Source organism: Amorphoplanes friuliensis DSM 7358 (assembly GCF_000494755.1).
In the GTDB taxonomy this organism is placed as follows: domain Bacteria; phylum Actinomycetota; class Actinomycetes; order Mycobacteriales; family Micromonosporaceae; genus Actinoplanes; species Actinoplanes friuliensis.
The window spans coordinates 8,754,546-8,811,302 of record NC_022657.1 but is presented as its reverse complement, the minus strand read 5'-3'; the positions used below and the strand labels follow the sequence as shown (position 1 = coordinate 8,811,302).

The following is a 56,757-nucleotide window of genomic DNA, read 5'->3' as shown; positions in this document are numbered from 1 at the left end:
TGTTGTCGGAGACGGCATCGAGCCACTTGCGGTAGACGGTCACGCCCGTGGCGGCCGTACCGATCGCGTTGAAGGTGCTCATCTACCTCAGGCCCCCTTGATCGCGTCGCGGATCAGGCTGTACTTGCCGTCGAGGGCGCGGATGGCGAGCTGGTAGCGCATCGTGGTGTCGATGTGCGACAGCGTCTCCTCGTCGAGGTTGACGTTGCTGCCGTTCAGGCGCGTCGGCTCCAGCGAGTTCTGCACACTCGGCGAAACCGTCGAGGGCGACTGGCCGTGAGCGACGGCGCTGCTCAGCGCCTCCTCGAACTTGACCTTACGAGCCTGATAGCCGGGGGTCTCGATATTGGCGATGTTGTTGGCAATGGCGTTCTGCCGGGCGGACAGACCGGCGACTGCGACGCGGAGCGAGGACGAAGAGACGTCATCGAACACGGCAGGTTCCCTTCACAGGTGGATCAGGTGCCTGTCCTTGGCGTTCGGTCCGAGCAATCCGTTGCTCGTACCCTCCGATTCGGCCTGCCGGACGATCCGCTGAGTCCCAAACGGTTGCCGCTGGGTTGCACGCAGAAACCCGGGACCCCTGCGGGGGTCCCGGGTCACATGGCGCAGTCGATGTAGGTAGGGATGCCCTTGCCGGCCGTGCCCACCTCCACGCGGGCGGCGAAGGCGGTCTGCCGGCGGTTGGCCGTCATGGCGATCGCCGCGGCCTGGGCCACCTCGAGCTGGCGGGTCAGGATGTAGTCCGCGCGCGGCCGCAGATCCAGCGGGATCGGGCCGATGCCCTCCGGCGGCGCCCACGGCGTCGCCTCCGCGAGCTCCTGGTTGCGGTGCTCCTGGGTGATCATCCGCTCGACGGCGTCGACATCGGCCTCGAGCTCGTCGAGAGCCGTGATCCACGCGGCACGCCATTCGTCGGCCATCGGGATCACCCCTCGGCCGCCGCGACGGCCATTGCCGCCTCGCGCCAGGTGTCGCGCAGGGGTTCCATGAGGTTCCGGACCCCCGTCACCTTCTCCACGTCACCCTTGATGTTCGCGTTGATCAGTTCGAGCTGCGCGAAGGAGTAGAGCGCGGCCAGGCCGGGAGCACCCTCCCAGGCGTCCAGGTTCAACGTCACCTGAAGTTCGGTGATGATGTCCTGTGCGTGCTTGAGCTGGGAATTCGCCTCGGGCCGGTCGCCGGCGACCAGTGCCTGCTCACCACGGTTGAGGTCCATCACCAGACGGTCGAAGAGCATCAGCAGGAGCTTGGCGGGTGAGGCCGTGGCGACCGAGTCGGCGATGTAGCGGGCCCGCATGGCTGGAGAAGGTGTGGTCATGAAGCTTCGCTCCGCTCATCAGAGGTTGGCCAGCTGGCTCGAGAGCCAGGAGGACTGCTGCTGCATCTTGCCCATGGCGACCTCGAGGTTCGAGAACTGCCGCTGCAGTGATGTCTTGCGCAGGTCCAGCCGGATGTCCCATTCGCTCACCTGGTCGTTCAGGCGGCGGATGTTGTCGTTGCGACGCTGGATGAGGCCCTGGAGGATGCCCTCCTTGGGTCGCGTCGGGTTGGTCGGGTCGACAACACCCTCGGTGGCGACCAGGGCCAGCGTGTCCAGCTTGCGGGCCAGGCCGACCGAGGTGTCGTGACCCGGGTCGAACTTGGCGGGGGTGCCGCCGGCCTTCTCCTCGTACCCGTCGAAGAACTGCTGGGTCTTGGCCGGGTCGGCCTTGTACGACTCGAGGAACTTGTCCTTGTCGAACGTCAGCTTGCCGCTGCGGTCGACGCTGATGCCGACCGCGTTGTAACTGGCGTTGCCGCCGTTGCTGCCGAGGCCGGTGGCGCCTCCGGAGACCGCACTGAGGATGTCCTGGGTGAGCTTGCGCATCGCGCTGTCACCGACCAGGACGCCGGCCGAGATCTCGCCCGACTTCGTCTTGCTCTGCGCGGCGATCTCGGTCAGCGCCGTGTTGGCGTTGTCGACCAGCGCCTGAACTTTGGCGGCGAGCCCTTCGGTGTCGCTGCTCAGGTCGATGGTGACCTGCGCGTCACTGGCGGACTGCACCTTGGTGGCGGTGACGGTGACACCCGGGAGCACGTCGGCGAAGGTGTTCGAGGCCGACTCGATGGTGTAGGCGTCGGCCGTGGTGCCCACGGTGAGCTGGGCGTTGGCCCCCTGCGTGGTGACCACGCCGGTGCCCAGGTTGTCGAGACCGCTGGGGATCGCGAAGTCGCCGTCCTGGCCGGACTTGGTGGCGGTCAGCTGCAGCGTGTACTTCCCGGGGGAGATCTGCACCGCCGAGGCCTTGTACGCCGCATTCGCCGTGTTGTTGATCGCCGAGACCACGGACTGCAGCGACGCGTCGGTGGGACTCACCGTCTGCGTCGTCCCGTCGGCGAGCTCGATGTCGAAGCTGGAGCCGTTCATCACCGGTGAGGTGGCGGCATCGCTGATGGAGGTGACCGACCCGCCGGTGAACGTCGCGGCGTGGGTCGTCGCCAGCTGGTTGACGCGGAAGCTCATCGACCCCGCGGAGGCGCCGGGCTGGGCCGAGACGACCGCCGCGTCGGAGCTCGAGGTCGCCTTCATGGACTTCCAGCTGTTGGCGTCGGTCAGCGCCTTGGCGGCCGTGCCGATGCTGGACATCCGGCTGTTCACGCTCTGGTACGCCGTCACGACCTTGTTCGCGGTGTTGACCTTGTTCCTGAGCGCCGCCTGAGGGGCCGCTTCGATCTTCATGAGCTGGTTGATCGTGTCCGTGGTGCTCATGCCGGTCACGAGGCCGTCAACACTGGCCATGGGGGCGCTCCCTCCGTCGTGGGTCTGAAACGGGACGGGCGGCCGGCGATGTCGCCGACCGCCCGTCTATTCGGTTGTCTCCGCCACGGGCTGAGCCATTGGGCGGTACGTCACGCAGACGATCAGCGCAGGAGGGACAGAACGCCCTGCTGCGACTGGTTGGCCTGGGACAGCATCGAGGTGCCGGCCTGGGTCAGGATCTGCGAGCGGGTGAAGGACATCATTTCCTGCGCCATGTCGGTGTCGCGGATGCGGCTCTCCGACGCGGACAGGTTCTCGATCGCCACGTTGACGCTGTTGATCGTGTGCTCGAACCGGTTCTGGTACGCACCGAGCGAGGCACGAGCGGTCGAGATCGCCTTGACCTGGGTGTCGATCGCGTTGATCGACGCCTGGGCGGCGTCCGCGTCGGTGAAGCTCAGCGTGCCGAGCGTCGACGCGATGTCCTTGACGTTGGCGGAAGTGAGGTCCACCTCGATCTGGCTGTTGACGTCACCGTCCGCGCCGACCTGGAACTTCATCTTGCCGTCGCCGTTGACGCCGGCGGTGCCGTCGAGCAGCTTCGTACCGTTGAAGTTGGTCGAGTCGGCGATCCGGCCCAGCTCCGACGTGAGGCTCGTGACCTCGGTCGCGATGTTGGCCCGGGCCTCGGTGTTGTTCGAGTCGTTACCCGCCTGCACACCGAGGTCACGCATGCGCTGGAGGATCGAGTGAACCTCGTTCAGCGCGCCTTCAGCGGTCTGCACCACCGAGACACCGTCCTGCGCGTTGCGGACGGCGACCTTGAGGCCACCGACCTGGCTGCGCAGGCCCTCACTGATCGCCAGACCCGCGGCGTCGTCGGCGGCCCGGTTGATCCGGAAACCCGACGACAGCTTCTCGAGGGACTTCGACATCTGGCTGTCGGAGGTCGAGAGGCTGCGGTAGGCGTTCTGAGCAGCGATGTTCTGGTTGATACGAAGACCCATTTGAAATTCCTCCTTGAGTGGGGTCCTGACCGGCCCATCCGTGAGCCGTTGTGCTTACGTCAGGAGTAATCGTCTGGTCACGCAGCGTCCTGAGGAGTTTCCGAAGTTTGTTCGCAGATGACTCCCAACCGATTCGCAACCTGATAGCGCCCAAGTCCTCAGGGCCGACCGGTACGTGCCGACTGGTCCGATGTAGCGGAGGGAATTCCTCGCTCGGATCGGAGAAGCCGGTGAGCCTGACCGACCTGTCCAGCGTCCTGTGGCGCGCACGGGAACTGTTGGAGCTGCTGCTGTTCAAGCTGGAGGAGGAGCAGCTGCTCCTCGCCTCCAACCGATCCCGCTGGCTCGCCCACGCGACCCGTGAGGTCGAGGTCGTGCTGGACCAGATTCGTCAGACCGAGGTGGCCCGGGCGGCGTACGCCCAGGCGGTCGCGATCGAGCTGGGTCTGCCGGCGGAGGCATCCCTGGGTCAGCTGGCGGACGCGGCGCCGGCGCCCTGGTCCGAGCTGCTGCACCAGCACCGCAAGGCGTTCCTGACGCTGACGTCGGAGATCGGTGCCGTGGCCGAGGCGAACCGGGACCTGCTCACCGCGGGTCAGCGCGCGGCTCGCGAAACCATGCTCGCGTTCGCCGGAACCGTGGAAACGTACAGCCCGCAGGGCAAAACCGTCAGCGGCGGCGTGCGCCGCCCCAGCCTGGTGGATGAGGCGATCTGATGGCCAGCAGTTTCGGCGGTATCAACACCGCACTGACCTCGCTCTACGCGCAACGGCGCGGACTGGACGTCACGGGTCAGAACATCGCGAACGCCAACACCGAGGGATACACCCGGCAGCGTGTCGAGATGCAGTCGCAGGTCGGGTCCATCTCGCCGGCGATGTACGCGAAGACCGACGGCCTCGGCACGGGTGTGGCGGTGTCGGACGTCCAGCGGCTGCGCGATGAGTACCTCGAGAACCGGGGTCGTTCGGAGCACGGCGCGAGTGCCTATCTCGCCAGCCAGAGTGCTTCGTACACGACCATCGAGGACGCCTTCGCCGAGCCGAGCAACACCGCACTCGCGGCGCAGCTGCGCGACATGTGGGGCGGCTGGAACGACGTTGCGAACAACCCGCAGCTGACCGCGCCCCGGTCCGCCCTGATCCAGCAGAGTGCGACGGTGGTCAACCAGCTGAACGGCGCCCACGAGGGGCTGGCGCGGCAGTGGAGTCAGAACCGGACGCAGATGGACACCTACGTCGACGAGATCAACACCGCGGCCGGGTCGATCGCTCAGCTCAACGAGAGCATCATCCACGCCAACGCGACCGGGCTGACCGTCAACGAGCTCGAGGACCGGCGCGATCTGCTGGCCATGCGACTCGCCGAGCTCACCGGAGCCAGCGCGGCCAAGCGTGAGAACGGTGGCATGGACGTTTTCATCGGCGGCGCCACGCTGGTCACCGGCTCGGTGACCCGCAAGGTGGAGTTCACCGGTGCCGCGCGCCTGGAGGACCAGAACGCCGATCCGGTTGCGCTGCGGTGGAAGGACACCGGCGGCGCCACCTCGCCCGGCGGCACGCTCGGGGCCATGACGGACACGATGTCCATCATCATCCCGGGTCTGTCCGCCAGCCTCGACGGCATCGCCAAGAAGCTCGCCGACAGCGTCAACGCCTTGCACGCCAACGGGTTCAGCACCGACGGCACCACCGGCCTGGACTTCTTCGGCGGTGACTCGGCGGCGACGATCAAGGTCCTGGTGACCGACCCCGACAAGGTCGCGGTGTCGGCGGTCAGTGGCACGCGGGACAACTCCGTGGCCGACGCGATCGCCGACATCGGCGACGCGGCCGGCGGACCGGACCGGCAGTACCAGGAGATGATCGGTCAGCTCGGTGTCCAGTCGCAGGGTTCCGCGCGCCGCGCCGAGATCCAGTCCGTCGTGACCGAGCAGGTCGACGCGGCCCGCGAGGCCCAGTCCGGGGTCAACCTCGACGAGGAGATGACCAACCTGCTCACGTACCAGCGTGGGTACGAGGCCGCGTCCCGGGTGCTGACGACGATCGATTCGATGCTCGACCAGCTCATCAACCGTACGGGCCTGGTCGGAAGGTAGGGATAAAAAATGGTCAGCGGCAGAGTCACGGAAAGCAGCATCCACACGCGGGTGCTCGCCAATCTGCAACGCAACATCGCCAAGGGTGCGAAGATCCAGGAGCAGTTGTCGAGCGGCAAGCAGCTCAACCGCCCCTCGGATTCGCCGGCCGGCACCGTTTCGGCGCTGCAATTACGCAGCGAATCACTGACGAGTCAGCAGTACACCCGTAATGCGGAGGACGGACTCGGCTGGCTCAGCACGGTGGAGGACACACTCAACAGTTCTTCCACACTGATGAATCGTGCCCGTGATCTCACGGTGCAGGCCTTGAACACGAGTTCCAACGGCGCCCTGGCGGGTGCCGCCCTGGCCAAGGAGATCGACGAGATCCGCGGCACCCTGATCTCGCAGGCGAACACGAGGTACCTGGACCGTCCCGTCTTCGGCGGCACCACCGCGGGTGCGGTGGCGTACGACGACAACGGCCAGTTCACGGGCACTCCGTTCGACCCGGCGCAGGCCGCCACGACCAGTGTGTCGCGGACGGTCGGCTCGGGTGTCAAGGTGCGGGTGGATCTCACCGGGCAGGAAGCTTTCGGCAACGACACCGACGGCCTTTTCAAGGTGCTGGAAGACATTTCCGCCAGCATCCGGGCCGGCGATCAGGATGGCCTGTCGGCCAATCTGAACCGGCTCGACAAGTCCGGTGATCAACTGAAATCGGCCATTTCCGAGATCGGTTCACGATACAATCGGATGACGCAGATGAAGGAATCCGCGCAGGACCGCTTGCTCTCCGTGACGTCGCAGCTGTCCGACATCGAGGATATCGATCTGCCGAAAACCATCATGGATATGCAGCTCCAGCAGACCTCGTACCAGGCCGCTTTGGCCGCCTCGGCCAAGGTTATTCAGCCCTCGCTCATCGATTTCCTGAGGTGACCATGACTACTCGCACCGCGTCCCGACCGATTGGGGCAACCGTGACCGACGCCGCGCTGGACATGCCGATCATCGACATGGCCGTTCCGATGCCCGGGTTCCCCGCGCACCAGCAGTTCGTGCTCGTCCGTCTGAACGACGAGGGCCTGCTGTACGCGTTCACCTCCATCCAGGACCCGGACCTGCGTTTCCTCGTGGCTCCGCCGGAGCCGTTCTTCCCGGACTACGCGCCGGAGATCGAGAACGACGTCCTGGCCGCGCTGAACACCAAGGACCCGGACCGGCTCCTCGTCATGGTCGTCATCACGGCCGGCGTCAACGAGACCACGGCGAATCTCCTGGCCCCGATCATCGTGGACCGGGACAGCCGCCGCGCGATGCAGGTGGTGCTGACCGACGGCAACATGCCGGTCCGCGCCGTCATGCGCCGCGACTACTGAGACCGGCACGCCGGGTTTGATGTCCTGTCCACGGATGGAGAAGGGACAGTCACGATGCTCGTGCTGACCAGGAGGGCCGGCGAGAGCGTGATGATCGGCGATGATGTCGTCGTCACCGTGCTCGAGGCGCGCGGCGATGTCATCCGGATCGGTATCCAGGCCCCTCGCGCCGTGCAGGTGCACCGCGAGGAGGTCTATCGGGAGCTCCAGGAGGCCAACCGTGCGGCGGCCTCTCCGGGCGAGGACGCCGTGCGCGCCCTCACCGAGATGTTGCGTCCGGCTGGTGCGGAGCCACCGGGCGACTGACCCTCCAGAGTGGTACCAACTCGGGCCGGCTCCCTGATGGGAAGCCGGCCCGTTGGTCTGTCAGCTGATGACCAGTCCGCGGGCCCGCATGAAGGTGATGGGGCTGACGGCGTTCGCCCGGGTCGCCGGGGATCCGTTGTGGACCTCGAAGTGCAGGTGCGGGCCGGACGAGGATCCGGACGTACCCACGTGACCCAGGACGGCGCCGCGGGCCACGGTCTCGCCGACCGACACCTCGGGGCGGCGCACCAGGTGGCAGTACCGCGTCACGATGCCGCCTGCGTGCAGAACCTCGACGTACCAGCCGCAGCCGCTCAGTGAGCCGTTGCCGTCGACGTCGCAACTGCCCTTGGAGACGTTGCAGACCACGCGGATCACGGTGCCGGAACTGGCCGCGCGGATCGGGGTGTTCCGGGTCGCGGCGAGGTCGACCCCGTCGTGTGCGGGGCGAGGCCCGGTGCGGAAGCCGCTGATCAGACCGGCGGTGACGGGAAGCATCCAAGCGCCGGCAACGGCCGGGAGCGGTGCTGCGGTTGTGCACTTCGGAATCGCGAAGTCTCCGCGCCGGACGTACGCGTCGGAGACGAAGCTGTTGTCGCTGAGGCGGTCCCAGTAGCCGGTGTTGGTGACAGTGCCGCTGATGAACTGGCCGGCGACCCGGCAGACGATCGAGACGGTCGTGCCGTTCCTCACGGTGCCGGTCCGTGTGCTGCTCGCGGACGGGCCGCTCCGGGCGTTCAGTGCGGTGCCGCCGGTGACGACCGTGCCCGTGCCGGCGACCTTGACCGAGGGTGCGGCGGATGCCGCGGCGGGATCGAGGAGCAGGGTGCCGCCGGTGGCGAGCAGGGCGAGGGCGGTGCGCTGATGTCGGCGTTTTTTCACTCGGATTCCTTCCTGCGCACGCGTTTGCGTGCTTTCTGGAGAGGTTGTCGAGTGCGGGCTGCCGGATCAGGTGCCTCGGCAGTGCAGAACAGTTGCGCCAAAACCATGAATTCAGCGTCGAGTCGGTCGAATCGCCGGAAAGATGGATCTACTGCCGCAGCACGCTCCGGACCGGGACACGCCCCTCGAACCCGCACCGGACCATGCTCGCCTCCGAGGAGACTTGTATGTCCCGATTGATGGAAATGGGTATCGCCAAGCGCCTGACGCTTATCGTGCTGGTCGGCGCGCTGGCCATCGTCGGCCTGACGATCAACACCGTGAGCGGTCAGCGCAGCCTGGTCGGCCAAGCCGACCTGGTGCGGGTCCTGGAGGCCGGTCTGGCCGCCCTCAACCACCTTGACACCCGGCAGAGCGAGCTGAAGGTGGACGGCTACCGGGCGGCGCTCGGTGACGACGTGACGACCGACGTCGCGGACGACGTCGTGTCGGCCACCGAGGCAGCGGACGCGGTCGAGGCGGTCGGGCTGCCCGCTGACCTCGCCGCCGAGTTCGCCACGATCCGGCCGAACGTCGACAGCTTCGGCACCTTCATGGCCGACTTCGTCAAGCAGGCCGGTGCCGGCGGGGACGCGGCGGAGGCCAACCGGGACCAGATCGCCCAGCGCAACAACGCGGTGGACGACCAGCTCGGCGCGCTCAACGAGAAGGTCGCGGCCGCGGCGGAGCAGGAACGCGCCGACATGAACAGCACGATCAACCGGATCAGCCTGATCACCTATCTCTTCTCCGGCATCGGACTGCTCCTGCTGATCGGTCTGTCGGTGCCGCTGGCCCGGTCGATCCTGCGCCCGGTGCGGCGCCTCGGTGAGGTCATCGACGCGCTGGCCAAGGGTGATCTGACCCAGCGCAGCGGCATCACCAGCCGTGACGAGGTCGGCCGCATGGCCGTCGGGCTGGACAGCGCCCTGAGCTCGATCCACCGCTCGCTCAGCACCATCGGGCAGAACGCCGAGACCCTGGCCAGCTCGGCCACGGAGCTGTCGGCCGTGGCCGGGCAGATCGCGGAATCCGCCCACGACACCGACGCGCAGACGTCGTCGGCCTCCAACGAGGCCGAGGAGATCTCCCGCAACGTGCAGACCGTGGCCGCCGGGTCGGAGGAAATGGGGCTGAGCATCCGCGAGATCTCGCGCAACACCAGCGAGGCCGCGCAGATCGCCGCCGTCGCCGTCACGGAGGCCGCGCAGGCCACCGAGACGATCCGTCAGCTGGGCGAGTCGTCGGCGGAGATCGGGAACGTCATCAAGCTGATCACCTCCATCGCCGAGCAGACCAACCTGCTGGCCCTGAACGCGACGATCGAGGCCGCCCGGGCCGGCGACGCGGGCAAGGGTTTCGCGGTGGTCGCCTCCGAGGTCAAGGACCTCGCCCAGGAGACCGCCCGGGCCACCGAGGACATCGGCTCGCGGGTCACCGCGATCCAGCAGGACACCAGCGGCGCGGTCGCCGTGATCAGCCGGATCAGTGAGGTCATCGCCCGGATCAACGACTTCCAGACCACGATCGCCAGTGCGGTCGAGGAGCAGACCGCCACCACGGGTGAAATGAGCCGCAGCATCAGCGAGGTGGCGTCGGGCAGCAGCCGCATCGCCGCGAACATCGCGGACGTCTCCACGGCGAGCGGTTCCGCCGTGCACGGTGTCACCCAGACGCGGCAGGCCAGCGAGGAGGTCGCGCGGACCGCCGAGGAACTGCGCGCGCTGGTCGGTGCGTTCAAGCTCTGACCCGGCTCACCGGGAACGACGCACCCTGACTGCACCTGGCGCGGCCCCGGTCCACAACACCGGGGCCGCACCGTAATCCCAGGACGAGAGGAGCTCGTCTCCAGGGACGGTCGGGAGTCATCGTGGGTGCAGAGCGTGAATCGGTCCTGGACGGCACCGCCCTCGATCTGCGGGCCGATGCCCATGTCCACACCGGCTTCGCGGCCGGGCGGGACAGCGTCGGCGTTGTCGTCTCCGCGGCCGACCTCGCCGGGATGACAGCGGTCACCTTCGCCGATCAGGTCGGGCTCGAGACGACGTGGCTCCCCGCGTACGCGGACACGATCCGGCGGGCCCGCCGGCGCACCGAGCTGGTGCTGCGCGTCGGTGCCGAGGTCGAGGTCGTCCGGCAGGACGGCTGGCTGGCCTGGCCCGCCGACCTGGGGCACCTCGAGGTGGTCTCCGTGGCCGTGTCGCAGCTGCCGCAGGCCGACGGTCCGATGACCGCGCGCGAGGTGCGGTCGCTGCTCGCCGCCGGCCGGCTCACTCCGGAGCAGGTCGCCGAGTCCGTCGTGACCGCCACGATCAAGGGCATCGAGCGGGCCTCCCGGTACGCCCCGGTGCAGCTGGCCCGTCCGCTGAGCCTGCTCACCCAGGTCGGCCTGGACGACACCGCGATGACACCGGAGCTGCTCAGCGAGCTCGCCTCGGCCTGCCGGCACACCGGTGCGGCCGTCGAGATCAGCGAGGCCTGGCGCAGCCCGTCGGCCCGCGTGGTGGCGCTGCTCCGCGAGGCGGACGTGGCCCTCGTGGCCGCGAGTGACGCCCGGTACGCCGGTGAGGTCGGCCGCTGGCAGTACCTGCGCCGGGTCTGATCAGAAACCGAACGCGTGGCGTAATCGCCTACGTACTCTCAGTCATGCCAGCACTTCAGCATGGGAGAGATGCGATGAGTATGGTTCAGCAGGCCGTCGAGATCGGTGCCCCGTTGCACGCGGTGTACCAGCAGCTTGAGACGTTCGAGAACTATCCGCAGTTCATGACCGGTGTGCAGCAGGTGACCCGGACCGGCGACAATCAGACCCACTGGGTGATGGACGTCGAGGGCCACCACCGCGAGTTCGACGCCCGGATCACCGAGTGCTCACTGGACGAGCGGGTCTCCTGGGCGACCACCGAGGGACCGCTGCTCGCCGAGACGATCACCCTGCGGCCGATGGGCGAGACGCGGACGCAGATCGTCGCCCAGCTCGAGGCCGACGTTGCGTTCCTGCTGCCGAACGACAGGCACGGTCAGGAGACGCTGAGCCGCCGGCTCAAGGCTGACCTCAACGCCTTCAAGGGGCTGATCGAGACCGGGAAGCTGGGTGACCTCCACCAGCTCGGCGCCAGTTCGAAGCAGCTCTCCGGGACGTCGAGCACGGTTTTCAGCCGTGACCGGGTCAACCCGGCCTCGCCGGCGTCGGTGGCCGCCCGCGCCCGTGGCACCCGTCCGCACCCCGGTGCCGGCTGGGGCACCAGCGCCGGTGAGTTCAGCAACGCCAACATGGGTACCAACGTCGACATCACCTCGGCGCCGGGCATCACCAGCGCCTCGGATCTCGACGATGTGCTCGCCCCCGGGCGCCGGATCGGAGGCACCGGCGCCCTGCGCGGCGGGGCGGCCGGTGGCGCGGCTCCGATGGGCGGCAAGGCGATGAGCAGCCGCGACCCCCGGCGTGACGGGGTCATCAGCGAGGAAGACAGCGGCAGCGCCCACGACTGGTAACCCTCAGAGGGACGCCGATTCGAGCGTCACGACCAGACGGGCACCCCGGGGCTCGGCCCGCTCGTAGCGGACCGAGCCCCCGTTTGCTTCCACCAGGTGCCGCACGATGAAAAGACCGAGCCCGGACCCGCGCATGAAGCGGTCGAACAGGTTCGGGACCAGCTCCTCGGGGATGCCGGCGCCGGCGTCCTGCACCATCAGCACGACGGTCTCGTCGCGCTGCTCGGCACGGATCTCCAGCGGCGCCTCGCCGTACTTGAGGGCGTTGCCGAGCAGATTGCGGATCACGTGCCAGACGTGCTGCCGATCGGCCAGTGCCGCGAGATCCTCGTCCACGACGATCTCGACGTCACCCGTGCACTCCAGCTCCGCCGCGACCGTGGTGGCGACCTCGAGGACGGACACGGGCGTACGCCGGGCGGTGACCGAACCGGTGTCGAGCCGGAAGAGCAGTTGCAGGTCGTTCATCATCTTGATGAGCCGATGGGTGTTCTTGCCGATCTTGGTGGCCAGTTCCAGCCGGATGTCCTCCGGCAGGTCGGCCCAGTCCTCGGAGAGCAGCTCGGACAGGCTGGCGATCGAGCTGATCGGCTGGGCGACGTCGTGGGTCAGCATCGACGTCAGGTCGTTCTTGAAGGTGAGCGCCGCCTCCAGCCGGGTGTTCGCCTCCCGCAGCTGGTCGTTGCTGCGCTCGAGCTCGGCGGCGCGCTCGTTCAGCTCGTCCTCGGCCCGCTTGCGGTCGGCGATGTCGACGTAGGTGGCCACGTAGGCCCGCGGGCGGCCGTCCGCGTCCGGGATCGGCGCCATCGTGGCCAGCACCGGGATGTCGGTGCCGTCGGCGTGCCGGACCACCCAGTCCCCGGTGCCCGCGGGCGGCACCTCGGCTGGTCCCGGTCCGGGTGCCTCGGTGTTGCCGGTCAGCTCCCGCCAGCGCCGGTTGACGTCGATCACCCGGTAGTTGGCGTCGAGGACCATGACGGCCTCGTTCATCGACTGCAGCAGCGTGTCCGCGAACTCCCGGCCTTCCCGCAGCTCGGCGACCAGGTTGCGCTGCCGGCGGTCGGCGCCCTCCAGCGAGCGCACCAGAAAACCGACCAGAGCCAGGACGGCCAGCGCGGCGAGGACCGCCCCGGTGCTGATCGCGGCGGCCGGGCGGCTGATTCCGGTACGCACGGCCAGCGCACTGATCAGCGCCGCGACGACGGGCACCGCCACCAGCACGGGCAGCGCTCGGCGGATCTTGGTGCCCGGCCCGGCCGCCGCATCCGTCCGCAGGGGGCCTGCCTCGGGCCGGGCGAGAATCGCCCCGACGGCCAGGGTGAGCAGCGCGCCGGCGTAGTACGGCGACATCACGCTGTCCGGCCCGCCCCCGTCCGGGAACGTCGGGGCGAACATCCGCGGGACCAGCGCCACCAGGGCGATGATCGCGGCGCCGGCGAGCAGCGGGTCGGCGATCCGGAACCGTGCCTGCCCGCCGGGCCGGCGCAGCCGCATGTCGATGCCGGCCAGGGCCAGACCCGCGAGCAGCGCGGCGACACCCGCGGCCGGGTGCCGGGCGAGGGCGGCCGCACCGAGGGCCGCGGCGAGGACGGCGAGCACGTAGCCGGCACCCCGGACGGCCGGGCCACCCCGCGGTGGGGCCAGCAGAAGCAGAGCGAGCCCGGCAGCCACAAGAGCGGCTGCCGGGCTCGATGTCAGAGCGCTTTCCGGTGCGCGTACGGGGGAGGTGAGCAGGCTCAGGGCGCCGAAGACGGCCACCGCGACACCGGCGCACCCGGCGAAGATCCGGGACAGCCTGCCCACGTCGTGCGCCGCGATCTGCACCGGTGGAACCCCTCTAAATATGGGCGTATCCGCCCAAGAGTGAGGGAGTGATCATATCGCGGCGTAGGGGATCAAGTGGTCACGCCGGAGGAGACTGCGCCGCCCACTCGAAACCGTCCTCGACGGTGATGCGGGAGGCGACCCGGGTCAGCTTCTCCGCGTTCTTGTTGGCGTGATGTCCGCAGAAGACCAGCGAGCCTCCGCTGGTCAGGGCGATCTCCGCCTTTGCGGCCGCGCTGCAGCTGTCGCAGCGGTCGACCAGGGACGGGACGGTGACGATCTCGGGCGACAGCATGGTGGTCATCATCGCTCTCCTTGTTCGGTGGCACTGCAGCGGTCCTGACAGGGGGTACTTCGGCCCGGCTGAGGGGCGTCTTAGCGCTCGTGACGAAGATCAGGACCCTGCAACCCGAGCGCAACCCGCAAGGTCCCGGGGCGGCTCTGCCCCTTCTCCAGCATTTCCCTCAGACGCCACCGGCATGCCTGTTCGCACGAGCGATGTCGTTCGCCGGTGGCTTAACGGGAGGGGACCCAGAATGACTCGCAACGACGGCCCGCGCCGCGCCGCACGCCTCGCGCTGACCGCCGGCCTCGCTACTGCGGCCGCAGTGACCGGCGTCGCCGGCACCGCACTCGCGGGTACGCCCACCGCACTGCCGACCGGCACGATCCGCGCGGCCGGTGCCGCCGGAGCGATCACCGACAGCTACATCGTCGTGCTCAAGCCCGGATCGGCCGCAGCCGCCCGTGTCACTTCTGCCTCCCAGGACCTGGTCAAGCGGTACGGCGGCAAGGTTCGTACCAACTATCTCTCCGCCGTCCGCGGCTTCCAGGCGGACATGACCGCGACGCAGGCGCGGCGGCTGGCCGCGAACCCGGCCGTCGACTACGTCGAGCAGGACGCGGTCGTGACGATGGCCGACACCCAGTCGAACCCGACGTGGGGTCTCGACCGCATCGACCAGACGTCGCTGCCGCTGTCGAAGACCTACACCTACCGTCCGGCTTCGGACGTGACCGCGTACGTGCTGGACACCGGCATCCGGATCAGCCACAGCGAGTTCGAGGGCCGGGCGAGTTACGGCTGGGACTTCATCGACAAGGACTCCACCGCGCAGGACTGCAACGGCCACGGCACCCATGTGGCGGGCACCGTCGGCGGTGCGACCTACGGCGTCGCCAAGGACGTCAAGCTGGTCGGCGTCCGGGTGCTCGACTGCACGGGCTCCGGGGCGTACTCGGCGATCATCGCCGGCATCGACTGGGTCACCACGCACGCCGTCAAGCCGGCCGTCGCCAACATGAGCGTCGGCGGCACGGCGAGCTCGGCGCTGAACGCCGCGGTCACCAGGTCGATCGCCTCCGGGGTGACCTACGCCGTCGCGGCGGGCAACGACAACAAGGACGCCTGCGGGTTCTCACCCGCTTCCGCCGCCGACGCGATCACCGTCGGGGCCACGGACAGCGCCGACGCCCGCGCCTCCTTCTCCAACTACGGCTCGTGCCTCGACATCTTCGCGCCCGGTGTGAAGATCACGGCGGCGAGTTACTCCAACGACACCGGCTCCCAGATCATGAGCGGCACCTCGATGGCGTCCCCCCACGTCGCCGGTGCGGCCGCGCTGGTCCTCGCCGCGAACCCGTCCTTCACGCCGGCCCAGATCCGCGAGGCGCTGGTCGGGAACTCGACGCCGGGCAAGGTCACGTCGGCGGGCAGCGGCTCGGTCAACAAGCTGCTCTACTCGGGCTTCCTGAACACGCCGGCCACGCCTGCTCCGACCACCCCGGCTCCGACCACGCCGGCTCCGACCACTGAACCGACGACGCCGCCCACGACCATGCCCACCACGCCGCCGACGACCTCGCCGCCGACGACCACGCCGCCGACGACCGCGCCGCCCACGACCGCGCCTGCCTGCGGGCCGTTCACCGCGTCGACCTCGGTCAAGATCGGCAAGAAGGCGACCGCGTCGAGCTGGATGACGATCTCGGGCTGCACCGGTACGGCGTCCCGGACCTCGACCGTGGCGGTCACGGCGACCCACGCCTACCGCGGCTCGCTCGTCGTCACGCTGACTAGCCCGAGCGGCACGAAGTACACCCTGAAGACGGCCGACAAGACGGACAGGGCGGCCAACCTGGCCCACACGTACACGATCAACCTGTCCGGTGCGCCTCGCAACGGAAAGTGGACGTTGCAGGTCAGGGACACCTACGGCACCACCACCGGCGTCCTGAACAAGTGGAAGCTCACGTTCTGAAAGGCCGGAAAGGCGTACCCGAACGACTGCCCGTCGATAGCGTGACAGGAAATGAGAGCCGAGGAGGCACCGATGACGGAGGTTCCGCAGGAGCGTCCCATGGTCCTCGTCGTCGACGACGAGGAAGATCTGCGCGACATCATGCGCCGGATGCTCGAACGCCGCGGCTTCGCGACCCTGGTCGCCGGCGATGCGGATCAGGCCATCGCGGTCTGCCGGGAGCACCCGGGTGTGATCGACGTGCTCGTCACGGACCTCGGCCTGCCCGGGGTATCCGGTGGTGACCTGGCCCGGACGGCGTCCGGTCTGCGCCCCGAGATGGGCGTCGTCTACATCTCCGGTCTGCCCAAGGACATCGCCGTCACCAAGGGCCTGATCGCCGAGGACGCTCTGCTGGTCAAGAAGCCGTTCACCTCCGACCTGCTGCTGGAGGCGCTGCGGTCGATCCTGGCCCAGCGGGCACCCACCGCCTGAGCACGATCTGAAGGAACGCCGCCGGACGCGTCCGGCGGCGTTTTTTTATGCGTTCATCGGCCGAACGGACGAGCCGTGGACGGCCGAAAACCCCTTCATTAGCACGGCTCGGAGCCGCCCACCCGGTCCTTCGGTGGTGGCACCTGGCCTGCACCCGTACGCGATCCGGGCCGGCACCCGCACGCCCCGAACCTGAGTGTCAGACAGCAATTGTTTGACATACAGGGGGAACAGCGTGACGGCCAGGCGGGGGATCATCGGAGTTGCTTTGACGGGCGTCGTGGCGGCCGGCGGGGGGTTCGCCCTGACCGGTACGGCGAACGCCGCGACGACGACCGAGACGACGAGCACGTACAGCACCGACGACGCGTACACGTCGAGCTCGCGCAGGACCGTCAACTTCGGTGCCGCCGACAAGCTGGTCGTGGGCAGGGAGGCGGGGGAGACGCGGCTGTCCTATGTGAAGTTCACGCCGAAGATCGCCTCCGGTGCGACCGTCACCGCGGCCCAGCTGAAGCTGCCGGTGGAGAGCAAGCCGGTCGCGGCCACGCTCAGCGTCCACTCGGTCGCGAGTTCGTGGTCGGAGCAGAAGATCACGGCGGCGAACGCGCCGGCGCTGGGTGCGCTGGTCGCCTCGATCAAGCCGAGCACGACCGACGCCACGCTGACCTTCGACGTGTCCAAGGTGGTCACCAAGGCCGGCACTTACGCGTTCGCCCTGAGGTCCTCCGCCACCACGGCCGTGACGCGGCTGCGCTCGATCGAGTACGGCGCCACCACCTCGGGCGGCCCGGAGCTGGTCGTCACGGCCCGCCGGACAACCACGACGCCGACCACCGCGCCGACCTCGACCGCGCCGACGAAGGCTCCGACCACCGCGCCGACGACCACGCCTCCGACGACCACGCCTCCGACGACCACGCCTCCGACGACCACGCCTCCGACGACCGTGCCGCCGACCACCGCGCCGGGTGAGTGCGTCACCGACGCGCTGCTCGTGCCGTCCTGCGGTGTTCTCTGGGGCGCGGCGGCCGGCGGGTTCACCGACACCCCGCGGGACCAGGCGCTGAAGTCGTGGGAGGCCATGACCGGCCGCACCGCGACGATCTACCACACGTACCACAAGGGTGACGAGCAGTTCCCGACCAAGCCCGAGATCGCCATGACGCAGGACGCCCAGAACCCGCGGGTGCTGCTGCTCAACTGGAAGATCGCCTACAACTCCACGTGGGCCAAGGTCGCGGCCGGCGCCCAGGACGCGCGGATCGACAAGTGGTCCGCGTACGTGAAGAAGAACTACAACCAGAAGTTCTTCCTCGCGCTGCACCACGAGCCGGAGAACGACGTCAACGCCACGGCCGGTTCGGGCATGACGGCCAAGGACTACGCCGCGATGTACCGCCACGTCATCACCCGGCTGCGCACCAACGGCGTCACCAACGCCGTCAACGTGATCGCCTTCATGGGCAACGAGAAGTGGATGGCGCAGTCCTGGTGGAAGGACCTCTACCCGGGTGACGCGTACGTCGACTGGGTCGGCCTGGACTCGTACGTCAGCGTCGAGAAGGGTTACTACCACTACGGCGACATGGGCGACATCCTCGACCGTCAGCCGACCGGCGGTGGCCTCGGCTGGTACGACTGGGCCGTAAAGAACCACCCGACCAAGCCGATCATGGTGGCTGAGTGGGGCATGTACCACCGCACCAAGTCCATCACGGACAAGGCCGCGGCGTTCAACACGGTCATCCCCGAGCTCAAGGCCCATCCTGCGGTCAAGGCGGTCGTCTACTTCGACACCGCCAGCGACGACGAGGGTGACCGGGACATCTCGGTCAACTCCACGGCGAGCAGCCTGGCCGCCTTCAAGAAGGTCGCGGCCGACCCGATGTTCAAGGTGACCCTGGGCAAGTAGGCGTCATTCGTCCCCCCGAGAACCGGGCCGGTCCGCATCGCGGGCCGGCCCGGCCGGCTGTCCGGGCCACGGCACGGTCAGCTCGCCACGGCGCCACCGCGCGGGCCCGTCCAGGACAGGCCACTGCTCTCGGAACTTGGCCACCGTGCCCAGCCAGCGCTGGCGGGATCCGAACGGTGTCGCGGACGCGTCCCACGCCGCACCGAGCGTGGCCAGCAGGTCGTGCACGGGCGAGCCGGGCACGTTGTGGTGGATCAGCGCCTTGGGCAGACGTTCCGCGAACGTCGCTGGATGGTCCAGATCGGACAGTCGCGCCGACAGGGTCAGCGTCTGCGGGCCGCCGGTGTCCACGACCGCCCACGTCGCGATCCGGCCCAGCTCGTCACAGGTGCCCTCGACCAGCAGCGCACCCGTGCCGGTCATCGTGGCCCACGCCGCGGCCACCTCGTCCTCCGCGTACTGCCGGAGGACGTTGAACGCGCGGACGACCACCGGGTGCAGGCCGGCCAGCTCGAAGCCGCCGCGGCGGAACTCGAGCCGGGGCGGATCCGCGTACGGCTGGGCGGCGCTCACGCGTACCGGATCGATCTCCAGACCGACCACCGCGACGTCGGAGCGGACCGCCTCCGCGAGCCGGGCCCGGAGCTCGACGGCCGTGACCGGCGTCGCGCCGTAACCGAGATCCACGACCAGCGGGTCGTCGGCCGCCCGGAGCAACTCACCGCACCGGTGTGCGAGGTAGTTGTCGACCCGGCGCAGCCTGTTCGGGTTGGTGGTGCCCCGGGTGACCGCGCCGACGGGCTTCACGACTCGCGGGCCACCTTGTGCTGTGCGGCCTGGGCGATCGGGCGGACGACCAGGCGGTCGATGTTGACGTGCTGCGGCCGGGTGGCGACCCAGGCGACGCAGTCGGCGATGTCGTCCGCGACCAGCGGTTCCTTCACGCCGGCGTAGATGGCGTCGGCCTTGCCCTGGTCGCCGAGGCGCTTGAGGGAGAACTCCTCGGTGCGCACCATGCCGGGGTCGATCTCGATCACCCGGACGGGCCTGCCGGCGAGTTCCAGGCGCAGGGTGCCGACGAGCGCGTTCTGGGCGTGCTTCGCGGCGGTGTAACCCGCGCCACCCTCGTAGACGGTGAAGGCCGCGGTCGAGCCGACGGTCACGACCGTGCCGGCGCCGCTCGCCTCGAGTGCGGGCAGCAGCGCCTGGGTCGTCCGCAGGGTGCCGAGCACGTTCACGTCGTACATCCATTGCCAGTCGGCGACGGAACCGTCGGAGACGGGGTCCAGGCCGCGCGCACCGCCGGCGTTGTTGACCAGCAGAGCAACCGGTGCGCCCAGGCCCGTGACCGTGGTCGCCAGCGCGGCCACCGACTCGTCCGAGGTGACGTCGCAGACCACGGCGGTGGCGTCCGGACCGATCTCCGCGACCAGCTGCTCCAGCCGGTCCTGACGGCGGGCCGCGGCCACGACGTGGAAGCCTTCCGTGGCCAGACGGCGGGCGGTCGCCGCCCCGATCCCACTGGACGCCCCGGTGACGACGGCGATCTTCTTCTGCACCATGCTCTGATCCTGCCTCACCCGGGCGGGAGAGCTGGGTCACCCCCGGCCGCCTGGCTTTGGGTTGAGGGCCAGGAAGTGGGGAAGATGAACGACGGCGTAACAGTTCCCCGTTACGTTTGACCGCTTTCGAAGGGACACGACGTGGCTGAGCTGCGGGCCTCAGGCCTCTGGCCGACTCCCCGGCGCATCGCCACGCTGTCGGTGCACACGTCACCGCTGGAGCAGCCCGGTACGGGCGACGCAGGCGGCATGAACGTGTACATCGTCGAGGTCTCCAAGCGGCTGGCCGAACGCGACGTCGAGGTCGAGATCTTCACGCGGGCCACGTCGAGCGAGCTGCCCCCGGTCGTCGAGATGGCGCCCGGTGTGACTGTGCGGCACATCACCGCCGGCCCGTTCGAAGGGCTGTCGAAGGAGGAGCTGCCGTCGCAGCTCTGCGCGTTCACCAACGGTGTGCTGCGGGCCGAGGCGGCCCGGCCGCCCGGTGCCTACGACCTGATCCACTCGCACTACTGGATGTCGGGGCAGGTCGGCTGGCTGGCCCGCGAGCGCTGGGGTGTGCCGCACGTGCACACCGCGCACACCCTCGCCAAGGTCAAGAACAGGTTCATCGCCGCGGGGGACCGGCCGGAGCCCAAGGCCCGCGTCATCGGCGAGGAGCAGGTCATCACCGAGGCGGACCGCCTGGTCGCCAACACCCGCTTCGAGGCCCAGGACCTGGTCAGCTGTTACGACGCCGACCCGACCAAACTCACCGTGGTGCAGCCCGGCGTGGACCTCGGCCGTTTCCGGCCCCGGTCCACCCGCGTCGCGGACCGGCGGCGGCTCGGCCTTCCGGAGCGGGGGTACGTGGTCGCTTTTGTCGGCCGCATCCAGCCGCTCAAGGGGCCGGACGTGCTGATCCGGGCCCTCGCCTCCGAGCCGCTGCGCGACGAGGACGTGACCGTCGTGATCTGCGGCGGGCCGAGCGGCAGCGGACTCGACCGCCCGACGTCGCTGATCGAGCTGGCCTCCTCGCTCGGCGTCTCGCACAAGGTGCACTTCCTGGCGCCGCAGACCGGTGAGGCGCTGGCCGCGCTCTACCGGTCCGCCGACCTGGTCGCCGTGCCGTCACACAACGAGTCGTTCGGCCTCGTGGCGCTCGAGGCCCAGGCCTGCGGCACCCCGGTCGTCGCCGCCGCGGTGGGCGGTCTGGTCACCGCGGTCACCGACGGCGTGAGCGGCGTGCTGGTCGACGGTCACGACCCCCAGGACTGGGCCCGGGTGCTGACCGGCCTGCTGCTCGCGCCGGCCCAGCGGCTGCGCCTGTCCATCGGCGCGGTCCGGCACGCCAAGAACTTCTCCTGGGACCGCACCGCCGACGGGTTGTTGCGGGTCTACCGCGAGGCCGTCGCCGGGCACCGGGCGCTGATCGAGGCGCGTCTGGCAGGCTCGTTCTCATGGTGAGCGAGGTCGGTGAGCTGATCGAACGGGTCTGCGCGGAGCGCGAGCTCCCCTGCGAATCCACCGGCGACTCGTCCTGGGTGGTGACCCTCCCCGGTACGCACAAGCTGAAGACCGCGTGCAACCTCATCGTCGGCGAGCACGCACTGCGCGTCGAGGCGTTCGTGATGCGCCACCCCGACGAGAAGCACGAGGAGCTCTGGGCCTGGCTGCTGCGCCGCAACGCCCGGATGTACGGCGTCAGCTTCTCGATCGACGCGTCCGGCGACATCTACCTGACCGGCCGCGTCACCCTGAAGGGGCTGGACGAGGACGAGCTCGACCGTCTCTTCGGTGCGGTGCTGACGTACGCCGACGAGTCCTTCGACTCGATGCTGGAGATCGGGTTCGGGTCCTCGATCCGCCGTGAGTGGGAGTGGCGGGTCAAACGCGGCGAGTCGCTGGCCAATCTGCAGGCCTTCGCCCATCTGGCGGACCCGAAAGCCGAGTGAGACTCCGCGCCTGGTGGGCTGATGCCGCCGGAGGGCTGCCGGCCACGTACTGGTACCTCTGGACGGGGCTGCTGATCAATCGTGTCGGCGGCTTCGCGGTCCTCTTCCTCTCGCTCTACCTGACCGCCCAGCGGGGTGCGAGCCCCGCGGTCGCCGGCCTGGTCGTCGGTGCGTACGGGATCGGCGGTGTCGGTGGCACCCTGCTCGGCGGTGTCCTCACCGACCGCTGGGGCCGCCGGTCGACACTGCTCGCCGCGCACTTCGCCACCGCCGCTTTCCTGGTCGCGCTGGCGGTCAGCACCGATCTGCGGCTGGTGGCCGGGTTCGGGCTGCTGCTCGGTGTCGCGCAGACGATGTCCGGGCCGGCGTTCGTCGCGGCGATCATCGACGTGGTGCCGGCCGAGCGCCGGTCGCGGGCGTTCAACCTGCAGTTCTGGGCGTTCAATCTGGGCATGGCCGGTGCGTCGCTGCTGGCCGGGCTGCTGGCCGAGTGGAGTTATCTCGGGCTGTTCCTGCTCGACGCGGCGTCGACGGTGCTCACCGGCGTACTCATCGCCTGGAAGGTCCCGGAGACGCTGAGCCGGCGGCCGGCCGAGGTCGTGCCCGATCGGGGCCGCGGGATGCGGACGGTCCTGGCCGACCGGGTCTTCCTGGTTTTTGTCGGGCTGACCCTGCTGCAGGCCCTGCTCTACGCCCAGACCAACACGATCGTGCCGCTCGCGATGGCTCAGGACGGGCTCGGCCCGTCGGACTACGGGCTGGTCACCGCGCTCGGCGGGACGATGATCGTCGTCGGGCAGCTGTTCGTGCCGCGGCTGATCGACCGGCACCGCAAGGCCCGGGTGCTCGCGGTCGCGCTGGCCGTGATGGCGCTGGGCTTCTCGACCCTGGCGACGGCCGACCGGCTGGGCTTCTACCTGGCCGCGGCGGCGGTCTGGACCATCGGTTCGATGCTGGCCGCACCACCGAACGCGGAGATCAACTCCGAGCTGGCGCCGGTGGAGCTGCGAGGGCGTTACCAGGCGGTGTTCTTCCTGACCTTCCCGGCGGCGTCGTTCCTGGCACCGGCGCTGGGCGGGGTCAGCCTGCAGACCTTCGGATCGGCGCACTGGCTGATCGTCGCGGCCGTGGGTGTCCTCGGAGCGGGACTGCACCTGGCGGCGGGACCGGCCCGCGAAAGAAGAGTGTCGGAACTGCGGAGTGTCAGCGCCGGCGGCGGCGGGCGACGCCCATCCCCATAGGCGTCGCCCGCACTAACCGCCGGTCTCGGGTCGCGCCGTCCCCCAACGGCTGATGCCACCCGTCCCCGAACGCCGATCCGCGGTGACCCAGAGGGTCGACCCGTTCCCCGAACTGACGGTTCGGCGTCCATCGACCACGCTAGTTGGGCACGTCAAGGCCCACAAGCCAGTTGGCTGTCTGCCATCTGTCTGAACCGTCACAGCTGGCAACTCCACCCTCACGGATGAGGCGCGAATCAGACGTCCGGCCTGTTGTCCCCTTCCGAGCGGCTAGTTACCGCCTTGATCAGAATTCGGCGTATTACGAAAGCGGCTCAGCGCACCTGATCTTCGGCCGATCAGCTAGGTGTAGTCCCGCACCGTCGTCATCCCAGGAGAATCGATGGCCCAGCCCGCCACGCCCTTCGCAGCGGACCCAGCCCTTCAGCAAGCCGCCCTCGCCCTGCTGCTGCACGAGCGGCTCATCGCGACGGTCAACGCCCGGGCCGGTGTCGTGACCGCCGCGAACGACCGGTTCTTCGACCTGATCGGCCGGCCGGAGGCGGAGATCGTCGGCAACCGGCTCAGCGACATCTGGAACGCCTCGGCGTCCGCGGTCGACCGGATGCTCGACGCCGCCCGTGCCGGCGAGTACCTCGAGCAGATCATCGAGGTGATCGACAGCACCGAGCGGCACCGGTGGCTGCGCCTGAACTGCGGGCCGATCGAGCCGCCGGCGGGCGTCAAGCAGTCACCGGACAGGCAGCAGGTGCTGGTCACGGGGTACGACATCACCGAGGACCGCAAGCAGGTCACGGAGCTCCGCGGCAAGTACGCGGCCATCGACCGGGCCCAGGCCGTCATCGAGTTCGACCTCGACAGCACGATCCTGAACGCCAACGAGAACTTCCTGGCCCTGACCGGGTACGCCCAGAGCGACCTCGTCGGCCAGCAGCACCGCATCCTGTGCGAGCCCCGCTACGCCGACAGCACCGAATATCAGCAGCTGTGGGAACGGTTGCGCGCCGGTGAGGTGGAGAGCGGCGAGTTCAAGCGGATCGGTCGCGGCGGGCGTGAGGTGTGGATCCGCGCCACCTACAACCCGATCTTCAACCTGGACGGCAAGCCCTACAAGATCGTGAAGTACGCGCTGGACGTCACCGAGTCCAAGCTGCGGAGCGCGGAGTACGAGGGCAAGGTCACGGCCATCGGCCGGGCGCAGGCGGTCATCGAGTTCGACCTCGAGGGCCGGATCATCGACGCCAACCCGAACTTCCTCAACACGATGGGGTACACCCTCGACGAGGTGCAGGGGCAGCACCACCGGATGTTCGTCGACGCCGACGAGGCGCGCGGGGCGGCGTACCGCAACTTCTGGCAGGCGCTGGGCCGCGGCGAGTACGAGACCGGCGAGTACAAGCGGGTGGCCAAGGGCGGCCGGGAGGTGTGGCTGCAGGCGAGCTACAACCCCATCTTCGACCTCGAGGGCCGCCCGATGAAGGTGGTCAAGTACGCCACCGACGTCACCGAGGCCAAGTTCAAGAGCGCCGAGTACGTCGGCAAGGTCGCGGCGATCGGCCGGGCCCAGGCGACGGTCGAGTTCGACCTCGAGGGCCGCATCCTCGACGCGAACCAGAACTTCCTCGACGTCACGGGTTACAAGATCGACGAGGTCCGCGGCCAGCACCACCGGATCTTCATGGAACCCGAGGCGGCGCTCAGCCCCGACTACGCGCGCTTCTGGGAACGTCTCGGCCACGGCGAGTACGAGGCCGGCGAGTACAAGCGGGTCGGCAAGGGCGGCCGGGAGATCTGGCTGCTCGCCTCGTACAACCCGATCTTCGACCTGGACGGCCGGCCTTTCAAGATCGTCAAGTACGCCACGGACGTGACCGAGGGCAAACTGCGCAACGCCGAGTACGAGGGCAAGGTCGAGGCGATCATCCGGGCGCAGGCCGTGGTCGAGTTCGACCTCGAGGGCCAGGTGCTCAACGCCAACCGCAACTTCCTCGACACGGTGGGCTACACCCTCGACGAAGTCCGCGGTCAGCATCACCGCCTCTTCGTGGAGCCGGACGAGGCGAACTCCCTCGAGTACCAGACCTTCTGGGAGAAGCTGGCCCGCGGGGAGTACCGCAGCGGCGAGTTCAAGCGGGTCACCAAGGACGGCCGGGAGGTCTGGCTCCAGGCCACCTACAACCCGATCTTCGACCTGGACGGCCGCCCGTTCAAGGTGGTCAAGTACGCCACCGACGTGACCAAGGCCAAACTCACGGGCGCGGAGTACGAAGGCAAGGACATCGCCATCAATCGCGCCCAGGCGGTCATCGAGTTCGACCTCGAGGGCACGATCCTGTCGGCGAACGAGAACTTCCAGCGCACCCTCGGATATTCGGCCCGCGAGCTGATCGGCCAGCACCACAGCATGCTCTGCTCCGGCGACTACGTGACGTCGGCGGAGTACCGCGACTTCTGGCTGCGGCTGCGCAAGGGCGAATACCTGACCGGCCGGTTCCACCGGATCGGCAAGTTCGGCCGCGACGTGTGGATCCAGGCGACCTACAATCCGATCTTCGACATGCGCGGGAACCCGTACAAGGTCGTCAAGTACGCCCACGACATCACCGACCAGGTGGGCCTGGAACAGCTGCTGTCCTCCAAGACCCGGGAGATGAGCGACTCGATCAACGCCCTCACCGGCTCGATCGACGAGATCGTGGTCAGCGCGCAGCAGGCCAGCACGCTCGCCGGCGAGACACAGCAGAACGCCCAGGAGGGCTACGAGGAACTGCGCAAGTCGATCGAGGCGATCGACCTGATCGAGAAGTCGTCCGACCAGATCGCGGCCATCGTCAACGTGATCGGCGAGATCGCCAGCCAGACCAACCTGCTGGCCTTCAACGCCTCGATCGAGGCCGCCCGGGCCGGTGAGCACGGTGTCGGCTTCTCGGTCGTCGCCGGCGAGGTCCGCAAACTCGCGGAACGCTCCTCGGAGGCGGCCCGGGAGATCACCACCCTGATCAACGAATCGGCGAACCGGGTCGGCACGGGGGCGACGGTCTCGCACCGCGCCCAGAGCGCCTTCGGCCAGATCCTCAAGAGTGTGGCCTCGACCAGCGAGTCCATCAAACGGATCGCCGACTCGACCCAGCTCCAGCAGACCGCCTCACGTTCGGTCAACCAGCTGATCAACGACCTGATCGGCACGGACGCCGCGATGGCACCCGAGGGCGGCGCCGGACGATGACGACCCCCGCCCTCTTCGGTGTGTTCCACGCGGGGGACCTGCGCGTCGCACTGCCGCTGGACGAACTCCGCGAGGTCATCATGCGCCCGCCCAGCTTCAGCCCTCTGCCGGCAACGGCAACGGGCCTGCTGGGCGCGGTCAACCTCCGCCACGTGATCATCCCGGTCCTCGACCTGTGCCGGCTCGCCGGTCACGAGGACGGCAACACGAGCGGCAAGGTGATCGTGATCGTCGCCCGCGGTGACCAGCTCTTCGGACTCCTCGCGGACGAGATCGAAGGTGTGGTCCGGCTGACGGCCGACGCGCTCCTGGAGACCACGGTCGCCGGGGACCCGCCCGCGCTGTTCTCCCACACCTTCGAACGCCCCGAGGACGGCGCGGTCGTCTCCCTCCTGGACGCCGAGGCGATCTCCAAACTCCCCGGCATCCCGGTCGTCCGCGACACCGGCCCCCGCGGCGCCGTCACCGGCCTGGGCGGCGAGACCGCGGACGCCTCCCGCCGCACGGTCCTCCTCCTGCGCTGCGGCCCGATCGGCCTGTGCATCGACGTCAACCACGTCCACTCGGTCATCCCACAACTGACCGTGCACTCCTCCCCGCTGGAAGGCACCACCTGCCGGGGCGTGGTCCACCTGCACGACAAAGCCGTACCGGCCGTGGACCCGCTGGTGCTCCTCGGCCTGGGCTCCGTGCCGGACGACGGCAACCTCCGCGGCCTGGTCCTGGCCATGCCGCGCGGCCTGGTCGTCCTCACCGTGTCCGACATCGCCGACATCGCCTCGGTCCCGGTCAGCGACGTGCTGCCCCTGCCACCGGTCGGCATGCGCAAAGGTGGCTTCCTCACGGGTGTGCTCCGCAGCGAATCCGGCGACCAGCACCTCCTGCTCGACGGCGAAGCCCTGCGCGCCGACGCCGAACTCGACGCCCTCGGCAGCCTCGGCGTCTCGTTGCGCGGGCGTACCGAGACGCCACCGCCGCCACCGGTCAAGCAGCAGGACAAGGACCGCCCGGACGGCCGCCAGGTGGTCCCCAGCGTGCGCAAGTTCCTGACCTACAGCGTCGGCATGGAAGCAGCCACACCCCTGAGCCAGATCACCGAAATTGTCCCCTACCCACCCAACGCCATCGCCCTCGACGGCGGCGGCCCGCTCATGGCGATCTTCACCCACCGCCGCCTGTCGGTGCCGCTGCTGTCCCTGCAGGCACTGCTCGGCGTGGCCGGAAGCCCGGACACGTCGACCGCCCGGGTCCTGCTGGTGGACGCGCCGGGCGGGGAGCTGATCGGCTTTGTGGTCCCGGCCCTCCACGCGATCGAAGACTCGGTCTGGGAAGAAACGGCACCCAAGGAACCCGGTGAACCCGGCACGATGCTGCAGCGCGGCCCGCTCGTGAAGATCGGGACGGAGGCTGCCGGTCGCCTCCTGCCCAACGTCGACCTGACCGAGCTGGTGGCTGCCGAACTGGTCGCCTGACAGCCGTGCGGGCTGGCGTCTGCTCCCGGTCAGTAAGTGTTTACCAACCGGGTGTCGGGGGGCGTTCGCGCTTTGCTCGCCCCGGCTACCCGCCCTCGGTTGGTGAGCGTTTACTAACCAGGGGTCCTTCGCTCGGACCTCTAGTCGCGGGCGGGGACCTTCAGCGTTATTTCCGGCGGGGTGACGTCTTCTGGGTGAGCCTGTTCGGTGGCGGCCGGGGACACCGCCGGCTCTTCCGCCGTGGTCGCCGGGCGCGTTCCAGGCGCGGCGACCGGTTCTGCCTCCGGCCCAGCCGCAGCAATTTCCGGCTCGGCAAGCCGGTCGGTGGCGGGAAGTGCGGCACGGAGCGCGGTGACCCGGCGTTCGCGGGAGGGACCCGAGAAGATCTGGCCGGCGGCCACCACCACGCCGATCGCCGCGCAGCCGAGCCAGAGCGCCGTGCTGCCCAGGTGTTGCTGGACGAAGCCGCCGACGATCGGGGCCAGGGCCGAGCCCGCCGACCACGACAGGGAGTTGACGCCCTGGTAGCGGCCGCGCAAGGCGGCCGGGGACAGTTCGGCGACCAGAGCGGAGTTCGACGGGGTCTGGAGCATTTCACCGAGCGTCCAGATCACCACGGACAGGACGTAGAGGGCGGCCGCGCCGGCGAAGGCGTTCAGGCCGAAGCCCACGCCGATGATCAGGGTGGCCAGGGCCAGGACGCGGGAGCGGTCGTGGCCGCCGATGAGTTTGGGGACGAAGAGCTGACCGGCGACGATCATGATGCCGTTGACGGCGATGACCCAGCCGAAGGTGGCCGGGCCCAGACCGTCGGCGCTCATGGCGATCGGCAGCGTCGACATGTGCTGCATGATGATCAGGACGACGAAGAAGTTGAGGCCGAGGAAGATCAGGAAGACCCGGTCACGGAAGACGGTGCCGAGGCCGGGGGCGCCCTTGGTACGGGGGACTCCCCGCGTACCGGAGGGGCGGGTCTCGGCCAGGAAGATCAGGCTGATCAGGGCCGTGATCAGGGTGGTGCCGGCGTCGACGACAAAGAGCAGCAGGTAGTCGAACTGGGCGGCGAAGCCGGCCAGGACGGCGGCGCTCGCGAAGCCGAGGTTGATCGCCCAGTAGTTGAGGGAGTAGGCGCGGAGCCGGTCCCGGTCCGGAACGATGTCGATCATCATGGCCTGGAACGCCGGGCGGACGCCCTCGGCGAACAGGCCGAGCAGCAGTGCGCCGGCGACGAGCTGCCAGAAGCCCTGGGCGAAGCCGAGGCCGAGCATCAGTGCGGCCGCGCCGAACTGCGCTGTCAGCAGGGTCGGGCGGCGGCCCCAGCGGTCGGCCAGCACGCCGCCGGTCATCGTGCCGACGGCGCCGCCCACGCCGTAGGCGCCGAGGACAAGACCGGCCTGGCTCTGGCTGAAGTCGAGCTGCTGGGTCAGGTAGATCGCCAGGTAGATGATCACGAACGAGCCCAGGCGGTTGATCAGCGTTCCGGTCCAGAGGAACCAGAACTGCCGCGGCAGACCGCCCGTAGCCTGCTGTAACCACCTGCGCACGCGGAACCCCCGTAAGCACCGAACGACGTCTGTTGCCTTACAACCTACTGATCGGCCTTCGAGCGCGCAGCCCGGTTTCCACGTGGTGGTCGCCACTCGGGGTCGGCGCACGCGTCCGGGCGGCCTGCGGCAGGATGGAGCTCATGACTGTGGGGACCCTTGTGCTGCTGCGGCACGGCGAGAGCGAGTGGAACGCCAAGAATCTCTTCACCGGGTGGGTCGACGTCGACCTCAACGCCAAGGGTGAGACCGAGGCGCGGCGCGGCGGCGAGCTGTTGAAGGAGCACGGCCTGCTGCCGGACGTCGTGCACACGAGCGTCCTGCGACGCGCGATCCGCACCAGCGAGATCGCGCTGCACACCGCGGACCGGCACTGGATCCCGGTGCGGCGTTCGTGGCGGCTCAACGAGCGTCACTACGGCGCTCTGCAGGGCAAGGACAAGAAGCAGACCCTCGAGGAGTACGGCGAGGAGCAGTTCATGCTCTGGCGCCGTTCGTACGACACGCCTCCGCCGCCGATCGACGAGAACGACGAGTATTCGCAGTTCTCCGACGCGCGGTACGCGAACCTGCCGCCGGAGCTCAAGCCGCGCACCGAGTGCCTCAAGGACGTGCTCGCGCGCGCCCTTCCGTACTGGTACGACGCCGTTGTCCCGGATCTGCTCGCGGGCAAGACGGTGCTGGTCGCCGCGCACGGCAACTCGCTGCGTGCCATCGTCAAGCACCTCGACCAGGTCTCGGACGAGGCGATCGCGAAGCTGAACATCCCGACCGGCATCCCGCTGCGGTACGACCTGGACGACAGCCTGCACCCGGTCACCGCCGGTGGTCAGTACCTCGACCCGGAGGCGGCGAAGGAAGCCGCTGCCGCGGTCGCCAACCAGGGACGCTGATACGGACACGTCGGCCGGGGCACCCCCGTGGTGCCCCGGCCGACGTGTGTTCGTGACAGGTCAGTTGACGACGGGCTCGCCCGTGATCAGGTAGATCATCTGCTCGCCCGCGTTCACGGCGTGGTCGGCGTACCGCTCGTAGAAGCGGCCCAGCAGTGCGCCGTCGATCGCGGTCTCGGCGCCGTACGGCCAGTCGTCGTGCAGCAGCACCTTGAACAGGTCGCGTTCGAGGTCGTCCATGGCGTCGTCGTCCTTCTCCAGCTCCGCCGCCAGATCGGCGTTCGGGCTGGCCAGCACCACGGTGATCTTGTCGGCCATGCGGTCCGCGACCTCGGCCATCTGCCGGAAGACGGGTCGCAGCTCGGCCGGCACCGCGGGCGACGGGTGCCGGCGCAGGGCGGTCTTCGCCACGTGCTCGGCGAGGTCGCCCATGCGCTCGAGGTCGGCGGAGATGTGCAGGGCGGTGATGACCATTCGCAGGTCGGAGGCGACAGGGGCCTGCCGGGCGATGGTGTCGGCGACCTTGGCCTCGACCTGGCGGTAGATCTCGTCGACCTCGGCGTCGCGGTCCACGACCGCGTCGGCAGCCTCCCGGTCCGCGGTCAGCAGCGCGGTGGTGGCCTTGCGCATCGCGGCGCGCACCGACTCCGCCATGGTCACCAGCAGGCGGCTGACCTCGGTCAGGTCGGCCTGAAACTCCTCGCGCATGATTTCTCGTCCCGGTGTTCGGGGCTGGCCCTACTGGGGCGGCAGCCTGGTGAGCAGGGCTTGCAGGGGCAACGGTAGGGGTGTGCGGCAGCCTGAACATGAACGGCGGTGAACGACGCCGGGCCTGGTGGTGAACATTATTCGAAGCGCGCCGGATTTGTCCGGTTAGCCGTACGGTCCAGGTAAACAATGACCCTACGATCGCAGCGTGGATCCGGTGTTCGGCACAACCCTCGTACTCGTGGCCCTCGCCGTCGGCGTGCTGGCCGGGTCAGCGCTGTCCCGCTATCGCCGGACCGCCGCACCGGCTGAGGAGCCAGGCGGAGCTCAGGCTGCGAAGGCCGGGAAAGCCAAGGCCGGGAAGGCCGAGGTCCGGCCGATCGAGGGGGGACGAAAGATCGACACCGACGACGATCGGATGGGCAAACACGGGCTCAAGGGTCTCGGCCGCAAGAGCCTCGACTCGCTGCGCGTGGGCGTTGTCGTGCTCGACGCCGAGGACGAGCCCGTCCTGGTCAACCCCGCGGCACGGGCCATGGGCCTGCTGCGTTCCGGGGGTGCGCCCGGGACGATCGCGGCGCACCCGATCCTGCGTACGCTGGCCGGCCAGGTGCGGCGCACGGGCGTGCGCCGCGAGGTCGAGCTGGACCTGCCGCGAGGCCGCGCGGGTGGTGCCCAGGCGCCGCTCGGGCTGCACCTGCGCGCTGTCGCCCTCAACTCCACCCATGTCGCGGTCGAGGCCGCCGACGTCACCGAGTCGCACCGCCTCGCCCGGGTGCGGCGTGACTTCGTGGCGAACGTCAGCCACGAGCTGAAGACCCCGATCGGCGCGCTGCAACTGCTCGCCGAGGCGCTGCTCGACGCGACCGAGCTGCCCGCTGCGGAGGCGGCCGAGCAGTCCGAGGACCTGATCGCGGCCAGGCGCTTCGCCGAACGCATCCATCACGAGTCGGCCCGCATGGGCCGGCTGGTCAACGAACTGCTCGAGCTGACCCGTCTCCAGGGCGCCGAACCGCTGCCGACCCCGGAGCCGGTCGCTCTGGACTGGGTGATCGCCGAGGTGGTCGACCGCACCCGGACGACGGCGTCGGCCAAGGGCATCGAGGTCGTCTACACCGGGCCCAAGGGCTCGACCGTCTACGGCAGCGACAGCCAGGTCGCCACCGCGGTGACCAACCTCGTCGAGAACGCCATCGCGTATTCGGGCGAGGACACCCAGGTGGTCCTGACCATGCGCGAGGCCGACGACTGGATCGAGATCGACGTCACCGACCAGGGGATCGGCATCGCCCCGCACGACGTCGACCGCATCTTCGAACGCTTCTACCGGGCCGATCAGGCCCGGTCCCGCTCGACCGGTGGCACCGGCCTCGGCCTGGCCATCGTCAAACACATCGCCACCAACCACGGCGGCCGCGTCGACGTGACCAGCACGCTCGGCGGTGGCTCGACGTTCACCCTGCGCCTACCGGCGCGACCCCCGGAAAGCCCCATGCCGTTACCGGCGGCGATTGAGATCGAGTCCGGCGCGGCCGGGCTCCCTTCGGCCTGATCAGGCCGGCCCCGAAGGAAGGAACCCCCATTGGCTCGCGTGCTCGTGGTCGAGGATGAGGAGTCGTTCTCCGACGCCCTGTCGTACATGCTGCGCAAGGAAGGCTTCGAGGTCTCGGTCGCTCCGACCGGCACCTCGGCCCTGACGCAGTTCGACCGGACCGGCGCCGACATCGTCCTGCTCGACCTCATGCTGCCCGAGATGTCCGGCACCGAGGTGTGCCGGCAGCTGCGCCAGCGCTCGGCCGTACCCATCATCATGGTGACGGCCCGGGACAGTGAGATCGACAAGGTCGTCGGTCTCGAGATCGGCGCCGACGACTACGTGACAAAGCCGTACTCCCCGCGCGAACTCGTCGCCCGCATCCGCGCGGTTCTCCGTCGCCAGGGCGCCGAAGCCGCCGAGGTCACGACCCCGACGCTGGCCGCCGGGCCGGTCCGGATGGACGTGGAACGCCACGTGGTCACGGTCGACGGTTCGTCGGTCCAGCTGCCGCTGAAGGAGTTCGAGCTGCTCGAGCTTCTTCTCCGCAACGCCGGCCGGGTCCTGACCCGCGGTCAGCTCATCGACCGCGTCTGGGGCGCCGACTACGTCGGTGACACCAAGACCCTCGACGTCCACGTCAAGCGTCTCCGCTCGAAGGTCGAGCCGGAGCCGTCGGCGCCGCGCTACATCGTCACGGTGCGCGGCCTGGGCTACAAGTTCGAGCCCTGAGCCGCTGATCAGACCGGGACCCGCGCCAGCAGTGCGCGGGTCTCGGCCACCACCCGCTCGGAGAATTCCGGCTGGTGGACAAGCTCGGAGCCCTGGAAGGGCCGGCCGTTCTCGTCGTAGTAGACGCCTGTGCCGCCGGAGGTGTCGGTGAGCACCCGCGTGATCACCCGCGCGGCCGTCCTCGGGTTGCTCCAGTACTTGATGAACGGCGCCAGCGGGGAGAGCACGTACTTCGCCACCGCCCGCAGGAAGACGTTGCTGTCACGGCCGAGATCGGTGGCCGGGTTGAAGCCGGGCTCGACCGCGTTGAAGCGCAGCCGCGGCTGTTCGCGCGCGAACACCAGCACGGTCGCGAGGTTGCACTGCTTGGCCGTGGCGTAAGCGTCCCGGCCGGGCAGCTTGGAGCCGCCGGGCGCCCAGTCGCCGCGTGCGCTCGCCTCGGCGGAGAGGTAACGACCCCCGCGGAAGCCGGCGATCACGGCCGGCCGGCGCTCGGGATCCTCGCAGCTGGAGCAGATGAAGACGACCTGCGCGCCGTCGGTCAGGTGTGGTGTGAGGGCCTCGGTCAGCGCGAACGGCCCGAGGTGGTCCGTCGCAAAAGTCAGGTCCCAGCCCAGGGTGTTGGTCGTGGGGTGCATCTGCATGATGCCGGCGTTGTTGAGCAGGCCCGTGAGCGGCAGGCCGAGCCCGATGATCTCCGCTGCGGCACGCCGCACGCTCGCCAGGTCGGACAGGTCGCAGACGATCGGCACCGCCCGGCCGCCGTCACGCTCGATGGTCTTCCGGACGTCGTCCAGCTTGGCCGGATCGCGTCCGACCAGGATCACGGTGTCACGTTTGGCCAGTTCAAGTGCAGTGCGACGGCCGATGCCGGCCGTCGGCCCGGTGACGATGTACGCCATGACAAGCTCCTTAGTTGTTTGACTAGTCAGTCATTAACGGGCACAAAACGGCGGCGGCTCAGCTGAGCATGCGCCAGAGGGCGTCGAAGCCCGCTCGGGCGTGCGTGTCGGCGTTTGCCGGGTCCTGGTGGATGAAGTCGATCGTTGCCTCCGACAGGGCGCTGACCAGCGTGAGGACAAAAGCCAGGGTTGCGTCGCGCATCGGGCCGTTCTTGCGGCTCAGGTCGAGGACCTCCGCGATGCCTCCCAGTGACCTGCTCGCAGCCTCGTGGGTTGCGGCGGAGATCTCGTCCGAGACCTGCAGCTGGGCGAGTGCGCGGCGCTTCTCGGGGTTACCGGCGGCCCAGCGCAGCCAGCCGGACCACATTGCGAGCAGTTGCCCGTGAGGGTCGGCATCGGTCGGCACGTCACTGCACGCCGCCGCGCTCATGTCTGATTTCAGCGCAAAGTAGAGCTCGTTGATGAGGTGGCTCTTGGTGTCGAAGTAGGTGAACAGCGACCCGTTGGAGACGCCGGCCTCCTTGGCGATCGTCGCTGTCGCCGCCCCCAGGCCCTGGGCGGCGATGATGTGCGTCGCCGCGGACATGATCGCGGCGCGCTTGTCGTCACTTCTCGGCCGGGGCACCCCTCGAGTATGTAAGAGAGTGTTTAGTCAGTCAACGATGTGGGAGCCGTATCCTGCGTCACGTGCTGCGCTCTCGATGGTTTGCCCTGGGTCTGGCCGTACTGATGACGGGCTGTTCGGATGCCGGCCCGCCGGAGGCCGGCATCCCCTCGCCGTCCGCGTCGGCGCGCCCTTCCGCCGCCGAGCTGTGTGCCTACCTGGAGAGCCGGCTGCCGCGGTTGCAGGAGCTCGACTCGAAGGCCTCCGCGCAGGGAAACCTGACCGGCGGCCTCTACGGCTGGTACGAACAACGCGGCGCCGCACCCGACCCCGCCGAGCTGGACCGGTTGACCCGCTCGGCCTGTCCCGGCGTCCGCGATCAGGTGCTCGAGGCCACCGGGATGAGCAGCTTCACGGGGTGACCGTGATGTTGGTCAGGCCGCTCGTGGCGTTCGTGACGGTGTTCGAGCCGTAGACGACGTTGAGGTTGCCGGCGCACTTCGACGTCGAGGTCACGTTGATCGCCCACTTGCCGGCACCGCCCAGGTCGCTGCGGTTGTTGCGCCAGATGTTGCCGCAGCCCGAGCCCGCTGTCGGGTTGTGCGTCTCGTAGCCGTTCGCGAAGACGCCGGGCGTGGTGAACGTGCCGGTGTTGTCCTCGATCAGGTAGTTGCTGCCCTTCACGTCCAGCCACGAATCCGCCGAGTTCTGGCCGGCGATGCCCCGGCCGTTCCACGTGTTGCCGCGGATCACGCCGGCGACCGTGCCCTCCTTGACGTCGACGTGCTCGGCGGCCACGTCCGGACCGACCACGTTGTTCAGCACCTGCACCCGGTCCGAGGCGTCGATGCCGCCCGAGGAGCCGTAACAGGCCCAGTTCGAGTTGGCCGAGCCCAGGTAGATGCCTTCGCCGTACTGGGGCTGGGTGGTCCCGGTGCGCTCGATGCGGGAGTTCTGGATGATGCCGTCGGCCGACGAGCGGCGGAAGTGGACACCCTCGTCGCCGATGTCGCGGACCTGAACACCGTCGATCGTCACGTGCGGGGAAGCGTCGATCATGATGCCCTTCAAGGCCCCGGTGACCGTGAAGCCGCTGAGTTTCCAGTACGCCGCGCCGTACAGCCAGAAGCCGTAACCGGGGTCGAAGCCGGCGGCGGGGACCGAGCAGCCGGGGTTGGTCCCGGAGGCTTCCGGGTTGGTCAGGATCGCGGTGGCCGGCCCGGTCACGGTGATCGGCGCCGCGGCGGTCGCGACCGCGCGGCCGAGGAACGCGCCGCTGTAGGTGCCGGGCGCGAGCCGGATCGTCTGACCGGGCCGGGCGGCGGTCAGAGCGGCGCTGAGCTGGGCGGCAGTGCTGACGTCGACAACCGGACCCGAAGGCGGCGGCGTAGTGGGCGGCGGAGTCGTCGGCGGCGGCGTGGTTGGCGGCGGAGTCGTCGGCGGCAAGGTTCCACCGTCACAAGCCGACCCATTCAAAAGACAATCCACCGGTACGCCGAGATTGGCGACGTTGAAACCGAAGCTCACGGTCGCCCCGGCCGCGACCGTGCCGTTCCACCCGACGTTGGCGAAGCGGTGGTGGTTACCGGTGCTGGTGCGCACCGAACTCCACGAGCTCGTCACCGTCGTGCCGGCGGGCAGGTCGAACTCGACCGCCCATCCCGTGGCCGCCGTGTCACCACTGTTCTTGATCGTGTATTCGGCGCCGTACCCGGAATTCCAGGTCGACGACTGGGTGAAGGTGGCGGTCAGGATCGGACCGGCCGCGTGGGCGGGGACGGCGAACCCCGCGCCGCCGGCAACAAGGGCGCAGGCGAGCAGGGTCCGCCGGAGCAGTGTGGGAGACATTCAGTAAGTTAAATTAACTGATGAATCCCCGTCAATGGCTCAGTCCGATCGTGGCGGTGTTGCGGGCTCGCGTCCACCACGCTTCTTCGGCGCCCGGGCCGCCTCCGCGGCGACCGTCGCCGGGTGCGGAGCCGTCAGTTTCGACTGCAGCCGGATGTCGCAGAGCCGGGACAGCTCGTCGTACGCGTCCTGGCCGATCAGGGCGATCAGCTCGGGACCGTACGACTTGTACATCGGTTCGGTGCCGACGTGGGCGTCCGGTGAGGACGTGCACCACCAGTCGAGGTCGTGGCCGCCGGGTCCCCAGCCGCGCCGGTCGAACTCGGTCAGCGTGGACAGCAGGTACTTCGTACCGTCCGGGCGCTTGGTCCAGTCCTGCTCGCGGCGGACCGGCAGCTGCCAGCAGACGTCGGGCTTGTAGGTCAGCGGGTGCACGCCGTCGCGGAGCGCCTGGCCGTGCAGGGCACAACCACCGCCACCGGCGAAGTCGGCGTCGTTGAGAAAGACGCACGGCCCGCTGGCCGACTGGGTGGCGGTGCGGCGGGCCGGCTTCGAACCGTCGATGGTGTCCATCTCGGTGTAGTTCTTGAAGCCACGGCGGTAGTGCTGCCAGGTCTCGGGCGTCAGCTTGGCCGCCGCGCCCTTGATCCTGTTCTCGTCGTCGGCGTCGGTGAAGAACGCGCCGTGCGAACAGCAGCCGTCCTGGGCCCGGCCGGCGACGATGCCGTGGCAGGCGGATCCGAAGACACAGGTCCAGCGGGACAGGAGCCAGGTCAGGTCGGCGCGGACGACGTGCTGGTCGTCGGCCGGGTCGGTGAACTCGATCCATTCACGAGGAAAGTCGAGCTTGACCTCGCGGGCACGGGCGGCAGCCGCCTCGTCCAACGTGATGCGTATCTGGGTGCGGCGACTCACCTGCGACAGCGTACGCGCGTCGACGCCTGTGACCTGCTCGGCGGCCCGGTTTGCCGTTGTTTATCCCGACCGACCCGGTGGCAGGTGTGCCCGGCGGGTCTACCCTTGAGTGGTGAGTTCCCGCGTCCCCGTACTTCTGTCCAGCTCCTCCGTCTTCCCCGAGCCGACCGCCGCGGCGTTCGAAATGGCGGCGACGGTGGGCTACGACGGCGTCGAGGTCATGGTCTGGACCGACGCCGTCAGCCAGGACGCCGGCGCCCTGCAGGGCCTCTCCGCCCACTACGACATGCCCGTGCTGTCGGTGCACGCGCCCTGCCTGCTGGTGACCCAGCGGGTGTGGAGCCCCGACCCGTGGGAGCGGCTGCACCGTGCCGCCGAGCTGGCCGAGACCCTCGGCGCCCCGACCGTGGTCGTGCACCCGCCGTTCACCTGGCAGCGTGACTACGCCCGCAACTTCGCGGCCGGCCTGGCCAAGATGCAGACGCGGCACCCGGACATCACCTTCGCGATCGAGAACATGTACCCCGTACGGATGGCGGGCCGGAACTTCGTCCCGTACGTGCCGGGCTGGGATCCGACCGAGGCGGGCTACGACGCGTACACGCTCGATCTGTCGCACGCGGCGGCCTCGCACACGGACTCGCTGGTCCTGGCCGACCGGATGGGCCCGGGCCTCAAGCACGTGCACCTGGGTGACGGCACCGGCGAGGGCCGCGACGAGCACTTGGTGCCGGGCCGGGGCAACCAGCCGTGCGCCGAGCTTCTGCAGTCGCTGGCGGGCCGGGGTTTCCAGGGTTCGGTGGCGCTGGAGGTGTCCACCCGCAAGGTGACCAGCCGCGAGGTGCGCGAGGCCGACCTGCGGGAGTCACTCGCCTTCGCCCGGCAGCACCTGGCGCCGGCTGCCTCCGCGACCCCGGCGGTTACGCGGGGGTGAGTGTCGCGGCGCGCTTGCGGGCGCGGTGCGCGGCCACGTGCGAGCGGGTGGCACAGCGTTCGGAGCAGAAGCGCCGGCAGTTGTTGGACGACGTGTCGAGATAGACGTTGCCGCAGCGCTCGTCGGCGCAGATGCCGAAACGGGCGCTGCCGTACTCGCAGAGCCACACCGACAGACCCCACACGGCGCCGGCGAGGTATTCGGAGCTCACGGACGCACCGCGGCTGGTGACGTGCATGTGCCAGTCGGAGGCGTCGTGGCCGGAGATGCGCGGCTGGACGGGGTGGGCCTCGAGCAGGGCGTTCAGCTCGCTGACGGCGTCCATGTCGCGGCCGGTCGTGCCGAGTTCGAAGACGTCACGCAGGCGGCGCTGGGCCCGGCGGAACACGCCGAGGTCCTTCTCGGCGACCTCGTCGCGCATCCAGGCCTGCTCGTCACTGAACAGGGATCGGAGCCCGTCGAGGTCGTTCAGCCCGACGTTGACGAGCTCGACCGCCGTCCGCGCGTACGCATCGAAGTTCACCCGACAACCGTAGCCTCACCTCGGGCGGCAACACAGCTCCGAGGCGAGGAGTGCGGCTACGGACGATACGCTCGGCGCATGCTCCGATCCGTCTTTCTCGCCGCCGCCGGGTCGTCCCGGATGGAGCGGCTGGTCTCGTCCGCCCCGGTCACCAAGGGCGTCGTCCGCCGGTTCGTCGCCGGTGAGGGTGTCGACGACGCTCTGCGCACGAGCCGCGAGCTCGCCGACGACGGCCTGGCGATCAGCCTCGACTACCTGGGCGAGGACACCCTGACGGCCGAGCAGGCGACGGCGACCCGCGATCAGTACCTGACCCTGCTCGGGCGGCTGAAGTCCGCCGGCCTGACCCCGGCGGCCGAGGTCAGCGTCAAGCTGTCGGCCCTGGGGCAGAAGGTCGACGACCGGATGGCGTACGACTACGCGCACCGGATCTGCACGGCGGCCGCGGAGGCCGGCACCACGGTCACGCTCGATGCCGAGGACCACACCACCACGGACTCGACCCTGGAGATCCTGGCCGAGCTGCGCAAGGACCACCCGGGTACGGGCGCAGTCCTGCAGGCGTACCTGCGGCGGACCGAGGGGGACTGCCGCGAGCTGGCCGCCGCGGGGTCCCGGGTGCGGCTCTGCAAGGGCGCGTACGCCGAGCCCGAGTCGGTCGCCTACCAGTCGGCGCTCGACGTCGACAAGGCGTACGTGCGCTGCCTGAACATCCTGATGTCCGGCGACGGCTACCCGATGATCGCGACGCACGACCCGCGGCTGATCGCCATCGCCGAGGACCGGGCGCGCTGGTTCGACCGGTCGGCCGACGAGTTCGAGTTCCAGATGCTCTACGGCGTCCGCCCCGAGGAGCAGACCCGTCTCGCCGCCGCGGGTCACACCGTGCGCGTCTACGTGCCCTACGGCGACCAGTGGTACGGCTACCTGATGCGCCGTCTCGCCGAGCGCCCGGCCAACGTCGCGTTCTTCGGGCGCGCCCTCGCCAGCAGGAAGTAAGTCACCTTTCGGGGGAGAACGCGCCTCATGTGGCGTGTCGGCTTGACTTTTTGTGGTGATTTCACGGAACGCAACATCTTGGTCACAGGAGTCTCGATACCGTACTGATGACACGCGCGCCCGCCCGCCGCGGCGCAAGGCCTGACCGGCCGCGGCGGAGGCGCCTGCGAAAGGATCGGTGCGAGGAGATGACGGGTCCAGCCCAGACCGAGGAGCGCCTCGCTGAGGTGCGCTTCCTGACCGTGGCCGAGGTTGCCGCGCTCATGCGGGTGTCCAAGATGACCGTCTACCGGCTCGTCCACGGCGGTGAGCTCAGCGCCGTACGTGTCGGCCGCTCGTTCCGTGTGCCGGAGCACGCTGTTCACACGTACCTGCGTGGAGCCTTCAGCCAAACGGCGTGAGGTCGGGGCCAGGTTGGTCCCGCGCAGACCGGGCGGCTACGCTGAAGCGGTTCGCCCCCTGATATCCGCGTGCGTGCAATCGGCGCCGGGTGCGGGGCGAGCCGCTGTCAAGCTCGGTCGGGTGTGCCTGCGGGTGCGCAGGGACCGGCCCCACATGGTTTCGAGAGGCATTTCGTATGGGCTCCGTGGTCAAGAAGCGTCGCAAGCGTATGGCGAAGAAGAAGCACCGTAAGCTGCTGCGCAAGACCCGCGTCCAGCGTCGCCGTCTCGGCAAGTGATGACCGGCCGGGCGTGACGCCCGGCCCGCTCACTTGCCTCCCGCACCGCCGCATGCGAAAGGCGCGCCCGTGGTGACGTCTCTGCCCGCGGCCCCGCCGAGGGTCGTCGTGGTTACCGGGGTGAGTCGCTATCTCGGTGCCCGCGTCGCGTCCCGGCTTGCCGCGGACCCTCGCGTCGAACGTGTCATCGGCCTGGATCCGCACGAGCCGTCACCTGCCCTCGCGGGCCTGCTGACGGACGTCGAGCAGATCCGGGCCGACGCACGTGCGTCGGCGAGTGTCCTCGCCGAGCTCGGTGCCGAGGTGATCGTGCATCTGGCGGTCACCAGCGCGCCCGATCCGCACAGCGGTGGTCGCGCGGCGATGAAAGAACAGAACGTCATCGGCTCGATGCAGCTGCTGGCCGCCGCCCAGAGCGCCGGCCGCCTGCGCAAGCTGGTGGTGCGTTCCTCCACGGCCGCGTACGGCGCCTCGTTCCGGGATCCCGCTGTCTTCACCGAGGACACCGAGCCCCGGGCCGTGCCACGGGGCTCCTTTGCGCGCGACATCCTCGACATCGAGGGATACGTGCGGGGTTTCCGCCGGCGGCGTCCCGAGGTTGATGCCACCGTGCTGCGGTTCGCGCCGTTCATCAGCTCGACCGCCGAGACGTCGCTCACCCGCTATTTCTCCCAGCCGATGATCCCGACCGTGCTCGGCCGGGACGCGCGGCTGCAGTTCGTGCACGTCGACGACGCGCTGGAGATCCTGCACCGCTCGGTGGTCGAGGACCATCCGGGCACCTTCAACGTCGCCGGTGCGGGTGTCCTCGCGCTCTCCCAGGCCGTCCGCCGAGCGGGCCGGATCTCGGTGCCGCTGCCCGAGGGCACGCTGTCGTCGCTGGCCGCGGTCGCGCGCAACGTCGGCATCGGTCAGATCGGGCTCGACCAGATCGACCTGTTCGTGCACGGCCGGGTGGTCGACACGAGCCGGCTGGTCGAGGAGTTCGGCTTCACGCCGCGGACGACCGCGGCCGCCTTCGACGACTTCATCAACGGCCATCGCAACGGCGCCTCGCTGAGCGCCGACCGGCTGGTCGCGGCCGAGCGCGCCATTCTCGACGGCATCCGCCGGGTCCGCGCCGCGGCTGCGCAGGACGCGTCGCCGGACGCCTCGCAGGATGCGTCGAAGGACGCCTCGCAGGACGAGGAGCACGTGCCCTCATGACTCAGGACGAGTTCCACACCGCGTTGCCCGGGCACGCCGAGTTCGAGCTGCCGGTGTCCGCGCCGGCCAAGCGGATGAACGGGCGCCGGCCCGGCCGGCGACCCACCCAGCCGGTCGTGGTGGAAGGCCCGCCCATGCCGGAGCTGACCGCCTCGGCGCCCGCGCCGGAGCCACCACCGGAGACGCCCCGGATCGCGGGCCCGGCCGATGTGGTGGACGTCTGGGATCAGCGGGTCGCGAGCGGGCTCGCCTTCCTGCGGCGGCGCCTGGCCGGTGCGTACGACGTCGACGACTTCGGTTTCGACCCCGAGCTGACCGACTCCGTGTTCCACCCGATGCTCAAGGTGCTCTACCGCGACTGGTTCCGCACCGAGGTCTTCGGCATCGAGAACGTCCCCGACGTGGGCGGCGGGCTGGTTGTCGGCAACCACTCGGGCACGGTCGCCCTGGACGCGCTGATGCTGACGGTCGCGCTGCGCGACCAGCACCCGATGGACAGGCACCTGAGGCTGCTCGGCGCCGACCTCGTCTTCCGGATGCCGGTCCTGTCGGAGCTGGCCCGCAAGGCCGGCGCGACGGTGGCCTGCAACCCCGACGCCGAGCGCCTGATGAGCGAGGGTGAGCTCGTCGGTGTCTTCCCCGAGGGCTTCAAGGGCATCGGCAAGCGCTTCTCCGAGCGTTACAAGCTGCAGCGCTTCGGCCGGGGCGGTTTTGTCTCGGCGGCGCTGCGCACCGGCACCCCGATCGTGCCCGTCGCCATCGTCGGCGCCGAGGAGATCTATCCGATCCTGGCCGACCTGAAGCCGCTGGCCCGGCTGCTCGGCATGCCGTACTTCCCGGTCACGCCGACGTTCCCGTGGCTCGGCCCGCTGGGTCTGGTGCCGCTGCCCAGCAAGTGGCTCATCGAGTTCTGCCCGCCGATCCCCACCGCACACCTCACGGAGTTCGCCGACGACCCGATGGTCGTCTACAACCTGGCCGACGAGGTGCGCGAGACGATCCAGGCGACACTCCACACTCTTTTGGAGAAGCGCCCGGACGCGTTCGGCAGCTAACCTGTGCAGTGAGGGGCGGCCCGGACTCTTGCAGTCCGACACCGCCCCTCGCCACGTTCCTGGTGTTGCTCTGTGTTGCTAGCTTCCGAAGATCCCCAGGAGCCCGCCGAGCAGGCCCTTGTCCTCGTCGGCCGTTCCGCCGTCGTCCAGCGGGATGTCCGAGATCAGCGGTTCCGGGCTGTCGGTGCTGGTCGGGTCGGCCGACCGGTCGGTGGCGCCGGGCGTACCGGGCTCACCGTCGGTGGTCGGGTCGGCCGTCGGCTCACCGGTCTTCTTCGGCTTGGCCTTCTTGCCCTCGTCGTCGCCCTTGGTGCCGCTGCCGGTCGTCGCTTCCTTCTGACCCTGGCCCTGCTGCTGCCCGGGTGAGGTGGAGTTGGCGGCGCCGGTCGCGCACTGCCGCAGCTTCGGCCCGATGGCGTCGCTGCCGGACTGCGTCACCGTGTCGCACTGCAGACCGGAACGCAGATCCTTCGAACGTTCCTGCACGGAGTCGAGCAGGCTCATCGAGCCCAGTGCCCGCTCACGGTTGTTCGTGTTCAGCTTGTCCAGCTTCGGTGTGATGACCCGGCGCTGGCTCTCGACGAAGTTCTCGACGGAGTTGAGCGGTGCCTTGTCCTTGCGGGTGACCGCGGACGACGTGAGCAGCTTGACGCCCTGGCGGGTGTCGTTGTCCATGTCGTCGAGGACGTCACCGAACTTCGGGTTGTCACCCTGCATCGCGGCCGCCTCGGCGAGCCGGTTGCGGGCGAACGTCAGCGACAGCTGACCCCGGGTGACGTCGGAGCCGGCCATGGCCAGCTGGGCACGCTCGGTCGAACGCTTGACGCCGTACAGGGCGTCGCCCGGTGCGGCGTTCTCGCTCGCGGCGGAGATCCCGGAGACGGCCATCGCACCGGCGGCGACGCCGATGACGATCGCACCGCGGGCACGGATCCGGCGTCCGAACAGCTTCCGCGCCGGCACTGCCGGCTCGGCCTGCTGTTCGCGATCGGTGGCGGTCGCCCCGATGCCGTCCCGTTCGGCCGTGGCCACCAGCATCGCCCGCAGGCCCATCCGGAACTCAGGATCGACCTGAGCCCCGGGCCGTGCCGCGGAGAGGCTGTGCCCGATGGCGACCAGCTCGGCGAGTTGCTCGTCGGCCTGCCCCCGGGCGTGGTGGCGACGGCCGCCGTTGGTCTCGTCGAGAAGCTCCGCGAAGCGCTCGGCGCTCCGGCGATCGAAGATGTTCAAGTTCACCGTCAGCACCTCCCCTCGCTCGTGACTGAAACGCCTGCAGCATTGCCGGCGGTCGCGACGGAACCGGCGGGCCGGAAGCTCGCCACTGGTCGCACCCGGACAAACGCACGACGGCCGGGACCGGTTACGGGTGCCAGCAGGGCATCGAGGCCCGCAGAGATCGACATCGGATGAATTGCCGTCACCACTGGAACCCTTCGGGCAGGAGCCGGGCGAGCGCCCGGACGGCCCTGTACTGGAGTGCCTTGATGGCACCCTCGTTCTTCCCCATGGTGCGCGCGGTTTCGGCGACGGAGAAGCCCTGCAGGAAGCGCAGGACGATGCACTCCTGCTGTTCGGGGTTCAGTTGTTTGACCGCGGTGAGCAGCGCCACGTTGGTGATGTGGTCGACGACGGCGGCCTCGGGGCTGCCTTCGGGTCCGCGGTCCTCACGGTCGGCGTCCAGGACGTCGCCGGTGGTGACCTCGAGACGGTAGCGACCGGACTTGAAGTGGTCGGCGACGAGGTTGCGGGCGATGGTGACGAGCCAGGCGCCGAGGTCGCGGCCCTGCCAGGTGAAGCTGCCGATGCGCTTGAGGGCGCGCAGGAAGGTGTCGGAGGTGAGGTCCTCGGCGAGCTGGCGGTTGCCGACACGGAAGTAGACGAAGCGGAAGACGGTGTCGACGTAGCGGTCGTAGATGAGACCGAAGGCGGCGGATTCACCGGCCTGGGCGCGTTCGACCAGTCCCCAGACCTCGGCGGCCGCGTCACCCGGGTCCGGGCGAGCCGGATATTTGGGTGGCTCGGACTCGCTGGGCGGCCCGGTGGTGCTCTGCGTCGGGACGACAACGGTGCTGTCGGCCTCGGGCGTGCCGGGCCGGCGGTCCGGTCCGGCCTGCTGCGGCGCTTGCGGACGCCCGGGTACGGCGACACGCCCGCTGCCCGGCTTCGCGTTCCCGGTGGGCGGCAGGTGCCGGCTCGGGGACTCGTTGATGTGCGGCCGGTTCCGGGTCCGCTTGGGTCCGTCACTGCGGATCGCGTGGGCGATCGAGTCGTCGATGCCCCTCCGGAGGGCGCTCAGGCCCTCCGTGAGCGCGAGACGCGCCGCGAACACGTCGCGGCTGTACGGATCGCCGGCGTACACATGACTCACTGCGCCTCCTTGACCCGGCGGGCCGTCGGTGAGGGGGTCTTCGAAACCGGTCCACGCAAAAAAACGGGGGTGGGACGGCCCGCGCCTCGGCAGGTCGACCGCACCCACATATGTGGACTCCGTTACACAGACGGGAAGTATTGCGGAGCTCGCACACACGGAGTCGCACACCGTGTGCGCTCCGCGAAAATATCCCGAAGTGGCACAGAGGCGGCATCAAGAACATCTGCCACGATGTACGACACTTTGCAACGGGGTGGGGACTCGCTGTCCGGCGACCCGATCGAGTGCCGTCTGTGCCAGACTCGGGCGTCGTGGAGAACAGTGCTCGGGACCCGGTCCGCACGTCCGCACAGCAGCGCCCCGACGCCCCGGCGCTGATCGCCGCGGACACCGTCATCACGTGGGCCGAGCTGGACAGACGCGTCGATGCGGCCGCCGGTCGGCTGGCCCCCGGCACCGTCGCCGGCGATCGTGTCGCGCTGGTGCTGGGCAACACCGTCGGCTTCGCGATCGCCTATTTCGGCACGCTGCGGGCGGGTCTGGTCGCTGTGCCGCTCAACCCCGGATACACCGCCGACGAGCTGAGCTTTGCTCTGTCAGACAGCGGAGCCGTGCGCGTTGTCGCGGACGATGCGGTTCTGGGTCGGTTGCGGTTGTCGGCCGGTGTGGCCGTACCGGTGGAGGAGCTGGAGAGCGGGGAGCGGGCGGCGCCGCACCTGGCCGGGGCCGAGGATCTTGCGGTTCTGCTCTACACGTCCGGGACGAGCGGGCGGCCGAAGGGCGCGATGCTCACGCACCGTGCGCTGGCTGCCAATCACGATCAGTTGGCGCGGATCGAGCCGCCGGTGCTCGGTGGTGACGACGTGGTGCTGCTGGCGATCCCGTTCTTCCACGCCTACGGGCTCAACACCGGGCTCGGTGCGATCGCCCACCACGGCGCCTGCGGGGTGCTCGTCGACCGGTTCGAGCCGGAGGCCACCCTCCGCCTCATCGCTGAACACCAGGTCACGGCCGTGGTCGGCGTCCCTTCCATGTACGCCGCCTGGTCCGTCGTGCCCACCGTGCGGGAGGCGCTCGCGAGCGTCCGGACCGCGGTCTGCGGCGCGGCGCCGTTCGACCCGGCCGACGCGGCGCGCTTCCGCGCGGCGAGCGGCAAGACCGTCCTGATCGGGTACGGCCTCACCGAAGCCGCACCGGTCCTCACGACGACCGCGGTCAGTGACCGGGAGAAGATCGGCTCGATCGGACGGCCGCTGCCCGGCGTCTCCCTGCTGCTGCGCACCGCGGACGGTGCCGTGCTGTGGAGCGACGGTGACATCACCGCCGAGTCCTCCGACGACCTGGAGCTGGACCTCGAGGTCTCGGCCGGTACCGATCCGGGCGAGATCGTCGTGCGCGGCGACAACCTCTTCTCCGGTTACTGGCCGGACGGGCACGACGGCCCGGACGCCGACGGCTGGTGGGGGACCGGTGACATCGCCCACGCGGACGCCGACGGTGACCTCGTGCTGGTCGACCGGATCGGCGAGCTGATCCTGGTCAACGGTTTCAACGTCTACCCCGCCGAGATCGAGCGGGTCCTCGACTCGCATCCCGGTGTCGCCGAGGCCGCGGTGATCGCGATCCCGGACCAGCTCACCGGTCAGGCGCCGTACGCCTACGTCGTGCCCGCCCTCGACCCGCCGCCCACCCCGGCCGAGCTGCAGGTCTACTGCGGCACTCAGCTGGCCCGCTTCAAGCTGCCGGCCGGCATCGAGCTGGTGCCGGAGCTGCCGCACTCGGCCATCGGCAAGGTCCGCAAGGGAGCCCTGCGATGACCCGCATCACCCTGATCAGCCGGGCCGGCTGCCACCTGTGCGAGGTCGCGGAGCAGACACTCGACCGGATTGCCCCCGGGCAGTGGACCCGGGTGGAGGTGGAGGAGTCGATCGAGCTGGAGCGCGACTACGGCGACCGCGTCCCGGTGGTGCTGCTCGACGGCCGCGAGCACGGCTACTGGCGGGTCGAGGAAGATCGCCTCCTTCGGGATTTGAGTAGACCGGCAGGGGCGCCCCGCCTGTAATCTCGCGCGGTGGCTCGCACTCATCTTGTCTGGGACTGGAACGGCACGCTGCTCGACGACCTGTCCCTGGTCGTCTCGTCGACCAACCACACGTTTTCCGTGGTCGGCGGGCGCAGCGTCGACTCCGACGAGCACCGCAGACGCTTCCGGCGCCCGGTCGCCGAGTTCTACGCCGAGATCCTCGAGCGGGCCGTCGACGCCGAGGAGTTCGAGGAGCTCGACCGGATCTTCCACGAGGCGTACCGGGTCGGGCTGACGACGATCAAGCTGGCGGCCGACGCCGAGGCCGCGATCAAGGCCTGGCCGGGCAGCCAGTCGCTGCTGTCCATGTGGTTCCACGACGAGCTGGTCCCGGCGGTGCAGACCTACGGCCTGACCGGCATGTTCACCCGCATCGACGGCCGGCCCACCGAGGTCGACGGCGGGCTCAAGGCCGGGCACCTGGCCCGGCACCTCGCCGAGCAGCAGGTCGCCGGTGACCAGGTGGTGCTGATCGGTGACTCGCTCGACGACGCGGAGGCCGCGGAGTCGGTCGGCGGCGTCTGTGTGCTCTACACCGGCGGCTTCACCGATCCGTCCCGCCTGCGTGCCAGTGGTCGCCCGGTCGCGGACACCCTGCTCGATGCGGTCCGGATGGCCCGGACACTGTGATACTCGTCGTCGGCATTACGACGTCATTGGCATACAAGGGCGAGAACAGGTAATACTCGGCAAGGAGTCGACGGTGGTTAACACGCCGACTCGATCTTTGTCCAGTTCTCCTATCAAGATCGCGATTTGTGCACGCCTTCACAAGCGCCTACTCTGTGACTCCGACGAGCCCCGCTATCACAGCCGGTCCACGCAGGCGCCATCGGTCCAGGACCTGCAGCAGGGCTCCCCGTAGGTTCGCCTCGTCGGCACGGAGTCAGATGAGTCAGCAGCGTCACGGAAACACACCGCGTAATGCCGGTGCAGTTCCCGCCTTCCCGGATCTTCCCGAGGCGACAATCGCGCGGCTACCCGAATATCTGCGCGCCCTGCACAACCTCGCGGAGGCAGGTTCCGAAACTGTGTCCAGCGAGGGCCTCGCCGCCGCCGCCGGGGTCAACTCGGCCAAACTGCGCAAGGACCTCTCCCACCTCGGGTCGTACGGCACCCGTGGCGTCGGGTACGACGTCGCGCTGCTGATCGACCAGATCGAGTACATCCTCGGGCTCGACCAGCGCCGGGCCGTCGCGCTCGTCGGCGTCGGTAACCTCGGTCACGCCCTGGCCGGTTACGACGGCTTCGCGAGCCGTGGCTTCCGCATAGTGGCTCTGTTCGACGCGGACGCCGACCAGGTCGGCAAGCCGCTCAACGGTCTCACCGTGCGGCACATCGACGAGCTGGGCCAGGCCGTCGTCGAGGAGGGCATCACCATCGGCGTGATCGCCACCCCCGCGGGCGCCGCCCAGGCCGTCGCCGACGATCTGGTGGCTGCGGGGGTCACCAGCATCCTCAACTTCGCACCCTGCGTGCTGTCCGTGCCCGCGGGCGTCGACGTGCGCAAGGTCGATCTGGCCATCGAGTTGCAGATCCTGTCGTTCCACGAGCACCGCAAGGCGTCGCTGACGGCGATCCCCGGCGGACGCTCCGCACCGGCGGGCAACCAGGAGGCAGTCGGCTCATGAATCTCCTCAGCGTCGGTGCGTCCTACCGGACCGCCGGGGTCGACATCCTGGAACGCCTCACGATCGCCGGCTCCGACATCCCGGCCGTGCTGCAGAAACTCGTCGCCCAGCCGTACATCGGTGAGGCCGTGGTCGTCTCCACCTGCAACCGGGTCGAGGTCTACGCGGCGGTCACCGGGTTCCACGGTGGTCTCGGCGACGTCTGCAACGTGCTCGCCGAGCACTCCGGCATCGGTGCCAACGACCTCGCCGCCCACCTCTACGTGCACTACGACGAGGCGGCCGTGCGCCACTCGTTCCGGGTGTCCGCCGGGCTCGAGTCGATGGTGGTCGGCGAGGCGCAGATCCTCGGGCAGCTGCGGGACGCGTACCACGCCGCGACCGAGGCCGACTCCGCCGGCCGGATGCTCCACGAGCTGATGCAGCAGGCGCTGCGCGTCGGCAAGCGTGCCCACGCCGAGACCGGCATCGACCGCGCCGGCCAGAGTGTCGTGACCGCCGCCCTCGAGGTGGCCGCCGCGACCTTCGACGGTGACCTCGCCGGCCGCACCGGCCTGGTCGTCGGTGCGGGAGCGATGGGTGCACTCTCCGTCGCCACCCTCACCCGCTCCGGCGTCGGCCCGCTGCAGATCACCAACCGCGGCGCCTCCCGGGCCGAGCGGCTGGCCGAGGCGTACGGCGCCACCGCCGTGCCGTTCGCCGAGCTCGAGGCCGCGCTGGCCGCCGCCGACGTGGTCGTCTGCGCCACCGCATCCACCGAGCCCGTCCTGACCGGCGAGCTGCTGGCCGGACGCGACAAACCGCTGGTCGTCCTCGACCTGGCCGTGCCCCGGGACGTCGCACCCGAGGTGGCCGACCTGCCCAACGTCACCGTGGTCGACATCGACGGCCTGGCCGCGAGCCGCCGCACGTTGCCGGCCGCCGCCGAGACCGCCGCGGTCGAGCAGATCGTCGCCGCCGAGGTCGAGCACTTCCTGGCCTGGCTGCGCGGCGCCGAGATCGCCCCGACCGTCGCCGCCCTGCGGACCCGTGCCGACGACGTCGTCAGCGCGGAGCTGCGCAAGCTCTCCAGCCGCCGCCCCGAATTCACCGAGGAGCAGCGGGCCGACGTTTCCCGTACCCTGCACCGGGTCGTCCAGCAGCTGCTGCACTCGCCGACCGTGCGGGTCCGGCAGCTCGCGGCCGAGCCCGGCGGTGACCAGTACGCGGCGCTGCTCCGTGAACTGTTCGACCTGGACGTTCCGCACGCCACCCAGGCCGACGCCGTACCCGAGATCGGAGGACAAGCGTGACCACACCGCTACGTCTCGGCACCCGCGGCAGCGCACTGGCACTCGCCCAGTCGCAGCTGGTCGCCGACTCACTGACCGCCGCCACCGGCCGCCCGGTCGAGCTGGTGCGGATCGTCACCGCCGGTGACCGTTCCGCCGCGCCCGTCGCCCAGCTCGGTGTCGGAGTTTTTGTCTCCGCGCTGCGTGACGCGCTGATCGCCAACGAGATCGACTTCGCGGTCCACTCGTACAAGGACCTGCCGACCGCGCAGCACCCGAGCCTGCACATCGCCGCCGTGCCGCAGCGGGAGGACCCGCGGGACGCGCTCGTCGCCCGCGACGGGCTGATCCTGACGGACCTGCCGCCGGGTGCCGTGATCGGCACGGGCGCGGTGCGCCGAATCGCGCAACTGCACGCTTTGGGCCTACAGTTGCAGGTCACGCCGATTCGCGGCAACATCGACAGCCGCATCGCCCGAGTGCTCGGTCCCGGGGCCGACCTCGACGCTGTTGTCCTTGCGCGAGCCGGCGTGGTGCGTATCGGCCGCGCGGCCGAGATCACGGAAACGTTGGACCCGATGCTCATGCTGCCCGCCCCCGCACAGGGTGCGCTGGCCGTCGAGTGCCGATCCGACGACGCAGACCTGGTCGAGCTGCTGGCTGCACTCGACCATGCACCGTCCCGCGCCGCCGTCACGGCGGAACGGGCGATGCTCGCCACGCTCGAGGCCGGCTGCTCAGCACCGGTCGCGGCACACGCCGAGCTCGCCGAAGGCGAGCAAGGCGACGAGATCTACCTGCGCGGTGCGGTGATCAGCCCGGACGGGGCCCGAGCTGTCCGGCTGTCGCGCACCGGAACGCCCGCCGACGCGGCGGAGATCGGCAAGGCACTCGCCGCCGATCTCCTCGATGCCGGCGCCGACACCCTGATGGGGAGCACAGAATGACCACCCGCACCGCCCGTAAGTCCGCAGGGCGCATCGCGTTCGTCGGTGCCGGACCCGGCGATCCGGGTCTGCTGACCCGCCGGGCACACGACACTCTCGCCGAGGCCGACCAGGTCATCTACGACCGCGGCGTGCCCGAATCGCTGCTCGCGGCCATCCGGGCGGAGGCGAAGGACGACACCCAGTTCAGCCCGGCCGAGGGTGCGCCCGGCGACGTCGCCAAGGTGCTGCTGTCGGCGGCCAAGTCCGGCCTCGCGGCCGTGCACCTGGTCGCCGGTGACCCGTTCGGTCACGAGGCCGTCGTCAAGGAGGTCCAGGCCGTCGCCCGGACCGCCGTGCACTTCGAGGTCGTGCCCGGCCTCGGCCAGGCCGAAGGTGTCGCCACGTACGCCGGTGTGCCGCTGCCGGGTGTCCGCACCGCCGCCGACATCGACGACGTCACTGCACTGGACTTCGACGCGCTCGCCGCGGCCGCGGTCAAGGGCTCGTTCGCGGTCGCCGTGGACGCCGGTGATCTGGCCGCCGTCCGCGACGGCCTGCTCGCCGCGGGTGTCGAGCCCGGTACGCCCGTCGGCGTGACCGGCGACGGCACCGGCGAGACGCAGTACACGACCACGTCGTCGGTGGACAGCTTCGTCGCCGCCGCGCTCGGCTTCACCGGCCGGGTGGTGCTGACCGTCGGCTCCGAGGTCGCCCAGCGCGACAAGCTGAGCTGGTGGGAAAATCGCCCGCTGTACGGCTGGAAGGTCCTCGTCCCGCGCACCAAGGAGCAGGCGGGGGCGATGAGTGCCCGGCTGCGGGCGTACGGCGCCATCCCGTGCGAGGTGCCGACGATCGCCGTCGAGCCGCCGCGCACCCCGGCGCAGATGGAACGCGCCGTCAAGGGCCTGGTCGACGGCCGGTACGCCTGGGTCGTCTTCACCTCGGTCAACGCCGTCCGCGCGGTCTGGGAGAAGTTCGCCGAGCACGGCCTCGACGCCCGCCACTTCGGCGGCGTCAAGATCGCCTGCATCGGTGAGGCAACGGCCGACGCCGTCCGCGCGTTCGGCATCCAGCCCGAGCTGATCCCCGCCGGCGACCAGTCCAGCGAGGGTCTGCTGGCCGAGTTCTCGCCGCACGACGAGATCCTCGACCCGGTCGGCCGGGTGCTCCTGCCCCGCGCCGACATCGCCACCGAGACGCTGGCCGCCGGCCTGATCGAGCGTGGCTGGGAGGTGGACGACGTCACGGCGTACCGCACGGTCCGCGCGGCGCCGCCGCCGGCCGACATCCGCGACGCGATCAAGTCCGGTGGTTTCGACGCGGTGCTCTTCACCTCGTCGTCGACTGTCCGGAACCTCGTGGGCATCGCCGGCAAGCCGCACGCCCGCACGGTCGTCGCGGTGATCGGTCCGAAGACCGCCGAGACGGCGACGGAGTTCGGCCTGCGGGTCGACGTCCAGCCCCAGCACGCGTCCGTCCCTGACCTCGTCGAGGCTCTGGCGTCGTACGCTGTGGAACTGCGCGAGAAGCTGGCCGCGATGCCGGCCAAGCAGCGTCGTGGTTCCAAGGTCCAGGGGCCGACGGCCCTGCGTTTCCGCTGACATCCACGGACCGGCTCGCCTCAGGGCGGGCCGGTTCGCCCGGCTGAGGGAGTGGGCATGTCTTTTCCCGACGTCCGTCCGCGGCGCCTGCGCCGCACCGCCGCCATGCGCCGGCTGGTCGAGGAGACCCGGGTGGCGCCGGCCGAGCTGGTGCTGCCGCTGTTCCTCAAGGAAGGCCTGACCGAGCCGCGGGCGATCAGCTCGCTGCCGGGTGTCATGCAGCACTCCCGCGAGTCGCTGCGCAAGGCCGCCCACGAGGCGGTCCGGGCCGGCGTCGGCGGTCTCATGCTCTTCGGCGTGCCGGACAACGCCAACAAGGACGAGACCGGCTCCGGCGGCATCAACCCCGACGGCATCCTGAACGTCGGACTCCGCGACCTCATCTCCGAGGTCGGCGACTCGACCGTCGTCATGGGTGACCTGTGCCTGGACGAGTTCACCTCGCACGGCCACTGCGGTGTCCTCGCCCCCGACGGCACGGTCGACAACGACGCCACCCTGGAGCTCTACGGCCGGATGGGTGTCGCACAGGCCGAAGCCGGCGCCCACGTCGTCGGCCCGTCCGGGATGATGGACGGCCAGATCGGCGTGATCCGCAAAGCCCTCGACCAGGCCGGCCACCAGGACGTCTCCGTGCTGGCCTACTCCGCGAAATATGCGGGCGCTTTCTACGGGCCGTTCCGTGAGGCCGTGGAATCGACCCTGCAGGGCGACCGCCGCACCTACCAGCAGAGCCCCGGGAACGTCCGCGAGGCGCTGCGTGAGGTCGAGCTGGACGTCGCCGAGGGCGCCGACATGGTCATGGTCAAGCCCGCCCTGCCGTACCTCGACGTGATCGCCGCTGTCCGTGAGCGCGTCGACATCCCGGTCGCGGCCTACCAGGTGTCCGGCGAATACGCGATGGTCGAGGCCGCTGCCGCCAACGGCTGGGTGGACCGCCAGGGCGTGATGCTGGAAACCCTGACCTCCATCAAGCGGGCCGGCGCGCAGATCATCCTCACCTACTGGGCGACCGAGGCCGCCCAGCTGCTCCGCGAACGTTACTGATGCGGCTCCAGCCGCTGCACGAGCTGGGCGACGTCCGCACCGTACTCGAACCAGTCGCGGTCTGACTGGAAGCCCAGCTCGGCGTTGACCTTCAGCATGGACTCGTTGTGCTGGGCGTTCCAGGTCTGCACCTCGCGCAGCCCCGGCTCGGCGTTCCGCAGCTCGAAGAGCATCCGCGCCTTGATCGCCCGGTCGATGCCGTAACCACGGTGCTCCCGCACGACGATCGTGTCGTACTGGTCGGCGCGCTCCGGGTGCTGCGCGGGCACCACCACCTCGGTCAGCCCGGCCACCGCCCCGGACGCCTCGTGCGTGGCCAGCACGATGTACGGCTTCAGGCCACGCCGGTGCAGCGTGTCGAGGCTGTCCCGGAGACGTTGCGGGTCGGACGAGCTGGGCCGCAGATCGAGCTCGCTGTCGTCACCGTCCTGCCCTTCGAGCTTGGCCTGCGCGTACGCCTCCAGCAGCTCCGCGGGCGGGCCACCCGGGTGGTATTCGACGCGGTAGCCGGAGCTGATGCCACCGGCCATGGCCCCGAGAGCGCTCCAGTCCACGCTGGACAGGGTCAGCACGCTGCGTGTCTCGACGTACTCCTGCTCGAAGCCCAGCGACTGGTAGAACGCGATGGCCGGGGTGTCACCGATCGCCTCGACCCCGATCGACGAGAAACCCTCGAGGTACGCCCGGCGGGCGGCGACCGCCACCAGCTCCCGGCCCAGGCCACGACGCCGCAGGTCGGGGTGGACGAGCACCTCGAGCACACCGATGTCACCGAGCAGCAGGATGCTGACATGCCCGAAGATGGCGCTCTCACCCTCGGCGAGGCGGTCGTCCTCGGCCACCCAGCTGATGCGGCGCTCACCCGGCATGGTCTCGGCCAGATAGTCGACCACCTGGACGTCCTGCCACGGTGGATCGTCGGGGAGGTCGGCGGCCAGCACCGCGTTCAACGTCTCCACGAGCGATCGGATCTCCCCCGCCGACGCGGTCCGGGGATCCCACTCACGCACCCTCACCCGTACAGCTTGCCGGTATCCGGACCTTCAGGGAAGTGCTGAACGGTCAAATGTACGCGACCCATCACTGTGGGTTGTCAATCAGACCCGGCTCCGCTGCCCGTACTCGTTCGCCGCATCGAACACCTTCTGCGCGTACGGCCGCACCGCGTTGTACGACAAAATGGCGTCCCACCAGGCGTCCGGCTTGGACAGGTCCCGCCCACCGGCACACAGATACTTCGCCGCGGCGAGCGATGCGTCGTCGATGTCGTTCGGATCCGACACACCATTATTGTCGGCATCAACACTGTTCCCCGTGGAGACCGAAGTCCACGTCTGCGGGATGAACTGCAACGGACCCATCGCCCGATCGAACTGCGCATCCCCGTCCAGCGTCCCCTGATCCGTGTCCTGGATCAGCTGCCGCCCACCCTTCCCGTCCAACGGCAACCCGAAGATCGGCGGCGCGACGGAACCGTCCACGCTGAGCACAGCCCCGTTTGCACTCCCGTGCGACGACTCCACCTTGGCGATCGCGGCAATGGTCGTCCACGTCAGATGACAACTGGGGGCGGTGCGCGCGACGACCAGCTCGGCGTACCCGTAAGCCTGCACCGCCACCACCGGAATCCCGGCCCGCATCCCGGCCTGCTGCGCCCACCCGTTCAGCGCATCCGCCGGCCGCCCGGTGACTGCAGGCGCCCCCGGAATCGTCGGCTGCGTAGCCGGCAACGTCCCCCCGGCCACCGGCGCCGAAGGCGACAACGGCAACCCCGGCACCCCACCCGCACTCGGCGGAACAACAGGCCCCCCGGACCCACCCGCATCCTCCCCGAACCCGGGCGTCACGCTCGGCGACGGCACAGACTGCAAAGCCTGAGGTACGAGATAAGCGCCGGCCGTCCCCGCAGCCCCGAGAAGCACCACAGCGATGACAGCGGGCAGAATCAGCCGCCCACTCGGCCGCTTGGCCCAGGCCGAGGTGCCGCGTGCTGTGCTTTTCACGACCCGCACGGGGTTGGCGGCCCGGAGAACCCGCGTGGCCCGCCCCCGCGAAGCCGCAGCCACCGCCGCCGCAGACGGCGCAACAACCGTCTTCCCGGCCTTACCCCCATCAACGGCTTTGCCCGCACCCGCGGCCGCTTCGGTGGCCTTGCTGTCGCCGGGTTTACCCGCGCCTGCGACTTCCGCGCCATCACTTGTCTTACCCGCGTCTGCAGTCGCTTCGGTGGCCTTGCTGTCGCCGGGTTTAACCGCGCCTACGGGCTCCGCACGATCACTTGCCTTACCTGCGCCTGCGGTCGCTTCGGTGGCCTTGCTGTCACCGGTTTTACCGGCGTCCGTCTTATCGCCGGTCTTGTTGCCTTCGGACGTCGCGTCACCCGTCGAGGAGCCGCCTGCAGGCGAGCCGCCGGTCTGAGGGCCGGGCTTGCTGCTGGCGGCCTCATCAAGGGCGGGCCTGGTCGAGCCGCTCGCGGACAAGTCGGACTTGTCTCCGCTGGTGACACCCGCAGACTCTGCAGCATTTTCCGCCTTGCCGGAGCCTTTCGTGCCGACACCGCTGCCGACGGTGACAGGTCCTGCAGCGGCCGCCTTACCGGCCTCTTCAGCCGCTGCACCAGCGCCGGCCTTACCGGCCAAGCTCGCCGTGGTCTTTCCACTCTCACTGCTTGCTTCTGCGGCACCCTTACCGGCCGCAGCGCCCGCTGCACCAGCGCCGGCCTTACCGACCACACCGCCCGCCGCCGCAGCGCTGGGCTTGCCACCCTCACTGCTTGTTTCTGCGGCACCCTTGCCGACCACACTGCCCGCCGCCGCGGCCCTAGCCTTGCCACTCTTACTGCCTGCTTCTGCGGCACCCTTACCGGCCACACCGCCCGCTGCCGCGGCTGGGGCCTTGCCACTCT

The 56,757-nt window shown here is 69.6% G+C and carries 55 protein-coding genes and 1 pseudogene (1 of these 56 cut by a window edge); 34 read left to right on the top strand and 22 right to left on the bottom strand.

All coding sequences use genetic code 11. The features are described from left to right. From AFR_RS40620 to AFR_RS40595, 6 genes are all read right to left on the bottom strand, one after another. Positions 1–82 carry the beginning of a flagellar basal body rod protein FlgC gene (locus AFR_RS40620; protein ID WP_023562671.1) on the bottom strand. The gene continues 314 nt to the left of window position 1, outside the view, so only the first 82 of its 396 coding nucleotides appear in the window; it begins with the start codon at positions 80–82; its stop codon lies off the left edge, out of view. 5 nt (positions 83–87) lie between these two features. Further along, positions 88–435 carry a flagellar basal body rod protein FlgB gene (flgB, locus tag AFR_RS40615; protein WP_023562670.1) on the bottom strand — a complete coding sequence of 116 codons (348 nt, stop codon included), beginning with the start codon at positions 433–435 and terminating at the stop codon, positions 88–90. A 164-nt stretch (positions 436–599) separates the two neighbouring features. Next, on the bottom strand, positions 600–923 hold the full coding sequence (locus AFR_RS40610; protein WP_023562669.1) for a hypothetical protein: 324 nt from the start codon (positions 921–923) through the stop codon (positions 600–602). A gap of 5 nt (positions 924–928) precedes the next feature. Then, on the bottom strand, positions 929–1,321 hold the full coding sequence (fliS, locus tag AFR_RS40605; RefSeq protein ID WP_041841525.1) for a flagellar export chaperone FliS: 393 nt from the start codon (positions 1,319–1,321) through the stop codon (positions 929–931). Between the two features lie 18 nt (positions 1,322–1,339). Then, entirely contained in the window at positions 1,340–2,782 is a 1,443-nt protein-coding gene (gene fliD / locus AFR_RS40600; RefSeq protein WP_023562667.1) for a flagellar filament capping protein FliD, read from the bottom strand. A 122-nt stretch (positions 2,783–2,904) separates the two neighbouring features. Further along, the gene (locus AFR_RS40595; protein ID WP_023562666.1) at positions 2,905–3,750 is read right to left on the bottom strand and encodes a flagellin N-terminal helical domain-containing protein; all 846 of its coding nucleotides are present in this window, start codon (positions 3,748–3,750) and stop codon (positions 2,905–2,907) included. Positions 3,751–3,980: 230 nt separating this feature from the next. Between AFR_RS40595 and flgN the strand changes: the two genes are divergently transcribed. The 5 genes from flgN to csrA are packed head-to-tail and all read left to right on the top strand — an operon-like array spanning position 3,981 to position 7,518. Next, the gene (gene flgN, locus AFR_RS40590; protein WP_023562665.1) at positions 3,981–4,466 is read left to right on the top strand and encodes a flagellar export chaperone FlgN; all 486 of its coding nucleotides are present in this window, start codon (positions 3,981–3,983) and stop codon (positions 4,464–4,466) included. Beyond that, positions 4,466–5,848: a flagellar hook-associated protein FlgK gene (flgK, locus tag AFR_RS40585; protein ID WP_023562664.1), complete on the top strand. Its 1,383-nt coding sequence runs from the start codon at positions 4,466–4,468 to the stop codon at positions 5,846–5,848. The genes flgN and flgK overlap by 1 nt, the downstream gene beginning before the upstream one ends. A gap of 9 nt (positions 5,849–5,857) precedes the next feature. Then, complete coding sequence (locus tag AFR_RS40580) at positions 5,858–6,772, top strand: flagellin N-terminal helical domain-containing protein (RefSeq protein ID WP_023562663.1); 915 nt, start codon at positions 5,858–5,860, stop codon at positions 6,770–6,772. Positions 6,773–6,813: 41 nt separating this feature from the next. Then, positions 6,814–7,212: a flagellar assembly protein FliW gene (fliW, locus tag AFR_RS40575; protein ID WP_023562662.1), complete on the top strand. Its 399-nt coding sequence runs from the start codon at positions 6,814–6,816 to the stop codon at positions 7,210–7,212. A gap of 54 nt (positions 7,213–7,266) precedes the next feature. Then, positions 7,267–7,518: a carbon storage regulator CsrA gene (csrA, locus tag AFR_RS48875; RefSeq protein ID WP_023562661.1), complete on the top strand. Its 252-nt coding sequence runs from the start codon at positions 7,267–7,269 to the stop codon at positions 7,516–7,518. Between the two features lie 60 nt (positions 7,519–7,578). Here csrA and AFR_RS48260 read toward each other — a convergent pair whose 3' ends face one another. Beyond that, positions 7,579–8,400: a peptidoglycan DD-metalloendopeptidase family protein gene (locus AFR_RS48260; RefSeq protein ID WP_023562660.1), complete on the bottom strand. Its 822-nt coding sequence runs from the start codon at positions 8,398–8,400 to the stop codon at positions 7,579–7,581. A gap of 227 nt (positions 8,401–8,627) precedes the next feature. Here AFR_RS48260 and AFR_RS40560 point away from each other — a divergent pair, with 227 nt between their 5' ends. The 3 genes from AFR_RS40560 to AFR_RS40550 all read left to right on the top strand — a co-directional run bounded on the left by AFR_RS40560 (position 8,628) and on the right by AFR_RS40550 (position 11,934). Next, the gene (locus AFR_RS40560) at positions 8,628–10,187 is read left to right on the top strand and encodes a methyl-accepting chemotaxis protein (RefSeq protein WP_041841523.1); all 1,560 of its coding nucleotides are present in this window, start codon (positions 8,628–8,630) and stop codon (positions 10,185–10,187) included. A gap of 122 nt (positions 10,188–10,309) precedes the next feature. Beyond that, complete coding sequence (locus AFR_RS40555; protein WP_023562658.1) at positions 10,310–11,041, top strand: hypothetical protein; 732 nt, start codon at positions 10,310–10,312, stop codon at positions 11,039–11,041. A 74-nt stretch (positions 11,042–11,115) separates the two neighbouring features. Next, on the top strand, positions 11,116–11,934 hold the full coding sequence (locus AFR_RS40550) for an SRPBCC family protein (protein ID WP_041841522.1): 819 nt from the start codon (positions 11,116–11,118) through the stop codon (positions 11,932–11,934). 3 nt (positions 11,935–11,937) lie between these two features. Here AFR_RS40550 and AFR_RS40545 read toward each other — a convergent pair whose 3' ends face one another. Both AFR_RS40545 and AFR_RS40540 read right to left on the bottom strand, forming a co-directional pair. After that, entirely contained in the window at positions 11,938–13,758 is a 1,821-nt protein-coding gene (locus AFR_RS40545) for a sensor histidine kinase (RefSeq protein ID WP_023562656.1), read from the bottom strand. Positions 13,759–13,837: 79 nt separating this feature from the next. Beyond that, positions 13,838–14,062: a DUF7455 domain-containing protein gene (locus AFR_RS40540; protein WP_041843368.1), complete on the bottom strand. Its 225-nt coding sequence runs from the start codon at positions 14,060–14,062 to the stop codon at positions 13,838–13,840. A gap of 232 nt (positions 14,063–14,294) precedes the next feature. Here AFR_RS40540 and AFR_RS40535 point away from each other — a divergent pair, with 232 nt between their 5' ends. The 3 genes from AFR_RS40535 (at position 14,295) to AFR_RS46545 (ending at position 18,408) form a co-directional block, all read left to right on the top strand. Further along, on the top strand, positions 14,295–16,019 hold the full coding sequence (locus AFR_RS40535) for a S8 family peptidase (RefSeq protein ID WP_023562654.1): 1,725 nt from the start codon (positions 14,295–14,297) through the stop codon (positions 16,017–16,019). A 72-nt stretch (positions 16,020–16,091) separates the two neighbouring features. Further along, a complete protein-coding gene (locus tag AFR_RS40530; protein ID WP_023562653.1) occupies positions 16,092–16,493 on the top strand; it encodes a response regulator in 402 nt (133 codons plus the stop codon). 235 nt (positions 16,494–16,728) lie between these two features. After that, on the top strand, positions 16,729–18,408 hold the full coding sequence (locus tag AFR_RS46545; RefSeq protein ID WP_041841521.1) for a DNRLRE domain-containing protein: 1,680 nt from the start codon (positions 16,729–16,731) through the stop codon (positions 18,406–18,408). A 3-nt stretch (positions 18,409–18,411) separates the two neighbouring features. On the opposite strand, the gene AFR_RS40520 is transcribed toward AFR_RS46545, so the two are convergent. Together AFR_RS40520 and AFR_RS40515 are read right to left on the bottom strand one after the other, a co-directional pair. Next, on the bottom strand, positions 18,412–19,215 hold the full coding sequence (locus AFR_RS40520; RefSeq protein ID WP_023562651.1) for a hypothetical protein: 804 nt from the start codon (positions 19,213–19,215) through the stop codon (positions 18,412–18,414). Continuing rightward, on the bottom strand, positions 19,212–19,970 hold the full coding sequence (locus AFR_RS40515; protein WP_023562650.1) for an SDR family oxidoreductase: 759 nt from the start codon (positions 19,968–19,970) through the stop codon (positions 19,212–19,214). The genes AFR_RS40520 and AFR_RS40515 overlap by 4 nt, the downstream gene beginning before the upstream one ends. A gap of 141 nt (positions 19,971–20,111) precedes the next feature. Between AFR_RS40515 and mshA the strand changes: the two genes are divergently transcribed. The 5 genes from mshA to AFR_RS40490 all read left to right on the top strand — a co-directional run bounded on the left by mshA (position 20,112) and on the right by AFR_RS40490 (position 27,843). Beyond that, positions 20,112–21,416 carry a D-inositol-3-phosphate glycosyltransferase gene (mshA, locus tag AFR_RS40510; RefSeq protein WP_023562649.1) on the top strand — a complete coding sequence of 435 codons (1,305 nt, stop codon included), beginning with the start codon at positions 20,112–20,114 and terminating at the stop codon, positions 21,414–21,416. After that, on the top strand, positions 21,410–21,904 hold the full coding sequence (locus AFR_RS40505; RefSeq protein WP_023562648.1) for a type III secretion system chaperone family protein: 495 nt from the start codon (positions 21,410–21,412) through the stop codon (positions 21,902–21,904). Before mshA ends, AFR_RS40505 begins: the two co-directional genes overlap by 7 nt. Continuing rightward, positions 21,901–23,145: an MFS transporter gene (locus tag AFR_RS40500; protein ID WP_023562647.1), complete on the top strand. Its 1,245-nt coding sequence runs from the start codon at positions 21,901–21,903 to the stop codon at positions 23,143–23,145. Before AFR_RS40505 ends, AFR_RS40500 begins: the two co-directional genes overlap by 4 nt. Before the next feature lie 382 nt (positions 23,146–23,527). Then, on the top strand, positions 23,528–26,371 hold the full coding sequence (locus AFR_RS40495) for a methyl-accepting chemotaxis protein (RefSeq protein WP_023562646.1): 2,844 nt from the start codon (positions 23,528–23,530) through the stop codon (positions 26,369–26,371). Then, complete coding sequence (locus AFR_RS40490; protein WP_023562645.1) at positions 26,368–27,843, top strand: chemotaxis protein CheW; 1,476 nt, start codon at positions 26,368–26,370, stop codon at positions 27,841–27,843. The genes AFR_RS40495 and AFR_RS40490 overlap by 4 nt, the downstream gene beginning before the upstream one ends. A gap of 140 nt (positions 27,844–27,983) precedes the next feature. Here AFR_RS40490 and AFR_RS40485 read toward each other — a convergent pair whose 3' ends face one another. Beyond that, positions 27,984–29,387 carry an MDR family MFS transporter gene (locus AFR_RS40485; protein WP_023562644.1) on the bottom strand — a complete coding sequence of 468 codons (1,404 nt, stop codon included), beginning with the start codon at positions 29,385–29,387 and terminating at the stop codon, positions 27,984–27,986. A 134-nt stretch (positions 29,388–29,521) separates the two neighbouring features. Here AFR_RS40485 and AFR_RS40480 point away from each other — a divergent pair, with 134 nt between their 5' ends. Further along, on the top strand, positions 29,522–30,280 hold the full coding sequence (locus AFR_RS40480; protein ID WP_041841520.1) for a phosphoglyceromutase: 759 nt from the start codon (positions 29,522–29,524) through the stop codon (positions 30,278–30,280). Between the two features lie 60 nt (positions 30,281–30,340). Here the strand turns inward: AFR_RS40480 and phoU are convergent, their stop codons facing one another. Next, the gene (gene phoU, locus AFR_RS40475) at positions 30,341–30,988 is read right to left on the bottom strand and encodes a phosphate signaling complex protein PhoU (protein WP_023562642.1); all 648 of its coding nucleotides are present in this window, start codon (positions 30,986–30,988) and stop codon (positions 30,341–30,343) included. Between the two features lie 208 nt (positions 30,989–31,196). Here phoU and AFR_RS40470 point away from each other — a divergent pair, with 208 nt between their 5' ends. After that, positions 31,197–32,540 (top strand): sensor histidine kinase, encoded by a 1,344-nt coding sequence (locus AFR_RS40470; protein ID WP_023562641.1) that lies wholly within the window; start codon positions 31,197–31,199, stop codon positions 32,538–32,540. Between the two features lie 30 nt (positions 32,541–32,570). Further along, positions 32,571–33,254: a response regulator gene (locus tag AFR_RS40465; protein ID WP_023562640.1), complete on the top strand. Its 684-nt coding sequence runs from the start codon at positions 32,571–32,573 to the stop codon at positions 33,252–33,254. A gap of 8 nt (positions 33,255–33,262) precedes the next feature. Here AFR_RS40465 and AFR_RS40460 read toward each other — a convergent pair whose 3' ends face one another. Both AFR_RS40460 and AFR_RS40455 read right to left on the bottom strand, forming a co-directional pair. Beyond that, complete coding sequence (locus tag AFR_RS40460) at positions 33,263–34,156, bottom strand: SDR family NAD(P)-dependent oxidoreductase (protein WP_023562639.1); 894 nt, start codon at positions 34,154–34,156, stop codon at positions 33,263–33,265. A 58-nt stretch (positions 34,157–34,214) separates the two neighbouring features. After that, complete coding sequence (locus AFR_RS40455; protein ID WP_041841519.1) at positions 34,215–34,781, bottom strand: TetR/AcrR family transcriptional regulator; 567 nt, start codon at positions 34,779–34,781, stop codon at positions 34,215–34,217. 62 nt (positions 34,782–34,843) lie between these two features. Here AFR_RS40455 and AFR_RS40450 point away from each other — a divergent pair, with 62 nt between their 5' ends. Continuing rightward, entirely contained in the window at positions 34,844–35,182 is a 339-nt protein-coding gene (locus AFR_RS40450) for a hypothetical protein (protein WP_023562637.1), read from the top strand. Here AFR_RS40450 and AFR_RS40445 read toward each other — a convergent pair. Further along, on the bottom strand, positions 35,172–36,608 hold the full coding sequence (locus AFR_RS40445) for a cellulose binding domain-containing protein (protein ID WP_023562636.1): 1,437 nt from the start codon (positions 36,606–36,608) through the stop codon (positions 35,172–35,174). The two genes, AFR_RS40450 and AFR_RS40445, sit on opposite strands and share 11 nt — an antisense overlap. Positions 36,609–36,647: 39 nt before the next feature. Next, the gene (locus tag AFR_RS40440) at positions 36,648–37,523 is read right to left on the bottom strand and encodes a DUF3109 family protein (RefSeq protein WP_041841517.1); all 876 of its coding nucleotides are present in this window, start codon (positions 37,521–37,523) and stop codon (positions 36,648–36,650) included. Positions 37,524–37,635: 112 nt separating this feature from the next. On the opposite strand from AFR_RS40440, the gene AFR_RS40435 reads away from it, so the two are divergent. After that, positions 37,636–38,457: a sugar phosphate isomerase/epimerase family protein gene (locus tag AFR_RS40435; RefSeq protein ID WP_041843362.1), complete on the top strand. Its 822-nt coding sequence runs from the start codon at positions 37,636–37,638 to the stop codon at positions 38,455–38,457. On the opposite strand, the gene AFR_RS40430 is transcribed toward AFR_RS40435, so the two are convergent. Continuing rightward, positions 38,444–38,980 (bottom strand): CGNR zinc finger domain-containing protein, encoded by a 537-nt coding sequence (locus tag AFR_RS40430; protein ID WP_023562633.1) that lies wholly within the window; start codon positions 38,978–38,980, stop codon positions 38,444–38,446. The two genes, AFR_RS40435 and AFR_RS40430, sit on opposite strands and share 14 nt — an antisense overlap. 78 nt (positions 38,981–39,058) lie before the next feature. Between AFR_RS40430 and AFR_RS40425 the strand changes: the two genes are divergently transcribed. The 5 genes from AFR_RS40425 (at position 39,059) to AFR_RS40410 (ending at position 42,919) form a co-directional block, all read left to right on the top strand. Next, positions 39,059–39,979, top strand: a complete 921-nt coding sequence (locus AFR_RS40425) for a proline dehydrogenase family protein (protein WP_023562632.1) — start codon at positions 39,059–39,061, stop codon at positions 39,977–39,979. 188 nt (positions 39,980–40,167) lie between these two features. Further along, positions 40,168–40,380 (top strand): helix-turn-helix domain-containing protein, encoded by a 213-nt coding sequence (locus tag AFR_RS40420; protein WP_023562631.1) that lies wholly within the window; start codon positions 40,168–40,170, stop codon positions 40,378–40,380. Between the two features lie 176 nt (positions 40,381–40,556). Further along, entirely contained in the window at positions 40,557–40,658 is a 102-nt protein-coding gene (locus tag AFR_RS45640) for a 30S ribosomal protein bS22 (RefSeq protein WP_007465623.1), read from the top strand. 69 nt (positions 40,659–40,727) lie between these two features. Further along, a complete protein-coding gene (locus tag AFR_RS40415) occupies positions 40,728–41,864 on the top strand; it encodes an NAD-dependent epimerase/dehydratase family protein (protein WP_052359582.1) in 1,137 nt (378 codons plus the stop codon). Then, entirely contained in the window at positions 41,861–42,919 is a 1,059-nt protein-coding gene (locus tag AFR_RS40410) for a lysophospholipid acyltransferase family protein (protein ID WP_023562629.1), read from the top strand. The genes AFR_RS40415 and AFR_RS40410 overlap by 4 nt, the downstream gene beginning before the upstream one ends. A gap of 381 nt (positions 42,920–43,300) precedes the next feature. On the opposite strand, the pseudogene AFR_RS40405 reads toward AFR_RS40410, so the two are convergent. After that, a pseudogene (locus AFR_RS40405) lies at positions 43,301–44,155 on the bottom strand (DUF5667 domain-containing protein); the annotation flags it as partial. 181 nt (positions 44,156–44,336) lie between these two features. After that, the gene (locus AFR_RS40400; protein WP_041841516.1) at positions 44,337–45,287 is read right to left on the bottom strand and encodes an ECF subfamily RNA polymerase sigma factor, BldN family; all 951 of its coding nucleotides are present in this window, start codon (positions 45,285–45,287) and stop codon (positions 44,337–44,339) included. A gap of 314 nt (positions 45,288–45,601) precedes the next feature. On the opposite strand from AFR_RS40400, the gene AFR_RS40395 reads away from it, so the two are divergent. The 8 genes from AFR_RS40395 to hemB all read left to right on the top strand — a co-directional run bounded on the left by AFR_RS40395 (position 45,602) and on the right by hemB (position 53,852). Further along, positions 45,602–47,107, top strand: a complete 1,506-nt coding sequence (locus AFR_RS40395; protein WP_023562626.1) for an AMP-binding protein — start codon at positions 45,602–45,604, stop codon at positions 47,105–47,107. Next, positions 47,104–47,352 (top strand): glutaredoxin family protein, encoded by a 249-nt coding sequence (locus tag AFR_RS40390; protein WP_023562625.1) that lies wholly within the window; start codon positions 47,104–47,106, stop codon positions 47,350–47,352. The genes AFR_RS40395 and AFR_RS40390 overlap by 4 nt, the downstream gene beginning before the upstream one ends. 9 nt (positions 47,353–47,361) lie before the next feature. Continuing rightward, entirely contained in the window at positions 47,362–48,003 is a 642-nt protein-coding gene (locus AFR_RS40385; RefSeq protein ID WP_023562624.1) for an HAD family hydrolase, read from the top strand. Between the two features lie 260 nt (positions 48,004–48,263). Continuing rightward, positions 48,264–49,004 carry a redox-sensing transcriptional repressor Rex gene (locus AFR_RS40380; RefSeq protein ID WP_023562623.1) on the top strand — a complete coding sequence of 247 codons (741 nt, stop codon included), beginning with the start codon at positions 48,264–48,266 and terminating at the stop codon, positions 49,002–49,004. Beyond that, positions 49,001–50,296, top strand: coding sequence for a glutamyl-tRNA reductase (locus AFR_RS40375; protein ID WP_023562622.1), 1,296 nt, complete (start codon positions 49,001–49,003; stop codon positions 50,294–50,296). The genes AFR_RS40380 and AFR_RS40375 overlap by 4 nt, the downstream gene beginning before the upstream one ends. After that, positions 50,293–51,222, top strand: a complete 930-nt coding sequence (gene hemC, locus AFR_RS40370; RefSeq protein ID WP_023562621.1) for a hydroxymethylbilane synthase — start codon at positions 50,293–50,295, stop codon at positions 51,220–51,222. The genes AFR_RS40375 and hemC overlap by 4 nt, the downstream gene beginning before the upstream one ends. Then, positions 51,219–52,805 carry a bifunctional uroporphyrinogen-III C-methyltransferase/uroporphyrinogen-III synthase gene (locus AFR_RS40365; protein WP_023562620.1) on the top strand — a complete coding sequence of 529 codons (1,587 nt, stop codon included), beginning with the start codon at positions 51,219–51,221 and terminating at the stop codon, positions 52,803–52,805. The genes hemC and AFR_RS40365 overlap by 4 nt, the downstream gene beginning before the upstream one ends. A 57-nt stretch (positions 52,806–52,862) precedes the next feature. Next, positions 52,863–53,852: a porphobilinogen synthase gene (hemB, locus tag AFR_RS40360; protein WP_023562619.1), complete on the top strand. Its 990-nt coding sequence runs from the start codon at positions 52,863–52,865 to the stop codon at positions 53,850–53,852. Here the strand turns inward: hemB and AFR_RS40355 are convergent. Then, entirely contained in the window at positions 53,846–54,868 is a 1,023-nt protein-coding gene (locus AFR_RS40355; RefSeq protein WP_041841514.1) for a GNAT family N-acetyltransferase, read from the bottom strand. The genes hemB and AFR_RS40355 overlap by 7 nt on opposite strands. A gap of 81 nt (positions 54,869–54,949) precedes the next feature. Continuing rightward, positions 54,950–56,491: a murein transglycosylase gene (locus AFR_RS46535; protein ID WP_148308216.1), complete on the bottom strand. Its 1,542-nt coding sequence runs from the start codon at positions 56,489–56,491 to the stop codon at positions 54,950–54,952. Positions 56,492–56,757: the final 266 nt, after the last annotated feature.

What these genes read in the sequence shown, in the direction of transcription:
- AFR_RS40390 (WP_023562625.1), top strand. Translation starts at nt 47,104, where the DNA reads ATGACCCGCATCACCCTGATCAGCCGGGCCGGCTGCCACCTGTGCGAG.
- AFR_RS40410 (WP_023562629.1), top strand. Translation starts at nt 41,861, where the DNA reads ATGACTCAGGACGAGTTCCACACCGCGTTGCCCGGGCACGCCGAGTTC.
- fliD (WP_023562667.1), bottom strand. Translation starts at nt 2,782, where the DNA reads ATGGCCAGTGTTGACGGCCTCGTGACCGGCATGAGCACCACGGACACG.
- AFR_RS40375 (WP_023562622.1), top strand. Translation starts at nt 49,001, where the DNA reads ATGAATCTCCTCAGCGTCGGTGCGTCCTACCGGACCGCCGGGGTCGAC.
- AFR_RS40610 (WP_023562669.1), bottom strand. Translation starts at nt 923, where the DNA reads ATGGCCGACGAATGGCGTGCCGCGTGGATCACGGCTCTCGACGAGCTC.
- AFR_RS40460 (WP_023562639.1), bottom strand. Translation starts at nt 34,156, where the DNA reads ATGGCGTACATCGTCACCGGGCCGACGGCCGGCATCGGCCGTCGCACT.
- flgK (WP_023562664.1), top strand. Translation starts at nt 4,466, where the DNA reads ATGGCCAGCAGTTTCGGCGGTATCAACACCGCACTGACCTCGCTCTAC.
- AFR_RS40480 (WP_041841520.1), top strand. Translation starts at nt 29,522, where the DNA reads ATGGAGCTCATGACTGTGGGGACCCTTGTGCTGCTGCGGCACGGCGAG.
- AFR_RS40560 (WP_041841523.1), top strand. Translation starts at nt 8,628, where the DNA reads ATGTCCCGATTGATGGAAATGGGTATCGCCAAGCGCCTGACGCTTATC.
- hemB (WP_023562619.1), top strand. Translation starts at nt 52,863, where the DNA reads ATGTCTTTTCCCGACGTCCGTCCGCGGCGCCTGCGCCGCACCGCCGCC.
- AFR_RS40530 (WP_023562653.1), top strand. Translation starts at nt 16,092, where the DNA reads ATGACGGAGGTTCCGCAGGAGCGTCCCATGGTCCTCGTCGTCGACGAC.
- AFR_RS40505 (WP_023562648.1), top strand. Translation starts at nt 21,410, where the DNA reads ATGGTGAGCGAGGTCGGTGAGCTGATCGAACGGGTCTGCGCGGAGCGC.
- AFR_RS40425 (WP_023562632.1), top strand. Translation starts at nt 39,059, where the DNA reads ATGCTCCGATCCGTCTTTCTCGCCGCCGCCGGGTCGTCCCGGATGGAG.
- csrA (WP_023562661.1), top strand. Translation starts at nt 7,267, where the DNA reads ATGCTCGTGCTGACCAGGAGGGCCGGCGAGAGCGTGATGATCGGCGAT.
- AFR_RS40535 (WP_023562654.1), top strand. Translation starts at nt 14,295, where the DNA reads ATGACTCGCAACGACGGCCCGCGCCGCGCCGCACGCCTCGCGCTGACC.
- AFR_RS40445 (WP_023562636.1), bottom strand. Translation starts at nt 36,608, where the DNA reads ATGTCTCCCACACTGCTCCGGCGGACCCTGCTCGCCTGCGCCCTTGTT.
- AFR_RS40580 (WP_023562663.1), top strand. Translation starts at nt 5,858, where the DNA reads ATGGTCAGCGGCAGAGTCACGGAAAGCAGCATCCACACGCGGGTGCTC.
- AFR_RS40420 (WP_023562631.1), top strand. Translation starts at nt 40,168, where the DNA reads ATGACGGGTCCAGCCCAGACCGAGGAGCGCCTCGCTGAGGTGCGCTTC.
- fliS (WP_041841525.1), bottom strand. Translation starts at nt 1,321, where the DNA reads ATGACCACACCTTCTCCAGCCATGCGGGCCCGCTACATCGCCGACTCG.
- AFR_RS40515 (WP_023562650.1), bottom strand. Translation starts at nt 19,970, where the DNA reads ATGGTGCAGAAGAAGATCGCCGTCGTCACCGGGGCGTCCAGTGGGATC.
- AFR_RS40490 (WP_023562645.1), top strand. Translation starts at nt 26,368, where the DNA reads ATGACGACCCCCGCCCTCTTCGGTGTGTTCCACGCGGGGGACCTGCGC.
- AFR_RS40595 (WP_023562666.1), bottom strand. Translation starts at nt 3,750, where the DNA reads ATGGGTCTTCGTATCAACCAGAACATCGCTGCTCAGAACGCCTACCGC.
- AFR_RS40540 (WP_041843368.1), bottom strand. Translation starts at nt 14,062, where the DNA reads ATGACCACCATGCTGTCGCCCGAGATCGTCACCGTCCCGTCCCTGGTC.
- phoU (WP_023562642.1), bottom strand. Translation starts at nt 30,988, where the DNA reads ATGCGCGAGGAGTTTCAGGCCGACCTGACCGAGGTCAGCCGCCTGCTG.
- AFR_RS40495 (WP_023562646.1), top strand. Translation starts at nt 23,528, where the DNA reads ATGGCCCAGCCCGCCACGCCCTTCGCAGCGGACCCAGCCCTTCAGCAA.
- AFR_RS40550 (WP_041841522.1), top strand. Translation starts at nt 11,116, where the DNA reads ATGAGTATGGTTCAGCAGGCCGTCGAGATCGGTGCCCCGTTGCACGCG.
- AFR_RS40365 (WP_023562620.1), top strand. Translation starts at nt 51,219, where the DNA reads ATGACCACCCGCACCGCCCGTAAGTCCGCAGGGCGCATCGCGTTCGTC.
- AFR_RS45640 (WP_007465623.1), top strand. Translation starts at nt 40,557, where the DNA reads ATGGGCTCCGTGGTCAAGAAGCGTCGCAAGCGTATGGCGAAGAAGAAG.
- AFR_RS40380 (WP_023562623.1), top strand. Translation starts at nt 48,264, where the DNA reads ATGAGTCAGCAGCGTCACGGAAACACACCGCGTAATGCCGGTGCAGTT.